At 63.5% G+C, this 56,562-nt stretch carries 42 protein-coding genes and 2 pseudogenes; 23 read left to right on the plus strand and 21 right to left on the minus strand.

What is annotated here, in order from left to right:
- Positions 1-552 (plus strand): glucose PTS transporter subunit EIIB (locus NCT32_RS22460; protein ID WP_250490550.1); only part of this gene is annotated, 552 nt, incomplete at its 5' end.
- A gap of 155 nt (positions 553-707) precedes the next feature.
- On the opposite strand, the gene NCT32_RS22465 is transcribed toward NCT32_RS22460, so the two are convergent.
- The gene (locus NCT32_RS22465) at positions 708-971 is read right to left on the minus strand and encodes a hypothetical protein (RefSeq protein ID WP_061117259.1); all 264 of its coding nucleotides are present in this window, start codon (positions 969-971) and stop codon (positions 708-710) included.
- A gap of 98 nt (positions 972-1,069) precedes the next feature.
- Between NCT32_RS22465 and NCT32_RS22470 the strand changes: the two genes are divergently transcribed.
- Positions 1,070-1,750, plus strand: coding sequence for a dihydrofolate reductase family protein (locus NCT32_RS22470; RefSeq protein ID WP_061116997.1), 681 nt, complete (start codon positions 1,070-1,072; stop codon positions 1,748-1,750).
- 144 nt (positions 1,751-1,894) lie between these two features.
- Entirely contained in the window at positions 1,895-2,617 is a 723-nt protein-coding gene (locus tag NCT32_RS22475) for a DeoR/GlpR family DNA-binding transcription regulator (protein ID WP_061116998.1), read from the plus strand.
- 73 nt (positions 2,618-2,690) lie between these two features.
- On the opposite strand, the gene NCT32_RS22480 is transcribed toward NCT32_RS22475, so the two are convergent.
- From NCT32_RS22480 to deoC, 8 genes are read right to left on the minus strand one after another with little or no spacing between them, the layout of a single operon-like run.
- Positions 2,691-3,752 (minus strand): ABC transporter permease, encoded by a 1,062-nt coding sequence (locus NCT32_RS22480; protein WP_061116999.1) that lies wholly within the window; start codon positions 3,750-3,752, stop codon positions 2,691-2,693.
- The gene (locus NCT32_RS22485) at positions 3,749-5,278 is read right to left on the minus strand and encodes a sugar ABC transporter ATP-binding protein (protein WP_086960831.1); all 1,530 of its coding nucleotides are present in this window, start codon (positions 5,276-5,278) and stop codon (positions 3,749-3,751) included. The genes NCT32_RS22480 and NCT32_RS22485 overlap by 4 nt, the downstream gene beginning before the upstream one ends.
- Before the next feature lie 54 nt (positions 5,279-5,332).
- Positions 5,333-6,337: a substrate-binding domain-containing protein gene (locus tag NCT32_RS22490; RefSeq protein ID WP_061117001.1), complete on the minus strand. Its 1,005-nt coding sequence runs from the start codon at positions 6,335-6,337 to the stop codon at positions 5,333-5,335.
- Between the two features lie 53 nt (positions 6,338-6,390).
- Positions 6,391-7,434: an ABC transporter permease gene (locus NCT32_RS22495; protein WP_061117002.1), complete on the minus strand. Its 1,044-nt coding sequence runs from the start codon at positions 7,432-7,434 to the stop codon at positions 6,391-6,393.
- Positions 7,431-8,363 (minus strand): ribokinase, encoded by a 933-nt coding sequence (rbsK, locus tag NCT32_RS22500; RefSeq protein WP_061117003.1) that lies wholly within the window; start codon positions 8,361-8,363, stop codon positions 7,431-7,433. The genes NCT32_RS22495 and rbsK overlap by 4 nt, the downstream gene beginning before the upstream one ends.
- Positions 8,360-8,842, minus strand: coding sequence for an RbsD/FucU family protein (locus tag NCT32_RS22505; protein ID WP_061117004.1), 483 nt, complete (start codon positions 8,840-8,842; stop codon positions 8,360-8,362). Before NCT32_RS22505 ends, rbsK begins: the two co-directional genes overlap by 4 nt.
- Positions 8,843-8,902: 60 nt before the next feature.
- Positions 8,903-11,293: an aldehyde dehydrogenase family protein gene (locus NCT32_RS22510; protein WP_061117005.1), complete on the minus strand. Its 2,391-nt coding sequence runs from the start codon at positions 11,291-11,293 to the stop codon at positions 8,903-8,905.
- A 25-nt stretch (positions 11,294-11,318) separates the two neighbouring features.
- Positions 11,319-12,326, minus strand: coding sequence for a deoxyribose-phosphate aldolase (gene deoC, locus NCT32_RS22515; RefSeq protein ID WP_250490551.1), 1,008 nt, complete (start codon positions 12,324-12,326; stop codon positions 11,319-11,321).
- A gap of 726 nt (positions 12,327-13,052) precedes the next feature.
- Between deoC and NCT32_RS22520 the strand changes: the two genes are divergently transcribed.
- The 11 genes from NCT32_RS22520 (at position 13,053) to NCT32_RS22570 (ending at position 22,659) form a co-directional block, all read left to right on the plus strand.
- Positions 13,053-13,907: a transporter substrate-binding domain-containing protein gene (locus NCT32_RS22520; protein WP_061117007.1), complete on the plus strand. Its 855-nt coding sequence runs from the start codon at positions 13,053-13,055 to the stop codon at positions 13,905-13,907.
- A gap of 7 nt (positions 13,908-13,914) precedes the next feature.
- Entirely contained in the window at positions 13,915-14,577 is a 663-nt protein-coding gene (locus tag NCT32_RS22525; protein WP_061117008.1) for an amino acid ABC transporter permease, read from the plus strand.
- 9 nt (positions 14,578-14,586) lie between these two features.
- On the plus strand, positions 14,587-15,240 hold the full coding sequence (locus NCT32_RS22530) for an amino acid ABC transporter permease (protein WP_061117009.1): 654 nt from the start codon (positions 14,587-14,589) through the stop codon (positions 15,238-15,240).
- Positions 15,237-16,046 (plus strand): amino acid ABC transporter ATP-binding protein, encoded by an 810-nt coding sequence (locus tag NCT32_RS22535; protein ID WP_284508540.1) that lies wholly within the window; start codon positions 15,237-15,239, stop codon positions 16,044-16,046. The genes NCT32_RS22530 and NCT32_RS22535 overlap by 4 nt, the downstream gene beginning before the upstream one ends.
- On the plus strand, positions 16,043-17,278 hold the full coding sequence (locus tag NCT32_RS22540; protein ID WP_061117011.1) for a M20 family metallo-hydrolase: 1,236 nt from the start codon (positions 16,043-16,045) through the stop codon (positions 17,276-17,278). Before NCT32_RS22535 ends, NCT32_RS22540 begins: the two co-directional genes overlap by 4 nt.
- Before the next feature lie 10 nt (positions 17,279-17,288).
- On the plus strand, positions 17,289-17,987 hold the full coding sequence (locus tag NCT32_RS22545; protein WP_061117012.1) for a DUF1989 domain-containing protein: 699 nt from the start codon (positions 17,289-17,291) through the stop codon (positions 17,985-17,987).
- 140 nt (positions 17,988-18,127) lie between these two features.
- Positions 18,128-18,679, plus strand: a complete 552-nt coding sequence (locus tag NCT32_RS22550; RefSeq protein WP_061117013.1) for a cupin domain-containing protein — start codon at positions 18,128-18,130, stop codon at positions 18,677-18,679.
- Positions 18,680-18,695: 16 nt separating this feature from the next.
- Positions 18,696-19,649 carry an agmatinase gene (gene speB, locus NCT32_RS22555; RefSeq protein ID WP_250490552.1) on the plus strand — a complete coding sequence of 318 codons (954 nt, stop codon included), beginning with the start codon at positions 18,696-18,698 and terminating at the stop codon, positions 19,647-19,649.
- Positions 19,650-20,011: 362 nt separating this feature from the next.
- Positions 20,012-21,868: a SagB/ThcOx family dehydrogenase gene (locus tag NCT32_RS22560; protein ID WP_250478516.1), complete on the plus strand. Its 1,857-nt coding sequence runs from the start codon at positions 20,012-20,014 to the stop codon at positions 21,866-21,868.
- Between the two features lie 202 nt (positions 21,869-22,070).
- Positions 22,071-22,229, plus strand: a complete 159-nt coding sequence (locus tag NCT32_RS22565) for a hypothetical protein (protein WP_311394693.1) — start codon at positions 22,071-22,073, stop codon at positions 22,227-22,229.
- Positions 22,230-22,284: 55 nt separating this feature from the next.
- Positions 22,285-22,659 carry a glutathione S-transferase family protein gene (locus tag NCT32_RS22570; RefSeq protein ID WP_061117016.1) on the plus strand — a complete coding sequence of 125 codons (375 nt, stop codon included), beginning with the start codon at positions 22,285-22,287 and terminating at the stop codon, positions 22,657-22,659.
- A gap of 33 nt (positions 22,660-22,692) precedes the next feature.
- Here NCT32_RS22570 and NCT32_RS22575 read toward each other — a convergent pair whose 3' ends face one another.
- Genes NCT32_RS22575 through NCT32_RS22585 form a run of 3 tightly spaced genes read right to left on the minus strand, consistent with a single transcriptional unit; the run spans position 22,693 to position 24,900 of the window.
- Complete coding sequence (locus NCT32_RS22575; protein WP_061117017.1) at positions 22,693-23,280, minus strand: flavin reductase family protein; 588 nt, start codon at positions 23,278-23,280, stop codon at positions 22,693-22,695.
- Position 23,281: 1 nt separating this feature from the next.
- The gene (locus tag NCT32_RS22580) at positions 23,282-23,986 is read right to left on the minus strand and encodes a GntR family transcriptional regulator (protein ID WP_061117018.1); all 705 of its coding nucleotides are present in this window, start codon (positions 23,984-23,986) and stop codon (positions 23,282-23,284) included.
- Positions 23,983-24,900 carry a polysaccharide deacetylase family protein gene (locus NCT32_RS22585; RefSeq protein WP_061117019.1) on the minus strand — a complete coding sequence of 306 codons (918 nt, stop codon included), beginning with the start codon at positions 24,898-24,900 and terminating at the stop codon, positions 23,983-23,985. Before NCT32_RS22585 ends, NCT32_RS22580 begins: the two co-directional genes overlap by 4 nt.
- 270 nt (positions 24,901-25,170) lie before the next feature.
- On the opposite strand from NCT32_RS22585, the gene NCT32_RS22590 reads away from it, so the two are divergent.
- Genes NCT32_RS22590 through NCT32_RS22605 form a run of 4 tightly spaced genes read left to right on the plus strand, consistent with a single transcriptional unit; the run spans position 25,171 to position 29,382 of the window.
- Complete coding sequence (locus NCT32_RS22590; protein WP_061117020.1) at positions 25,171-26,226, plus strand: ABC transporter ATP-binding protein; 1,056 nt, start codon at positions 25,171-25,173, stop codon at positions 26,224-26,226.
- 37 nt (positions 26,227-26,263) lie between these two features.
- Positions 26,264-27,553, plus strand: coding sequence for a PotD/PotF family extracellular solute-binding protein (locus NCT32_RS22595; protein WP_061117021.1), 1,290 nt, complete (start codon positions 26,264-26,266; stop codon positions 27,551-27,553).
- A gap of 16 nt (positions 27,554-27,569) precedes the next feature.
- Positions 27,570-28,484, plus strand: coding sequence for an ABC transporter permease (locus NCT32_RS22600; RefSeq protein ID WP_061117022.1), 915 nt, complete (start codon positions 27,570-27,572; stop codon positions 28,482-28,484).
- 1 nt (position 28,485) lies between these two features.
- The gene (locus NCT32_RS22605) at positions 28,486-29,382 is read left to right on the plus strand and encodes an ABC transporter permease (RefSeq protein WP_061117023.1); all 897 of its coding nucleotides are present in this window, start codon (positions 28,486-28,488) and stop codon (positions 29,380-29,382) included.
- A gap of 276 nt (positions 29,383-29,658) precedes the next feature.
- Here the strand turns inward: NCT32_RS22605 and NCT32_RS22610 are convergent, their stop codons facing one another.
- From NCT32_RS22610 to NCT32_RS22650, 9 genes are read right to left on the minus strand one after another with little or no spacing between them, the layout of a single operon-like run.
- The gene (locus tag NCT32_RS22610) at positions 29,659-30,735 is read right to left on the minus strand and encodes a GntR family transcriptional regulator (RefSeq protein ID WP_086960842.1); all 1,077 of its coding nucleotides are present in this window, start codon (positions 30,733-30,735) and stop codon (positions 29,659-29,661) included.
- Positions 30,736-30,754: 19 nt separating this feature from the next.
- Complete coding sequence (locus NCT32_RS22615) at positions 30,755-31,936, minus strand: PotD/PotF family extracellular solute-binding protein (protein WP_061117024.1); 1,182 nt, start codon at positions 31,934-31,936, stop codon at positions 30,755-30,757.
- Positions 31,937-31,968: 32 nt separating this feature from the next.
- Entirely contained in the window at positions 31,969-33,027 is a 1,059-nt protein-coding gene (locus tag NCT32_RS22620) for a GTP-binding protein (protein ID WP_061117025.1), read from the minus strand.
- The gene (locus NCT32_RS22625) at positions 33,024-33,356 is read right to left on the minus strand and encodes a hypothetical protein (protein WP_061117026.1); all 333 of its coding nucleotides are present in this window, start codon (positions 33,354-33,356) and stop codon (positions 33,024-33,026) included. The genes NCT32_RS22620 and NCT32_RS22625 overlap by 4 nt, the downstream gene beginning before the upstream one ends.
- A gap of 17 nt (positions 33,357-33,373) precedes the next feature.
- Positions 33,374-34,132 carry an SDR family NAD(P)-dependent oxidoreductase gene (locus NCT32_RS22630; protein ID WP_061117027.1) on the minus strand — a complete coding sequence of 253 codons (759 nt, stop codon included), beginning with the start codon at positions 34,130-34,132 and terminating at the stop codon, positions 33,374-33,376.
- A gap of 27 nt (positions 34,133-34,159) precedes the next feature.
- A complete protein-coding gene (locus NCT32_RS22635; RefSeq protein WP_061117028.1) occupies positions 34,160-34,915 on the minus strand; it encodes an SDR family NAD(P)-dependent oxidoreductase in 756 nt (251 codons plus the stop codon).
- Positions 34,916-34,933: 18 nt separating this feature from the next.
- A complete protein-coding gene (locus tag NCT32_RS22640) occupies positions 34,934-36,304 on the minus strand; it encodes an MFS transporter (RefSeq protein ID WP_250478519.1) in 1,371 nt (456 codons plus the stop codon).
- A 35-nt stretch (positions 36,305-36,339) separates the two neighbouring features.
- Positions 36,340-37,221: a polysaccharide deacetylase gene (locus NCT32_RS22645; protein WP_061117030.1), complete on the minus strand. Its 882-nt coding sequence runs from the start codon at positions 37,219-37,221 to the stop codon at positions 36,340-36,342.
- Positions 37,222-37,252: 31 nt separating this feature from the next.
- Positions 37,253-38,629: an amidase family protein gene (locus NCT32_RS22650; RefSeq protein ID WP_250478520.1), complete on the minus strand. Its 1,377-nt coding sequence runs from the start codon at positions 38,627-38,629 to the stop codon at positions 37,253-37,255.
- A gap of 299 nt (positions 38,630-38,928) precedes the next feature.
- On the opposite strand from NCT32_RS22650, the pseudogene NCT32_RS22655 reads away from it, so the two are divergent.
- From NCT32_RS22655 to NCT32_RS22675, 5 genes and pseudogenes are all read left to right on the plus strand, one after another.
- Positions 38,929-39,104, plus strand: a pseudogene (locus tag NCT32_RS22655) (cyclic nucleotide-binding domain-containing protein); the annotation flags it as partial.
- Between the two features lies 1 nt (position 39,105).
- Positions 39,106-39,415 (plus strand): annotated as a pseudogene (locus tag NCT32_RS22660) (NAD-dependent epimerase/dehydratase family protein); the annotation flags it as partial.
- A gap of 547 nt (positions 39,416-39,962) precedes the next feature.
- A complete protein-coding gene (locus NCT32_RS22665; RefSeq protein WP_061117032.1) occupies positions 39,963-40,142 on the plus strand; it encodes an MbtH family protein in 180 nt (59 codons plus the stop codon).
- 24 nt (positions 40,143-40,166) lie between these two features.
- Positions 40,167-41,063 (plus strand): cupin-like domain-containing protein, encoded by an 897-nt coding sequence (locus NCT32_RS22670; protein WP_061117033.1) that lies wholly within the window; start codon positions 40,167-40,169, stop codon positions 41,061-41,063.
- A gap of 202 nt (positions 41,064-41,265) precedes the next feature.
- Positions 41,266-56,562 (plus strand): non-ribosomal peptide synthetase (locus NCT32_RS22675; RefSeq protein ID WP_250490553.1); only part of this gene is annotated, 15,297 nt, incomplete at its 3' end.

The raw sequence follows: 56,562 nt of genomic DNA on the forward strand, positions 1-56,562 counted from the left end.
CGTGATCTCGTGCTCGCGTTCGGCGGCCGCTCGAACATCAAGAGCCTCGATGCGTGCATCACGCGGCTGCGGATCTCGGTGAACGATCCATCGCTCGTCGACGATGCGCGGCTGAAGGCGCTCGGTGCCGCCGGCGTCGTGCGTGTGGGCAATGGCGTGCAGGCGATCTTCGGGCCGCTATCGGAAAACATGAAGACCGACATGCAGGAATACCTGAAGAAGGCGGGCAGCGATGCCGACCTGCCGGCCGCCGCCGTGACAGCCGCTTCGACGGACGCCGCGACTGCACCGGCTGCCGTCGCCGCGCGGGACACGGCGCAGCACGAAGCGCGGGCCGAGAAGATTCGCGCGGCGCTTGGCGGCGCGGCCAACATCGTGAAGCTCGAACCGCTCGCAGCCACGCGTTTGCGTGTCGCGCTAGGCGATGCGTCGCGGCTCGACGGCGCCGCGTTGAAGGCAGCCGGCGTGCCCGCGACGCAAGCGCTTTCCAACGGCGAAGTCGATCTGATCGTCGGGCTGGAAGCGGAAAATCTCGCGGGCGCGATGCGGTGAATGACAGGCGCTTGTCGCTCGATGGGGGTTTCCCGATCGCGTGACAAACGCCGCGCGTATGAAGCGAGGCCACGTCGCTCGACGTGACCATCGACGACGGACACGCTGCGCCTCTCGGAACGAGTGCGCGGTGCGTGCCGCTTACTCCTTGCCGCTTACTTCTTGCCGCTTACTTCGCCGGTCACCCACTGCTTCGTCGCGTGATAACCGCGTCTGGACGTATCCGCGATGGCGTGACCGGCCGATTTCGCGCCGTCGCCGATCGCGTGAGCGGCATCCCGCGCCGCGTGGCCCGTCTGCCGCCCCGCCGATTTGACGTCTTCCTTGAACTGATGCGCGCCGGATTCGAGGCTCGCGTGCGCGAGCGGGCTGAGCGCGATCAGCAAGGCCGGGACGATGAGCAAAGTGTTCTTTTTCATGTCGCCGATTTTCGCACATCGCGCGAACGCGCGATTGCCGCAGGCGGCACGGCGCTTGCGTCGCTCGTGCACCGAATCTTTGCCGCCCGGAGCGCACCATGCATATCGTCTGCCACATGATGTCGTCGATCGACGGCCGCAGCCTCACCGATAACTGGAATCTCGATTTCGCGTCGCCGATCTACGAAGACACCGCCGCGCGCTTCAAGGCCGACGCGTGGGTATGCGGGCGCGTCACGATGCAGGAAATCTCGCATGGCAAGGACCGCGACTATCCTCGCGGACTCGCGAAAGGCCCCGTTCCGCGCACCGATCATTTCGCCAGACGCGATGCGAGCCAGTACGCGATTTCCATCGATCCGAAGGGACGCGTCGCGTGGAAGAGCGATACGGCGCTCGAATCGCACATCGTCGAAGTGCTCGCCGAAAGCGTCGAGGACGATTACCTCGCGTATCTGCAATCGATCGGCGCGTCGTATGTGTTCGGCGGCAAGGACGACATCGAACTGAAGCGCGTCGTCGACACGCTCGCGCGCGAGTTGAAGATCGGCAAGCTGATCGTCGAAGGCGGCGGCCATGTCTCGGGCGCGTTCGTGAATGCACAGCTTGCCGATGAAGTGAGCGTGCTCCTGATCCCGCTCGTCGATGGACGCGAAGCGCATACGTCATCGTTCGAAGTCGCGATGGACAAGTGGCAAAAGCCCACATATCTCAAGCTCGAATCGATCGAAAAACTGGAACACGACGTCGTCTGGCTGCGCTATACGCGCAAGTCGTGAAGCCTCGGGATTTACCCGCGCAGCCCGCCGCAAGCCGCTAAAAATGCGGCTTGCATTGTTATAATCCTCTCATCGAACGACCAAAACCTAACACACCTCGCGCGACACGCCGCCACCAAGAGCGTGCCCCGTCGCGCCATCCCGATGGCCAAGAACGACCGCTTGCGCGCCCTTTCCGGTGCGCTCGAAAAACAGAACGTCATGCGTCTGCGCGATGCAGCCGCGTTGCTCGGCGTATCGGAGATGACAGTGCGCCGCGATATCGCCGCGCATCCCGGCCAGTTCACTTATCTCGGCGGCTACATCGTCAGCGCGGCCGATGTCCCGAACGCGGGTTACACCATCGAGGAAGAAAAGGATCATTTCGCGCAGGCCAAGGCGATCGCATCGAGTCATGCGGCGCGTTTGCTCGTCGATAACGAGACCATCTTCATCGATTGCGGCACGACCCTGACGACGCTCGCGCGGCAGATTCCCACGGAGATGCATCTGACGGTCGTGTGCTATTCGCTCAACGTAGCGGAGATTTTGCGGCGCAAGCCGAATGTGCGCATGATCCTGCTCGGCGGCGTGTATGTGCCGTCGTCGGAATCATTTGCCAGCGACGAGAGCGTCGAAACGTTGCGGCGCATGGGCATCAACAAGGCGTTCATGTCCGCGGGCGGCGTCGATGAAGCGCGTGGCGTCACGTGCTGGAATTTTCATGAAGTCGCCATCAAGCAGGCCGCCATGGCGAGCGCGGTGGAACGGCATCTCGTCGTCGATGCAAGCAAGTTCGGCAAGGTGAAGGCGGTGCGGTTCTCGCACATTTCGGAGTTCGATTCGGTGATCACCGAAGAAGGACCGGCGCTCCATAAACGCACCTGATTTGTTCCGGTAAAAAACAGAAAGGCTCGTTCAGGATTTGAACGAGCCTTTTTTGTTCCGCTTTTTGCAGCGCTTACTGACGGCGCCCCAACGCGAACAACGTTCCCGCGACGAGGATGAACGCGCCGATGATCACCTTCTGCCAGGTGCTCGGCACGCCAACGAGAATCAGCACGCTATTGATGAGCGTCACCAGCACGACACCCAGCAGCGTGCCCACCACCGTTCCCGTGCCACCCGTGATGCGCGCGCCGCCGAGAATCACGGCCGCGATCACGTCGAGTTCGGTGCCGACGAGATCGAACGGATTCGCAAGCCGGTTGGTCGACACATGCAGAATGCCCGCCACGCCCGCCAGCAAGCCCGTATAGCCGAACACGAACAGATGTATTGCGCGCAGGTTGTAGCCGAGCCGTTCGGCGATGGCGAGCGAGCCGCCCATCGCATAGACGCCGCGGCCCATCATCGTGCGATTGAGCAGCCACCACGTGACCACTGCCGCGATCACGAGCGCGAGCACGGAGACCGGCAATACGGCGCGCAAGCCATCCGGCGTGTGATAGAAGAAGAGCGGCAAGCGCCCGAACGTGTCCATGCTATGCGGAATGTTCATGAAGAACTGCGTGCCGACGAACGTCAGCAACAAGCCGCGATACAGATACTGCGTGCCGATGGTGACGATCAGCGAAGGCGCCTTCAGTCGATGCACGAGCATCCCGTTGATCACACCGAGCACGACGCCGCCGATCGCGCCCGCAAGCAGGATCAGCGCGAACGGGCACTCGGGCCACCATGCGAACACGGCTTTGGTGATCGAGTACATCGTCAAAGCGGCGATGGCCGTGAACGACACATCGATGCCGCCGGACGCCAGCACGACCAGCGTGCCGAGCGCGAAGAGCGAGACCGTCGTCGCGGAATGCAGCATGTCGAACAGCGTGGCGAACTGGAAAAAGCGCGGGTTGAGGCTGCCCACGACCAGACACGTCACTACGATCAGCCCGACCGTGAACCACTCGGGATTGCGCATCAGCTGCGCGTACAGATTGCCCTTGCGCACACGCGGCGCGACTTCGGCCACGTGCTGCGGCATCGTCTCGCTTCCCGTGCGGCGGATGGATTCGCTCATGCTCATGCTGCCTCTGAAAGTAGCGCGTGATAAAGATCGGCTTCGTTCAACCGGTCCGCGCGATATTCGTTTGCGACGCGGCCCTTCTTCATCATCAGAATGCGGTCGCTGTTCTGCAGCAGCTCGGGCAGGTCGTCGCTGATCAGGATGATGCCGATGCCTTCCTTCGACAGCCGCTGCATGATGCGATAAATGATGTCCTTCGATCCGACGTCGACGCCGACCGTCGGGCCATGCAGAATCAGCACGCGCGGATCGATCGCGAGCCAGCGGCCGATCAGCACACGCTGCTGGTTGCCGCCCGAAAGCGATTGCACGGGCTTGTCGACATCGGGTGTCGCGATCTGCAAGTCTTTCACGGTGCGCTCCGCGAGCTCTTGCGCACGCTTGCGGTCGATCTGTCCGAAGCGATCGCGCAGGCTCGCGATCATCGCGGTGACGACATTGTCGCGAATCGGCTTGTCGAGAAAGAGGCCTTCGTTCAGGCGGTCTTCTGGCACATAGCCGATGCGCTGCGCTTTCGCATCCGCGGGCGAATGCAGGCGCACGCGCATGCCGTCGAGCGTCACCGTCCCCATGTCGGCGGGCGCGACACCCGCAAGTGCACGCGCGAGTTCGTTGCGGCCCGAATCGAGCAGACCGGTCACGCCGAGAATTTCGCCCTTGTGCAGCTTGAACGAGACATCGGCGAACTGGCCCTTGCGGCCGAGGCCTTGTACATCGAGCACGACTTGCGTTGCGCCTGCTTCACCTTGCGCGCGATAGCGTTCCGTCGACAGATGCTTGCCCGTCATGAGCTCGCTGATCTGCGCCTTCGTGTAGTTTTCGATCGGGCCCTGCGCCATTTTCTGGCCGTCGCGCAGCACGATCACTTCGCCGCCGATCGCGTAGCACTCGTCGAGCTTGTGGCTCACGAACAGCACGGCGACGCCGTCCGCGCGCAAACGTGCGAGCACGGCGATGAGGTTGTCGACTTCCTTCTGTGTGAGCGATGTCGTCGGCTCGTCCATGATGACGAATTTCGCCTCGCTCGCAATGGCGCGCGCGATAGCGACGAGCTGACGCGTCGCGAGCGGCAACTGCTCGATGAGCGTCTTCTGGAAGTTCGCGTCGCCCGGCAGGCCGACTGCTTCGAGCGCGCGCGCGGCAGTTTGCGCAAGCGCACGACGATCGAAGGTGCGGGCGAGCCGGCCCGCATGTTCCGCGAGTTCGGACGTCAGCGCGACATTCTCCGCGACGCTCATGTTCGGCAGCAGCGACAAGTCCTGATAGACCGTCTCGATGCCCGCCGAAAGCGATTCGAGCGGCGAGAGCTTGCTGTGGCGCACGCCTTCGATCACGAGCTCGCCTTCATCGGGCGGCTGCGCGCCGGAAATGATCTTGATGAGCGTGCTCTTGCCGCAGCCGTTCTCGCCCAGCAAGTGATAGATCTGGCCGCGCTCGAACGCGAGGCTCACGCCGCGCAGCGCGTAGACGCCGGTGAAGCGCTTGTGGATATCGACGACTTCGAGGAGCGGTGTCGTTGTGGTCATGTCTGTCTTGGGCATGCGGCGCGCTCTTCAAGAAAGCGCGCCGCGCACGTCACATCAGAAGTTGTATTGCTTGTAGTTCGTCTTGTCGACATCGACCCAGCCGGTGCCTCGCACGATCACGCCCTTGCCCGGGCCTTTCGTCACGGTGACCTTGTTGTAGCCGGTGATGCCGAGGTCCGCGCCGTTTTGCACTTCCTTGCCGTCCACGAGCATCTGCGCAACCTTGTTCATCGCGAGACCGGCGAGCTTCGGATCCCAGAACGCGATGCCGTTGATCGCGCCGCTTTCGAGGAACTTGGCCGCTTCCGTCGGCAGGCCCGTGCCGTACACGCAGATCTTGCCGACCTTGCCCGCTTCCTCGACCGCGCGGCCGATGCCGATCACATCCAGCGACGACGAGCCCTGAAAGCCCGTCAGATCCGGGTGCTTGCGCAGCACTTCCTTCGCGACCTGATACGCGCGTTCGCCGTCATTGTTGGTTTCGAGTTTCGGCTCGACGAGATCCATCTTCGGATACTTGGCCTTCGCGTTGCCGATGCCGCCATCTGCCCATTGCACTTGCGAGCGCGAGCCGAGCGAGCCGACCAGCACCGCCCATTTGCCCTGCTGACCCATGCACTTCGACAGGCGCTCGTTCAGGCCCGCGCCGTATGCGGTGTTGTCGAAGGCTTCGATATCGACCATCGTGTTCTTGGCATTGTCCGCTTCATGCGTGACCACCTTGATGCCGCGGTCCATCGCCTTCTTGAGCGCGGGCTCGAGCGTCGGCGGATCGTAGGGCACGACGGCAATGGCCGTGACCTTCTTCGCGATCAGATCTTCGATGATCTTCAGTTGCTGCGCGGCGTCGGCGCGGCCCGGTCCCGTCTGATACGCGTTGATGTTCGGGTTCGCCTTGCCGAACTCCTTCACGCCCTCGTCCATGCGATTGAACCAGTTGATGCCGGTCACCTTCACGACCGTCACGATGGTTTCGTTCGTCGCGGCCTGCGCGGCCGCAATCGCGCCCGCTGCAAGTGCGATCGCCGTGAGCGCGGTGCCGAGTCTGCTGAGCTTCATTGCCTTGTCTCCGTTATGTACCGATTGGTCTCTTTGATGAATCACACGCAACACTAACGTCCCGTCGATGCGGGCGGCGGTGGAACATTGCTTTTGGGCGCGGCCCCGCCGATACCGAAGATCGCGCGCACGCGTTCGCCGCCCGCGAATGCGAGCGATGCGAGCAGCAGAAAGCCCCACGCGCAATCGCCGAAAAACTGCGATACGCCGAGCAGGTTGAAGAGGCTCGACAGAAACTGCAGGACGGTCGCGGCGAGAAACACGCAGACGATGCGTCCATAGCCGCCCGCCGGATTCACGCCGCCCATCACCGCGATCAGGATCGCAATCAGCAGATACGAGTTGCCGTAATCCCACTTGGCACTCGATGTATGCGTCGCGCTGATGAGGCCCGCGAGCGACGCGAGCACGCCGCACATGCCGTAGGTGAGAATCAGCATGCGCGCGCGCGGAATGCCCGCATAGAACGCGGCTTTCGGATTCGTGCCCATCAGATAGAGACGCAGGCCGAAAGGCGTGCGCTTCAGCACCCAGCCGAGCACCAGCACGGCGGCGACGAAGATCCACAATGAAATCGGCACTTGCAGGAAGGTGCCGTTGCCGATGTTCGACAGCGGATCGACATATTCCACGCGCACCGATGCGCCGTTGCTCAACACGACGGCGATGCCGGTGAACAGCAATTGCGTGCCGAGCGTGCAGAGAATCGGCGTGAGCTTCAGCTTCGCGATCACGACGCCGTTCAGCAAGCCGCCGATCGCGCCCATCGCCACGACGATGCAGATGAACACCGCCGTATAGAGCGCGGGCGAATCGTCAGCGGAGAGCATATGCGGCAGAACCATCGCCGCGACCATGCCGGAGAGATTCGCAAGCCCGACGCCTGAGAGATCGATACCGCCGTTGCCCGACACCATCGACAGCATGATGCCGAGCGCGAGCAGGCCGAGTTCGGGCAACTGGCCGCCCATCGACTGAAGATTGTCGATATCGAGGAACTGGCCGTGTGACAGCCACGTAGCGACGATGACGACGAGCACGTTCACGCCGATGAGGAAGTTGAACTGGCGATCAGCGAGCCACTTCGACGCTTTCATTGCGTGACGCTCCCTTGTTCGAGCAGCGCGTTGATCTCATCGAGACGCGGCATCGACGGCGCGGTGCCGGGGCGCGTCACGGAGATGCTCGCGAGCGCGCAGCCGAAACGCACCGCATCGACCGCGCTTTCGCCTCGTGCGAGCGCGGCTGCGAAGCCGCCCGTGAAACCATCGCCCGCGCCGGCCGTTTCGACGACGCGGCCGCAATCGAACGCCGGCACGAGCGTCGATTCATCCGACGTATGCAGTAGCGCGCCTGCTTCGCCGAGCGTGACGATCACCGCGCGTGCGCCCTTCTTCAGCAACACGTCGGCGGCGCGGCGCGCGTCATCGATATTGGCGATAGGCACGCCCGTCAGCGCCGTCGCTTCCGTTTCGTTCGGCGTGATGTAGTCGCACAGCGGATAGATGTCGTCGGCGAGCGGCAACGCGGGCGCCGGATTGAAGACGGTCGTCACGCCATGCTTGCGCGCGAGTTCCAGACCGCGGCGCGCAGCCGGAATCGGCTGTTCGAGTTGCGTGACGAAGACGCCCGCGCGCGCGATATCGTCCTCGATGGCATCGACGTCTTCGGGAGCGAGCGTGCCCGCCGCACCCGCCGCGACGATGATCGCGTTGCCGCCCGTGTTTTCATCGACGTAAATATGCGCCGCGCCTGTCGCAACATCGTTCATCACGGTTGCGCGCGAGGTGATGCCTTCGGCCGCCCAGGTCGCTTGTGCGATCTCGCCGAACGCATCCGCACCGATGCGCGTGCAGAAGATCACGTCCGCGCCCGCGCGTGCGGCGGCCACGGCCTGATTCGAGCCCTTGCCGCCCGGTCCCATCTTGAACGCGGAGCCCGCAACCGTTTCGCCGAGCAGCGGCATGCGTTCCGCGCGAAACGCGAGGTCCGTCACATAGATGCCGAGAATGACGACGCTTTTCATCGCGTGCCTCCTTCCGGCGCATCCGGTGCATCAGGTGCGAGCTGCACGCCCTTCTTGAAGATGAAGCAGCCGTAGCCGCGCGCTTCGCCCGTCGCGATCACGCAGTAGGCCTGCTTCGCGCGCTCGTAGAACGCGAAGCGCTCGATCGGCGCGAACGGCGTTTCACGGCCTTCCGCGTCGTCCACTTCGCGTTGCGCCTCGCGCTGCACGGCGGGCAAGGTAGTTGCATCGCCAACTATTTCCATGCGGCCCGCGGGATCGTCGACGAACGTATCGAGCGGCAGCACCGACAACACCGCGCGCACTGCACGCGGCGCGCTCGCGCCGTCGATGCGCAGCAGTTTGCCCAGCACCGTTTGCCGCGCGACGGAGTCGGCGGGAAAGTGAGCGTCGCAGATCACCACTTCGTCGCCGTGGCCCATCGCGGCGAGCGCGTAGAGGATATCGGCGTTCAAGAGCGGATCGATGTTCTTCAGCACAGCGTCTCCTCCATGCGTGGGCGTGTCTCGTCTCGAGATCTGCGCCCGTCAATGCTTCATTCAGTCTCCGTACGGCACCCAGATGTTCTTGACCTGCACGGCCTGGCGAAGGAACGGCAGTCCTTCGCTTGCGGCATCGTGCCAGTCGAACACGCGGCCCTGATCGACGAACGTGCGCTTCAGGTTGCCGGTCGATTCACGCTCGGCCATCGCCGAAAGCGACGCGCCGTGGAAGCACCAGAGCGCATCGACATCGTCGTGTTGCGCGAGCGTTTGCGCAAGAGAACGCGCATCGCCGGTGACGATGTTCAGCGCGCCGCCCGGCACGTCCGACGTCTCGACGACCTGATAGAAGTCCGTCGCCATCAACGGGCACGTCTCGCTCGGCACTACGACCACGCGGTTGCCCAGCGCAAGCGCGGGCGCAACGAGCGACACGAAACCGAGCAGCGGTGCTTCGTCCGGACACACGATGCCGATCACACCGAGCGGTTCGTGCATCGCGAGCGCGACGCCATGCAGCGGCGGCGCATGCACCGCGCCGTCGTACTTGTCGGCCCACGCGGCGTAGGTGAAGAAGCGCGCGATGGACGCTTCCACTTCACGCTTCGCATCGCGCTCGCTCGAACCCGCGCGCGCGACGAGCTGCTTCGCGAACTCATCGGCGCGCGCGCTCAGATTTTCCGCGAGGTAGTACAGCACCTGTGCGCGGTTGTGCGCGCTCGCCGACGACCACTTGGTCATGCCGCGCGCGGCGGCCACTGCATTGCGAATGTCCTTGCGGCTGCCCTCGCCCACTTCGCCGACGATCTCGCCCGCGGGCGAATGCACGAGCCGCGAATAACCGCTGTCGGGCCGCGCCTGCTTGCCGCCGATGAAGAGCTTCGCGGTGCGATCGAGCGCGCTGACGTTGCCGGCATCGACGAGCGAATCGGGTTGCGCCTGCAATGGCTTCGTTTCGCCGCGCACCGGGAGTCTGGCCCAGGCGCGCGGCTTCAGGTATTCGTAGATGCCCTCGCGTCCGCCTTCGCGACCGAACCCCGACTCGCGATAGCCGCCGAAGCCGACAGCCGCATCGAAGAGATTGGTCGCATTGATCCACACCACGCCGCATTGCAGGCGCGGCGCGACATCGAGCGCGCGGCTGATGTTCTCGCTCCACACGCTCGCGGCGAGACCGTAGCGCGTGTTGTTCGCGAGCGCGACGGCTTCTTCCGGCGTGCGGAAGCTCATCGTCACGAGCACCGGCCCGAAGATTTCTTCCTGCGCGAGCGTCGATGCGGGCGCGACGTTGGTAACGAGCGTCGGCGGAAAGAACGCGCCCCCCTCGGGGAACGTGGCACGCGCGGACTGATAGATTTCGCAGCCCTCGCTCTCGCCCTTGTCGACGAGCGCGCGAATGCGTTCGAGCTGCACGTCATCGACGACCGCGCTCATGTCGACGCCCTTGTCGAGCGAAGTCCCGACACGCAGGGTGTCCATGCGGCGCTTGAGCTTCTCGATGAAACGCGCTTCGATGCCTTCCTGCACGAGCAGGCGCGAGCCCGCGCAGCACACTTGTCCCTGATTGAACCAGATCGCATCGACGACACCTTCGACGGCGCTGTCGAGATCGGCATCGTCGAATACGATGAAGGGCGACTTGCCGCCGAGTTCGAGCGTCAGCGATTTGCCCGAACCGGCTGTCGTTGCGCGAATCTGGCGGCCCACTTCGGTCGAGCCCGTAAACGCGATCTTCGCGACACGATCATGCTCGACGAGCGCCGCGCCCGTGCGTCCATCGCCGGTGACGACGTTGAGCACGCCTTTGGGCAAGCCCGCGCGATGCGCCAGCTCCGCGAACAACAGCGCCGTCAGCGACGTGAATTCGGCGGGTTTCAGAACGACCGTGTTGCCGAGCGCGAGCGCCGGCGCAATCTTCCACGCGAGCATCAGGAGCGGAAAATTCCATGGCACGATCTGCCCGATCACCCCGAGCGGCGCCCAGTCTGCAAACTCCTTGTCCTGCAACTGCGCCCATCCCGCGTGATGCAGAAAGTGCCTTGCCACAAGAGGTATATCGATATCGCGCGATTCGCGAATGGGCTTGCCGTTGTCGAGCGATTCGAGCACGGCGAAAAGACGGCTATGCCGCTGCACCATGCGCGAGAGCGCATACAGATGCCGCGCGCGCCCCGCTCCGCCGATCGCCTGCCAGCCTTCGAGGGCGGCATGCGCGGCTTCTACGGCGGCATCGACGTCGGTCTGAGTGCCTTGCGCGATAGACGCGAGCGCGCGGCCCGTGGCCGGTTCGCGCGAATCGAATCGGTCGGCGTCGGCGCTGTCGCGCCATGCGCCGTTGATGAAGTGACCGAAGCGCCCGGCATGCTGATCGAGCCATGCGCGCGCGGCGCGATCGTCTTCCGGTGCGGGTCCGTATTCCATCGAGGAGAAGTATTCGGCAACGCTCATGAGGCTATGTATTGAAGTCCGTGAATCAGGCGACGGGATGACGGTTGAACGCCGAATAGCGTCCGCTCACATGATGTTCGAGCTGGCGTTCGATATCCGCGAGCAGGCTCGATGCGCCGATGCGGAACATGTCCGCTTCGAGCCATTCGCGCCCGAGCTCTTCCTTCATGAGGATCTGATATTCGAGCACCGATTTCGCGGTGGACACGCCGCCCGCGGGCTTGAAGCCGATCGCGACGCCGGTGCGGGCAAGGTATTCGCGAATCATGCGCAGCATCACGAGCGACACATCGAGCGTCGCGTTGACGCTTTCCTTGCCCGTCGATGTCTTGATGAAGTCGGCGCCGGCCATCATGCAGATCATCGACGCCTTCGCGACGTTCGACAGCGTGCGGATATCGCCGGTCGCGAGAATCGCCTTCACGTGCGCATCGCCGCATGCCGCGCGGAAATCGCGCATCTCGTCGTAAAGCGCCTGCCAGTTGCCCGTGAGCACATGCTCGCGCGTGACGACGATGTCGATCTCCGAGGCGCCGTCTCGCACCGAGGCCTCGATCTCGCGCAGCTTGAGCTCGTGCGGATTGAGTCCGGCGGGAAAGCCCGTCGACACGGCTGCAACAGGAATGCCGCTGCCTTCGAGCGCTTTCACCGCTGTTTTAACGTAGCGGTGATAGACACACACGGCGCCTGTCGTGATCGAACCGGGCGCCATGCCGAGCGCGTCGAGCAGATCGTCGCGCAACGGACGGCGCGCTTTCGCGCACAGTCGTTCGACGCGACCGTGCGTATCGTCGCCGCTGAGTGTCGTGAGGTCGATGCAGGTAATCGCCTTGAGCAGCCACGCGGCCTGCGCATCTTTCTTCACCGCGCGGCGCGTGCCGAGCGTCGATGCGCGGCGTGCCACCGCCGACTGATTTACGCGCAACCCGTCGAGCCACGACAAATCGAACGGCACGCCGGGATTGCGCGCGCTGGCGTGAACCTGAGCCTTTCCGGGCCATGCGACGATGGACTTCGATGCAGTTTCCAGCATGAGATCGGTATGCCGGCGTCTTGTGCGACGCACAACAGTTTTTGATAGATTGATCTCAGTTTATAACATCGTTGTTAGGATCGTAACATAGGGAAAGTTCGGAGGCGCTTTGTTGAATGTTGTGGAACACAAACATTGAAACTGCCGCAATAAGTCGGGAACGAGATGTACCGGCCAACAAAAAAATCGAAACGCCAGATGCCATGGAGACGTGGAACAACCACGGCGTGGCAAACAATGGAGCAGCGAAGAGCTTCGCCATAGCCATACCGAGGAAGTACGAGGTTGCGCTCTTCTCCGTCACGTCAAGTGAACCGTAGAGAGACGAGCGGTCAATCTGTTGCCCACGCTGCCGTAGATTCGCGTACACGGCGTGCGTGCGCCACGCTCGAAATGTTATTGATCGAGTATTCGATCTCCATGTCGCCACTGCTCGTCAAGCGGCAGGAGCCCTACGCGCTGTCGCTCGTGCAGCGTCTTGCGTCCGTGCTTTGCGGACTCCGCTGACTCTCGCATTACCTCTTCGTACTTCAATCCGGTGCATCGCCGCGCGCGGCGGTGCATTCGTCCAGCCCTGCTCCCCTCTTTCAGTGCATGTCAGAAGGACGCAGTCCCGTACGTCGGGGTGCCTCACGCTGGCACGCTTCATGCCTAATGAATTTCATTCAAGTCACTTGAATGAGATTCTGGTTGTCTTCACAATAGCTCACATGCAAGGGGAGTGTCATGAACAAACGTCTTCGCCATTTGCTGACCGCGCTGACGGGCGCGCTCGCGCTCAACGCCGCCGCGCCGTCGTTTGCGCACGCGGACGATCTGCTCGCCCGCATCAAATCGAACAAGGAAATCACGATTGCGACCGAAGCGCGTTACGCGCCCTTCGAATACGTCGATAACGGCAAGATCGTCGGCTATGACGCCGATCTGATGGCCTACGTCCTCAAGTCTCTGCCCGATGTGAAAGTCAAGCAACTCGACCTGCCCTTTCAGGGTCTGCTGCCCGGTCTCGATGCAAAGCGCTTCGATGTCGTCGTGACAGCGGTGACCGTCAACAAGGACCGCGCGGATCATTTTGCCTTCACCGTGCCCGTTGCCGATGCGACCACCGGCGTACTCACCCGCTCGGCCGATGCGTCCATCAAAACTCCCAACGATCTTAACGGCAAGGTGGTCGGCTCGCAGACCGGCTCCGCGCAGTTGCAGGCGTTGATGGCGCTCGACAAGAAGCTGAAGGAAGCGGGCGGTCCAGGCCTCAAGCAGGTCAAGCAATACGTCGCGTTCGACGAAGCCTATGCGGACCTCGCCGTCGGCCGGCTCGATGCGGTCGCGCAATCCGTCGCCAATCTCGGGCCGTTGATAAAGTCGCGTCCGGGCGTGTTCGCGGTGCTGCCGCAGACAATCGGTCCGAAAAGCTACTTCGCATGGGTCGCGCGCAAGGATGCCGACAGCGCCGCCCTGCTCAAGCTTTTCAGCGATGGCATCGCGAAAGCGAACAGCGACGGGACCATGAAGAAGCTTCAGGAGAAATGGTTCGGCTCGACGATGGACGTTCCGGCCACGCTCCCCGCGCCTTCCATCTGACCTTGCCATGAACGGTCCCGATCTGCTCACGCGCTGCATCGGCTACTTGCCGCAGTTGCTCGACGGCGCGCTGACAACGCTCGTGCTGTCGTCGGTCGCCGTGTGCTGCGGCTTCTTCGTCGGCGTATTCGTCTACACGATGTCGGTCAGCGACAGCCGCCTGATGCGCGCAACGGCGCGCGTGTACGTCAGCGTGCTGCGCGGTACGCCAGTGCTCGCGCAACTGCTGGTGTTCTATTACGTGCCGTCCGCGCTCGGGCTGGAATTGCCGGGGCTCGCGGCAGCGGTGATCGGGCTGTCGCTCAACACCGGCGCGTATCAATCGCAGATTCTGGGCGCAGGTTTCCGCTCTATTGCGCCCGGACAGATCGAGGCGGCAACGACCTTCAATCTCACGCGGCGTCAGACCTTGTGGCATATCGAAGTGCCGCAGGTCGTGCGTGCGACGCTGCCGGCGCTGGTGTCCGAGATGATCGATATCGTCAAGGCGTCGGCGGTGGTGTCGGTCATTTCCGTGACGGATCTGATGCGCGTGGGACAGCAACTTTCGTCATCGACGTACCGGCCACTCGAGGTGTACGCAATGGCGGCGGTGTTTTATCTGGCGATCACGTCGCTGCTCGCGGGCGCGGGTCATGTGTACTCGCTGCGTGTAGCTCGGCGTCCGTGAGGCATCGGCATGCACAACTTCATCGCACTCATTCCGCGCTTCATCGAAGCAATGGGCATCACGCTCGAAGTGAGCGTGCTTGCGGCGCTCATCGGCATCGTCGCGGGCTTCGCGCTCAACGCGATGCGTCTCGCGCTCGGCCGTCCGTTCGCGCTCGCTTATGGCGCGTTCGTGTGGCTGGTGCGCGGCACGCCTTATCTGTCTCAACTCGTGATCGTCTATTTCGGGCTGCCAGTCATCGGCATTACCTTGTCGGCCGTGCAAGCCACGATTCTTTCGCTCGCGTTCTACTCGAGCGCTTACTTTGCAGAACTGTTTCGCGCTGCCTGGGCGTGCGTTCCGCGCGGCCAGCTCGAAGCCGCAGCCGCATTCGGCGTGAGCCGGCGCGACGCCTTTCGCTCCATCGAGTTGCCGCAGGCGCTCGCGTTCGCCGCGCCGCTGATCGCGAACCAGACCATTCTCGTCATTAAGGAGAGCGCGGTCGCGTCGATCATCACCGTGCCCGAATTGACGATGACGGCAAGCGATATCGTCGCATCGAGCTACACGTATATCGGTCCGTATGCGCTGCTGATCGCATGTTACTGGCTGCTCACGCAAGCCGTGTCGCTGATCGCGCAGGCGGCCACTTCCCGCATTTCGTTTCTGAAGAAGACATCATGAGCGACCTTCCCATTCTCAAGCTGCAAGCCGTCGGCAAGTCGTACGGGGAGAACCGCGTGCTCAAAGGCATCGACCTCGATGTCATGCGCGGCGAGATTGTCACGCTGATCGGGCCGTCCGGTTCGGGCAAGACCACTGCGCTGCGCTGCATGAACTTTCTCGAGGCCTACGACGAAGGCGAAGTGTGGATCAAAGGCCAGTTGCTGGGCTATCGATCGAAAGGACGCACGGCGAAGGACCGTGACAGCGAAGCCAGCATTGCCGACGTGCGCCGTCCCATTGCGATGGTCTTTCAGCAATTCAACCTCTGGCCGCACATGAGCGCGCTGGACAACGTCGCGACGCCGCTCGTGCTCGCCAAGAAGATGAGCAGGCGTGACGCGCGCGAGAGGGCGCAGGCCGCCCTCTCGCGCGTGGGCCTCGAACACAAGGCCGATGCCTATCCCGCGCGACTGAGCGGCGGACAGCAACAGCGCGTGGGCATCGCGCGGGCGCTGGCCATCGAACCCGAAGTGATCCTGCTCGATGAGCCTACGTCCGCACTCGATCCCGAACTCGTCGAGGAAGTGCTCAACGTGATCCGTTCGCTCGCGCAGGATGGCATGACGATGGTGATGGTCACGCACGAGATGAGCTTCGCCGCCAAGATCTCCGACAAGGTTGTGTTCATGGAGGCGGGAAAAATCGTTGAAGCCGGACCGCCCGCGCAACTGTTCGGCAATACGCGCACGCCGCGTTTGCAGCAATTCCTCAAACCGTGGCTCGAACGCAGCCTTGCGATTGCAGGCGAAGGAGCGACGTCGTGATCGCAAGACAAATAGCGGACGCCGTGAACCAAGACCGTCTCCTCGAATCGATCGATACGCTCGCCACTTTCGGTGCACGCGACGACGGCGGCGTGGACCGGCCCGCGCTCGGCGAACGCGATATCGAAGCGCGGCGCTTTCTGATCGAGCGTGCGCGCGCCCTCGGATGCGGCGTGCACGTCGACGCCTGCGCGAATCTGTTCTTCCGGCGCGAAGGCGATGCAGCACTTGCGCCGGTGATGACCGGCAGCCACATCGACACGCAGCCGACCGGCGGCAAGCTCGACGGCTGTTACGGCGTGCTCGCGGGCTTCGAAGTGCTCGCCGCAATGAACGATGCGAACGTGCGCACGCGCCGCCCGCTCGAAGTCGCGATCTGGACCAACGAGGAAGGCACGCGCTTCTCTCCGGGCGCGATGGGATCGAGCGCGTTCGTTGAGCCGTCGCGTATGGCGCGTTATGCGGACGTGCGGGATTCCGAAGGCATGACCTTGAGCGCGGCGCTGGACCATCACCGAAGCGCGTTTCCCGGATTGCCCCAACGCGCCCAGCATGAAGTCGCACATGCTTTTGTCGAACTTCACATCGAACAGGGCCCGCAACTCGAAGACGCCGATGTGCCGCTTGCCGTCGTCAGCGGCATTCAGGGCGTGCGCTGGTACGCGCTTCACGTGCAAGGCAGCGCAGCCCATGCAGGCACCACGCCGATGCCGCTGCGCCGCGACGCGATGACGCTCGCCATTGCGCTGCGTCAGGAGCTCGATGCCATCGCGCACGAACTCGGCCGCGCCGATACGCGCGTCACTTTCGGCCGCTGGAGCATCGAGCCGAACTCGATCAACACGATCCCGTCGGCGGTGAGCTTCACCATCGACTTCCGTCATCCGGAAGCGAGCGTGCTGGCCGCGTTCGACGAGCACGCGCACGCCATCGTGCAACGTCATGGCGCGCGCATCGAAGCATTGTTCACGCATGCGCCCGTCGCTTTCGATGCGTCTGTATTGTCGTGCATCGACGGAGCGTGCCGCGCACTCGATGCCCGCGCGCTGCATCTGACCTCGGGCGCGTTCCACGACGCGATGTATCTCGCGACGCATTGCCCGAGCGGGATGATCTTTGTGCCGAGCATCGACGGCATCAGCCACAACCCCGCCGAAGCAACGGACGCCGGACATCTCGCGCTCGGCGCACGCGTGCTCGCCCATTGCCTCACCACACTCTGCAACGACTAAAGGAGCCCATATGAACGCCCCCGCAACCACCCTCGCAAGCGCCGAAGACAACGGCCAGGAAAACGGCGTGAACGCCACGCTGAACGAACCGATTTCGCCGGACGGGACGCCTGAAATCGGCAGGACGTACACGGTGCCCGCGCGTTGCGGCCGCGCGGTGCGCGTGAAGGCGGGCCAGACCATCCGCATCGCGAATCCGCACGGCACTCAAGTGTGCGATACGTGGATCTTCAACGCGCAACATCTGAACGAATTCCTGTCGTTCGAACATACGCGCGCGTTCATCGACAAGATCATTCCGCAGCCGGGCGATCCGCTCGTGACCAACCAGCGACGCCCGATCGCAGAACTGGTCGCAGATACTTCGCCCGGCGTGCACGATACGCTGATCGCCGCGTGCGATCTGTATCGCTATCGCAATCTCGGTGTCGAGCATTATCACGACAACTGCGCGGACAATTTGCGGCTTGCGCTGAAGGCTATCGGTCTGCGCACGAAAGAAGTGCCCCAGCCGTTCAATCTGTGGATGAACATTCCAGTCAAGCCGGACTATTCGATCGACTGGCTGCCGCCCGTGTCGAAGTCCGGCGATTACGTGGATATCAAGGCCGCGATGGACTGCGTCGTGGTCATGTCGGCGTGCCCGCAGGATATCATTCCGATCAACGCGCTCAACCCGCTCGAAGTCGAGTTCACGGTGCTCCCGTAAGCGCGCCCTTCTCCTTTCGATGGTGTTCATTCGTGGCCAGCAAACGACCTTCCTCACCTGCAGCGCGTACTTCTCCTAAAGCCGACGCCGCGCCGGCCTCCGCCGCCGATGGCCTCGGCACGCGTCTGCGTCATGCGCGCATGGTGCGGCAGATGACGCTCAAGGTGCTCGCGGGAGCGGCGGGTTGCTCGGAAAGTCTTCTGTCGAAGGTCGAAGGCGGCCACGCGACGCCATCGCTCGCCACGCTGCACAAGCTCGCCATTGCGCTCGACACCAACATCGCGGCGCTGCTGTCCGCGCCGGCCCTCACGGCTTCGCCCGTTCAGCGCGCGAGCGAGCGGCCCTCGGTGCGCTTTCCGGGCACGCGAGCCGCTCCGGCGGCCGACAAACGCAGACGTGCCGAGGGCTCCATCCTGCTCGAACGACTCGTCGTGCCGAGTCCGGGCCAGTTGCTTCAGGGCGATATCCACGTTCTCGAACCGCTCGCGCGCAGCGACGAGCAGATTCATCACGTCGGCGAAGAGTTGGGTTATGTGCTCGAAGGCGAACTGGAACTCACGCTCGGCGATCAGAGCTATTCGCTCAAGGCGGGCGATTCGTTCTATTTTCCGAGCACCGAGCCGCACAGCTATCGAAATCCGGGCGATACGGTCGCGCGCATTCTGTGGGTCAACACGCCACCCACGTTCTGATCACTGAACTCCTATCATGGCCAGCACCGATCTTTCGCAGATGCAGTTGCCGCGCTTCGCGGGCATTCCCACTTTCATGCGCGTGCCGTTCGAGCGCGATCTCGCGGCGCTCGATATCGCGCTGGCGGGCGTGCCCTTCGATGGCGGCGTCACCGCGCGTCCGGGCGCGCGCTTTGGCCCGCGGGAAATCCGCAATATGTCGACGATGATGCGCGCCATCCATCACGTCACGCGCTTCAATCCGTTCGAAGCGTGCCGCGTGGCCGATATCGGCGATGTGCCCTTCGAGCATCTGTACGATCTCGAAGCCGCGCACGCCGATATCCGCCGCTTTTTCGAACCCGTGTTCCGTGCTGGAAAAATGGCGCTGATCGCGGGCGGCGATCACTCGATTACCTATCCGGTCTTCCAGGCCATCGCGCCGAAGCAACCGCTCGCGCTCGTGCATATCGATGCGCACACCGACACCTGGGACGCGTTCAAAGGCTCAAAGTTTACGCACGGCGCACCGTTCAGACGTGCGGTCGAAGCGGGTTTGCTCGATCCCACGCGTACTATTCAGATCGGCATACGCGGCGCGCAGAATACCGACGAAGGCTGGCGTTATTCTCTGGAGCACGGCATGCGCGTGGTGTTCATCGAAGAGTTCGAGGAACGCGGGCCGGCGGCGATTGTAGAAGAAGCGCGACGGGTGGTGGGCGATGCGCCCGTCTATCTTTCGCTCGATGTCGATGGTCTCGATCCCGTCTTCACACCCGGCACCGGCACGCCGGAAATTGGTGGGCTGACGACGCGCGAAACGCTCGCGCTTTTGCGTGGGCTCGACGGGCTGAACTGGGTCGGCGGTGATGTGGTGGAAGTGTCGCCGCCGTATGATCCGAGCGGCAACACCGCGCTTGTCGCCGCAACCATGATGTACGAGATGCTGTGTCTGTTCGCGGCACGTCAGGCGCGATCGAGCCGACGCTAGCACAGCTTCTGCTCGGAAGTTTAGAGAGCGGGTCGGACCGTTGGCGGCGTAGGTTCTGTACATTGGCTCATCAACAATGCCGTGCTCCTGTATCGAATCGAGTGAGCGGCTGGACCCCACGGGTAGCGTCGGTCTACCGGACTTCGTTTTGCTTTGCATGTCCCGGCGCCGCTTTTTCGGTACGAGTAACTCACGTAACGATTCCCACGTAATCGTGAACAGTTCAGCACGCGCTCGTCGAACGCAATTTTGGCTCGATCAATCTCTTTCGGCATCTTGACAGCCTGTAGCCTCGCCAGGCGGACAAGGATAGAGTTTAGGCTCCGTCGCATTCTCCACATTTCAGCAAGGCGCGTCAGGACATGGTTTCAAAGATCATTTGGGTCCTATTGCCGCTTTCGATGTATGCACTGTATGTCACCGTGTCGACGTGGCGCGGACGGACACCGTCGCGTCAGGCGCTCAATGTGCAAACCAGCCTGCTGTTGATCGCCTACCTGTTGACGACGGCAAGTCTCGGTGTGTTCTGGGTGGCCAATCAGCAGTTGCCGGTGTTCGACTGGCACTACCTGTTTGGCTACTGCACGCTGCTGCTTGTCTCCGTGCACCTGGTTTTCAATCTGCCGGCCGTGTTCCGCTGGCTGCGGCTCGCACCGTCCCAGCCAGCGCAGCAGTCCACCCGCGGTGGCAGGCACGGCCCGGTCGCGGTCGGCAAGGCGCTGACCGTCCTCGCCGCTCTCGGCATGGCGTTCTTCCTCGGCACGCGTCACGGCGCCAGCGAAGTCGCCGTCCGCTGGACCAACGCCTCCGAAGCCGGATCTGGACCAGTCGACGCCGTGGCCCGTTATCACGAATTCTCGTCCGAGTCGCGCAGCCGCGTGTTCCAGCGCGCGCCGGGGGTCGAATGGGGTGCACCGCCGCCCGCTTTCAAGCGCTACCCCGACGTGCCGCACATCGCCCTCGCGCGCGACAGGACCCACGAGCGCGGCCTGAGCGACGCGCTGCGCGCGCCCTCGTCGCGCGAACGGAGCCTGAGCGTTGCCGAGTTGGGCGAGATGCTATACCTCTCGGCCGGCATCACGGCGCGGCGCGGCGGCCTGGCGTTGCGCGCCTCTCCATCTTCCGGCGCGCTGTTTCCCAGCGAGCTCTATGTCCTGGCACACAAGGTCGAGGGCTTGCCGGCCGGGCTTTATCACTACGACCCGGAGCACGATCGGCTCGACGCGCTGGGCGCGGCTCCGCTCGCACTCGGCGCGCCTCAGGCAGACGGCGCCGACGCGGTCGTGGTGCTGACTGCGGTGTTCCGCCGCACCGGCTACAAGTACCGTGACCGGGCCTACCGCTATGCGGTTGCGGACGCTGGCCACTTGCTCGAGAATCTGCGGCTCGCGGGGCATCAGGCAGGAATGCGCGCGACGCTCGTCGCGCGCTTTGACGAGATGCTGGCCGCCAAAACCATCGGTGTTGATGGCCTCGAGGAAGGCGTGCTCGCCGTCATGGATCTGCGGCCCGCACCCAGCGCCGTGGACTCCACCGGCGAAGCTTTGCGCGCGCGCTTCGCAGCGCCGCCGGTTCCCTCCGGCCTGACAATCGGGGTGACGGGCATGGTGCACCGGGCCACGTCGCTGCAGCTATTGCCCGACGAGGCGGGCGCCGGGCATATCGCGCTACCGGCGCCTGAGCCCGCCGCCGCAGGCGTGACCGACACGATAGTCCAGCGGCGGAGCCAGCGGCGCTTCCTCGACGATGCGGTGCCGCTCGCGACGATGTCATCGATGCTGGCCGACATGGCGCTGCCGCCCCAGCTATCGGGCGCCATCCGTATCAATCTGGTCGTCAATCGTGTCGAAGGGCTTCGGCCGGGCGTGTATCGCTACCTGCCTCAGCACGCGCTGGTACGGGTGCGCGACAACGATTCCGCCGCTGCGGCTCAGGCGGCCGCATTGTCGCAGGACGTGATCGGCAACGCCGCCGTCGTGCTGGTGCTTTCCGCCGATCGCGCGCACATGCTGGCGGAAGGTGCGCGTGGTTATCGCCATGCCTTTATCGAGGCGGGGATGCTGGGCGAGCGCTGGCTGCTAGGCGCGGTCGCGCGCGGCTTGGCCGCCTGCCCGGTGGGCGGGTTTTACGACGACGAAGCGGCGGCCCTGATCGATGTCGATGGGCAAAGGGAATGGGTGTTGCACTTCGCGGCGCTCGGCGTGTCGACGGGAACGTAGAAGGCTCGCGCATGCTGACGGACGCGCTCGGGCCCACGCGCAGGTGCGCGAAGCGCGTCTCGAGGGTATGACAGGAACCGCTCACACGCGCTGGGCGACACACGGGGCGCACTCCCCGACATGCGAGGCACGCCGAAAAGCGCTTCATAGGTGACCAGCGAACGACGCCATTGAAGCCCCGCCCGAGCCGGAGCGTTGTGTCATTGTCGTGGACGAAGCGCTGCCGCCCGGCAAAGCCTCGAACGCCGCCGCAGTGGTGGCGTTCACGCTGGGCCAGCGCACAGCCATCTCGACCATTCCGTCAAAACCTTTCGAGCGGATGCACTGTGTCCCTGGTAGCCCGACGATCGTCGTCGAGTGAGTCTCATTCGATGATCGCGGCCGCGAATTCAACAACGGGCGCAAGGGATCTTGAAATGACGAATATCTTGGAGCTTCACGGTGCTCCGTCCGGCAACTGCATCCGCGCAGTGATCGTTCTGGAAGAAGCCGATTTGCTCTACACGATTCGATTCGTCGATCTCGCGACTCACGAGCAGAAGCAATCCGCACATCTGGCGCTGAACCCGGCGACAAAAGCACCTGTTTTGGTCGAGCAGACACAGGACGAAGCACCGTTCGTCGCAACCCGGTCAAGCTCGATCGTCTGCTACGGTGGAAAAGCGGCCGGTCGCCTGCTACCGGAAGATCATCGAATTCGCGCGTCGTTGACGACGACGAGTCATTCGGTCGATTTCGACGATGACCAACCTGATCGTGAAACCGATGAAAAGCGTTGCATCGGTTGGTGAAAGGCCTGGCCCGCAGCGCACGGCCATGCGCCATCACATCCGAAAGCGGTCACGCGTCGTCACGTAGTCGCTCGCGCCGAAGCGTCCCACCGGAAAGTAATGCTCCAGGCGGACGCGCCATGTATCGATATCGATGAGTTCGTCACGCGCATGAAGCATCAGCACGCGTCCGATGAAGATGTGGCGGCTCGCCGTTTCGAGCGTCTCCCATAACGCGCACTCGAACGCGACGGGCGCCTCGGCGATGCGCGGCGGCCTCACGCGCGTCGAGGCAAGCGTGCTCAAGCCCACCTGTTCGAGCTCGGAGACATCCGGGGCGAAGCGTTCGCCGCAGCGATGCATCTGCTGCGCGATGGCTTCATCGGCGAGATGCACGACGAACTCCTTTTCGCGCGGGACATTCACCGCGGTGTCCTTCAACGTCCCGTCCGCCAGCCGGTTGATGCTGATCATGACGATGGGCGGCTCTTCGCCCAGCATATTAAACATGGAGAACGGCGCGGCATTCACGGTGCCGTCCGCGCCGAGCGTCGTGACGAGCGATATGGGCCTCGGCACGATCAGACTCGCCATTAGCTGGTAACGCTGGTACTCGGTAATTGCTTCGAAATCGATTTCCATGTCACTCCACTGCGGTTCGTTGCGCGGGATCGATGCCGAGCAGATGCGCGAGTCCGTTTGCGCCCGGCATGCGCGATGTCTCGATGCGCGCCTCCAGGCTGCGCAGATGCGCCATCATGTGCGCGATCGCGCCCGCGGCATCGCGCGCTTCGAGGTGATCGAGGATGGCGGTGTGCTCGTCGTGCTCGCACGGCGCGTTGCCGGCCGGCTCGTAAGCGCCGACGATCAACGAGCAGCGTGAGATCAGTTCGCTGAGATAGTGTTCGAGGATCGCATTGCCCGCAAGCGTCGCAATACGCAGATGAAAAGCGCTCGCAAGCCGCGCCCACGATGGCTGATCGAAGCGATGCATCGCCTCGTGTTCCTCGTCGAGTTGTCCGCGCAACGCGGCGATATCGGCGGCGCTCGCGCGCTCCGCCGCGAGTTCGACGAGCGCACGCTCGACCGAACGCCGCGCCTCGAAAATCGCGCGCGTCTCCTCGCGGGTCGGCTGCGCGATCACCGCGCCCCTGTTCGGACGCAGCACGACGATGCCGTCGTATGCGAGCTTTTCCAGCGCGCGCCGCACCGCCGCGCGGCCCACGCCGAACAGCGCGCATAACTCGGGCTCGGGCAGTTTCGTGCCAGGCGCGAGCCTGCGATTGAGCACGCCTTCGAAAATCGACCGATAGACGCGCGCGTCCGCGCTCTCCTTCCCGCTCTTCATGCGGCCTGCGCCGGCATGGGCACGGCTTCTTCGACATGACGCGCGACCGCCCCGGGCGTCGCGAGCCAGATGTCCTCGCGCGCCGCTGCGATATGCGCCAGCGCACGCCGCAAATGCCGCAACCGGTACGGCTGCCCGACGATATACGGATGCAGCGCGATGCCCATCACGAGCGCCTGCGGCGTGCGCGCGCGCAGCGTCTGCTCGAGCATCTCGTCGAACTGGTCGATGATCATATCCGCGAAGTCGCGCATGTCCATGTGACGCGCCATGATCATCGGCAGGTCGTTCAGCTCCTGCGGATACGGAATCGACCACAGCGGGCCGCCGCGCGTGTTCATGCGTACGGGCCGGTCGTCGTGACACCAGTTGAGCGTGTAACGGAAACCCGTCTCGGCGAGCAGGTCCGGCGTGCGATGCGATTCGGAGATCCACGGCGAGAGCCATCCCGAAGGCGCTGCGCCGGAGCATTCGAGCATGCGTGCGCGGCAGTGCGAGAGCAGCGCGCGTTCGCCGTCTTCGTCGAGATCGCTCTGGCGCTGCGCGTTCGTGTGACCGTGCGCGATGAGTTCGTCGCCACGCGCGGCGCATGCTTCGACGAGCGCGGGACAGTGATCATAAAGCGACGTATTGATGAGCGTGCCCGCGGGCAGGTCGAGCGCATCGAACAGTTCGATGCAGCGCCACGCGCCCACACGATTGCCATACTCGCGCCAGCTGTAATTGAGCACATCGGGCTGCGGCGACAACGGCCCGAGCGCAGCGCCCAGCCCCTCGCCGAACGCGAAGTGTTCGAGGTTGAAGCCGAGATAGACCGCGAGGCCCGCGCCGTTCGGCCAGCGATATCCATCGCTTTCGTGGATCGGCCGATAGTCGAAGCGTCCATGCGTCTTCAACGGAGCGAAGTCGTTCATTGTCGAGTGTGATGAACCGGTTTGGTTATGTCGTGCCCCATAGCGGACCTGATCCGCACCTCGATCGCACACGCCAGGCGTCTGCAGATGCTGACGATCGGGGTCCGTGATCGTGTGCAATATGCGCGCCAATTCGTCGACACCTGCTGTCAGCGTATGTGGCAGCGTTCTGGTCGTGCGGCTCGACCGTGCGCCCGCGCACGAATGGCATATGTCTTGCAATGGCTTGCCCGCTGTATTCCATCAGCGTCTTCAACAGGACAAGCCTTCATGGTTCAACCGGCATCCACGGTGGTTCGCGCGAGCCCGGCCGATATCGAGCTCGTGCATGTTTCGAAGCGCTATGGCGATGCGCTCGCCGTCGACGCCATCGACCTGCGCATTCCCGGCGGAGCGTATTGCTGTCTGCTCGGGCCGTCCGGCTGCGGCAAGACGTCGACGCTGCGCATGATCGCGGGCCACGAATGGGTCTCCGAAGGCGATGTGCTGATCGGCGGGCGCAATGTCACGCGCGAGCAGCCGGTCGCGCGCGGCACGGCCATGGTGTTTCAGAGCTATGCGCTCTTCCCGCATCTCTCGGCGCTCGACAACGTCGCTTTCAGCCTCAAGGTGCGCGGCGTCGCGAAGGAAGCCCGCAGGAAGCGCGCGGGCGAACTGCTGGAACTCGTCGCGATGTCGGCCTACGCGAGCCGCAAGCCTGCGCAACTCTCGGGCGGACAGCAGCAGCGCGTTGCGCTTGCGCGAGCGCTCCTCAACGAGCCGCGCTGCCTGCTGCTCGACGAGCCGCTGTCCGCGCTCGATCCCTTCCTGCGCGTGCAGATGCGCGCCGAACTCAAGCGCTGGCAGAAGGAACTCGGCATCACCTTCGTGCACGTCACGCATTCGCAGGAGGAAGCGATGGCGCTCGCGGATCTCGTCGTCGTGATGAGTCACGGTCATATCGAGCAGAGCGGCACGCCTTTCGACGTATTCAACCGGCCGCGCACGGAATTCGTCGCGCGCTTTCTGGGCGGTCATAACGTGCTCGCCTCGAGCGGGCGGCTCTTCACGGTGCGCGCGGATCATCTGCGCATCGCGCCGCAGGGCGTCGCGCCCGGCACGAGCGCGGGCAACAGCGGTCTTCTGCGCATCGGCGGGCTCGCGTGCACGGTGCGCGAAGCGGAGTATCAGGGCACGCATCTGCGCATGACGCTCGATCCGCTCGACGGCTCTCCCGAGCTCGTCTCGATGATCAGCGACGCCGACTACGACGCGCAACGCGCCGGCCCCGGCGCGCGCGTGACGGTGTGGTGGGACGAGCAGAACGCGCATCCGCTCGCCGCGTGAACTCAGGCATTCACAACTTTAAATTCGAGGAACGTCCATGAACGACGAACAAGCCAGCGCACGCGAAGCAGACACCAAGAACGCAGGCATTTCACGCCGCACGTTCATCAAGGGCGCGGTGGCGGCGGCGGGCATCGCCGGGTTTCCGTATGTGCACGCGCAGGAGAAGATCACATTGCGCTATCTCGGCACCGCGGTGAACCAGAGCGCGGAGATCGCGAAGAAGTTCAAGGAAGATACGGGCATAGAGATTCAATACATTCCCGTCACGACCGACGACGTGACCAAGCGCATCATCACGCAACCCAATTCGTTCGATATCGTCGACACCGAATACTTCTCGCTCAAGAAGCTGATTCCCGCCGGTACGCTCGCGGGCATGGATGCGAAGCGCATCAAGCTCGCCGACAAGATCACGCCCGTATTGACCAAGGGCGAGGTGAACGGCAAGAAGATCGGCGATCAGGGCACCGCGCCGAAGAAGGTGATGTTCCTCAAGGGCGCGCGCTCGACCGAGTTCAGCGCGACGCCCACCGAATGGATGACGCTCATCCCCACGACGTACAACGCGGACACGCTCGGCATCCGCCCGGATCTGATCTCGCGGCCCGTGACGACATGGGCCGACCTGCTCGACCCGCAGTTCAAGGGGAAGGCCGCGCTGCTCAACATTCCGGCCATCGGCATCATGGATGCGGCCATGGCGATCGAGGCGACGGGTCACGTCAAGTACGGCGACAAGGGCAACATGACGAAGGCGGAGATCGACCAGACCATCAAGGTGCTGATCGAAGCAAAGCGCGCGGGACAGTTCCGCGCGTTCTGGCGCGACTTCAACGAGAGCGTGAATCTGATGGCGTCGGGCGAAGTGGTGATCCAGTCGATGTGGTCGCCCGCCGTCACCAAGGTCCGCACGATGGGCATCGCGTGCAAGTTCCAGCCGCTCAAGGAAGGCTATCGCTCGTGGGCCTCGGGCTTCGGCTTTCCCCGTTCGCTGCAGGGCAAGAAACTCGATGCCGCGTATGAATTCGTCAACTGGTTCCAGGACGGCTGGGCGGGCGCGTATCTGATGCGCCAGGGTTACTACCCCGGCGTGACCGAAACGGCCAAGTCGCACATGCAGGCCTACGAGTGGGACTACTGGATGGAAGGCAAGCCCGCGGCGCAAGACATCAAGGCACCCGACGGCCAGTTGCTGGAGAAGGCCGGCACCGTGCGCGACGGCGGCTCGTACAGCCAGCGCATGGGCGCGATCGCCTGCTGGAACGCGGTGATGGACGAGAACATCTACATGGTCCAGAAATGGAACGAGTTCATCGCCGCATAAGGGAGCGCCGCTCACGATGGCTTCAGTCGAATATCTCGAGCAGGCGAAACAGACGCCGGTGCGTCACCGGCGCGTGAGCGCGTGGCTGCAGGCGACGCCCCTCACGCTGACCTTCCTGCTGTTCTTCATCGTGCCGCTTGTGATCACGCTGATCGTGAGCTTCTGGGACTTCAACGAATATCAGATCATCCCGGCCTTCACCCTGAAGAACTACGCGGCGATATTCGACGGCTGCGGTTCGTCCACGGACGTGTGCGTGACCTTCAAGACGTACTGGTCGACACTCAGGTTCTGCGCGATCGTGTGGGCGGTGACGCTCGTGCTCGGCTTCGCGCTCGCGTACTTCCTCGCCTTTCACGTGCGCACGACCGCGATGCAGACCGTGCTGTTCCTCGTCTGCACCATTCCGTTCTGGACCTCGAACGTGATCCGCATGATCTCGTGGATTCCGCTTCTCGGGCGCAACGGACTCGTAAATCAGGCACTGATGTCGGCGCATCTCGTCGACCGGCCGATCGAATGGCTGCTGTACTCGAACTTCTCGGTCGTGCTCGCGTTCGTGCATCTCTACACGTTCTTCATGATTGTGCCGATCTTCAACGCGATGATACGCATCGACCGTGCTCTGCTCGAAGCGGCGCGCGACGCCGGCGCGAGCGGCTGGCAGGTCATCCGCGAGGTGGTGCTGCCGCTATCGAAGACGGGCATCGTGATCGGCTCGATCTTCGTCGTCACGATCGTGATGGGCGACTTCCTCACCGTGGGCGTGATGGGCGGACAGCAGATCGCCTCGGTCGGCAAGATCATCCAGGTGCAGACCGGCTACCTGCAGTTCCCCGCCGCGGCGGCCAACGCGATCATCCTGCTTGCCGTCGTGCTGATGATCGTGTGGGCGCTCACGCGCGTCGTCGATATCAGAAAGGAGCTGTGACATGGCGGGTGCAATCGCGCATCGGGAACATCGGCCCGCGAGCTTCTACTGGCTCTCGCTCCTCTTCGGGCTATTCGTGCTGTTCCTGTACGGGCCGGTCATCACGATCTTCATTCTGTCCTTCCAGGGTCCTGAAGGCGGTCTCACCTTCCCGATGCGCGGCGTGTCGCTGCACTGGTTCGCGGCGTTGCGCGACGGCGTCGGAGATATCGACATCTGGGCCGCGTTCGGACGCTCCGTGAAGCTCGCGCTCGCAGTAACGGTGCTGACCGTGCTGTTCTCACTGAGCGCGGGCCTTGCGTTCAGGCGGCGCTTTCGCGGCGATACCGCGGTGTTCTATGTCTCCGTGGCGAGCCTCATCATGCCGTCGATCATCGTATCGCTCGGCATCGGCCTCACCTTTCGCCTGCTCGATACGCTCATCAAATATCTGGCGAACGAATGGGGCTTCCAGTCGTTCGCGGATGGCTGGGCCACGTCGATGGGTCTCTTCACCTCGGCGCTCGGTGCGCATCTCACGTGGACGCTGCCGTTCGGCCTGCTCGTGATGTTCGCCGTGTTCAACCGTTTCAATCCCGCATACGAGGAAGCGGCGCGCGATCTCGGCGCTTCGCCGTGGCAGTCGTTCAAACACGTGGTGCTGCCGATCATCGGGCCTTCCGTGATCGGTGTCGGCATGTTCGGCTTCACGCTGTCGTGGGATGAAATAGCGCGAACCTCGCAGGCGATAGGCGACCAGAACACGCTGCCGCTCGAATTGCAGGGCTTGACGACATCCGTGACGACGCCCGTCATCTACGCGCTCGGCACGGTGACGACGCTGATGTCGCTTGCGGTGATGGTCGGCGGCCTGTTGATCGTGAGATCGATTGCAAAGCGCCGAAAGCTCGTCAACTGAAGGGCCTACGTCAGTTCGAGCACCCGCTCTCCCGCCACAAACGCGCTTCGGCCCGAACGCCTTCTGCGCGGCGAGCACGCCGTCGAGTCCGAATCCATCCAGCCCTTGTCCGTCTTCGAGCCGGGAATGAGCACGCCGACACGCATCGCGCCATCGGCGACGTACGCATCGGAGAGAAGGTTGCAAGCTCAACCTTGCAGCTCGCGATACTGCTCGCCCGCTCGAATATCTGCGCAAGACCAGCCGAGCGTCAGGGATTGTTTTTACTTTTCGTCACTAGGCGATTCTATGCATATAAGCCGGCAGGTCTGGATCGGGCAGCACAGCAAGCACTTTCAATCGCTGCCGCGTGCGTGTTTCGCCGTTCCTGAGGTGCGCCGCAAGCGCTTCGGACGCTGCGTCGAACTTTCCTTGCAACAACAGTTCAATGACCGTCCGGTGCTCGGTTAGCGTGCCCATTTCGGGATGCAAGCGGAACGCGTCATAGAAGGCGTGATTGACGATCAACGGCATGTGCGCATGGCTGATCGTCGCGAGCAGTTTGCGGTTCGATGCGCCCGCGAGAAACGTGTCGTGCAGCGTGGTTTCGAGGTGATGCAGCGCCGCGGCATGAACAGAGTCCGGATCGTCGATGGCGCGTTCGATATCGCGCAACGCCGCTTCGAGCTTCTCGCGCGGCAGCGTCGGACCGCTGGCGCGCAACGCGGCCGGTTCGAGCAGCACACGCAGTTCGTAATCCTGCCGCACGGCGCGCGCGGTGAGCGGTCCGCACAGCCAGTGCGAATACGCTGACTTTTCGACGAGTCCCCGATCGCGCAGACGGTTGAGCACTTCGCGCACAGTGCCGCGGCTCACGCCGAACGCTTCGGCCGCATGGCTCTCGTCGATGCGGAAATGCCCGAACACGATGCCCAACGAGATGGCGGCTTCGAGCGAGTCGTAGATGCGCTCGGCGTTGGTCGGAATATCGAGCGGCTCGGGCGGACGGTCGAAGCCCAGCGTTTCTTCGGAGATGGGCGCACGCAGCGGTTCCGGCGCGCTGCCGTCCGCACGCGCGACGAGATAGCCGCGCCCTTCGAAGGTGATGAGCAAGCCGCCCGCGTGCAGCATCTCGAACGCCTTTCGCACCGGCACGCGGCTCGTGCCGAAAATTCGTGCGACCGGCCCTTCCAGCAGCACGAGTCCCGGCGCGATATTGCCAAGTGCAATCGCCGATTTCAGTTGATCGTGAATCACGCGGTAACGAAGACGGCTGTCGGCTTCGGGCGAGACATCGGTCGAGCCGATGTCGGGCAGCCGGCGCGTTGCCGCGTCGGGTCGTGAAGATCGGGTGGCGCCTGCGCGTCTTGTCATCGTCGAACGAACTTCGCCTTCAGGACCGCATGAATTCGGTCCAGCGGCGCACGAGGTAGTTGTGCTCATCCATCACCGAATCCCAGACCGCGATTCGGCTCATGCGCGCGAGGTAGCTGCCGCCGTCCCGCATCTGACCCACGGGCACCAGATGCTTGCTGGTGGGGCCGGGAAGGTCGGCGCTCGCGCGGGCACCATCGTACCAGTAGGACCATTCGGCGGCGTCCATGTGCGCGCGCGAGCGTTCCGGATTGGAGATGTAGAAGCCCTGCCGCGCCACCGTCGCGCCTGCCCAACCTTCCTGCCACCAGTTCAGATAATCGTACGCGGCATCCAGCACACGGCCATGCGCGAGCCGCGATATGCCGATACCCCCAAACCACGCGCGATAACCCTCGCGCGGCCGAGCCAGCCGGAACTTCAAGCCCGCGCGCTCCAGTTCGATGGTCGCCGGCGACCAGATGCTTTGGATCGCCACCTTGTTCGCGATCATCAGTTGCGCGGCTTCGGCGAAACTCGACCAGAAGCCCGCGAAGTGCCCTCGCCGCTTGTAGTCTTTGAGAATGGCGATCAGCCCGTCGATTTCCTCGATATCCAGATTGCCGATGTCGTCGAAGCGCATGAGCCCGCTCGCTTCGACAGCCAGCGCCGCATCGATCGCGCCGATGGCGGCATCCGCCTGCAATGCGACGCGTCCTGACAACTCTGGCGCGAGTAACCACGCCCAGCTCTCGTCCGTTTCGGTGAGGGAGGCAGGCATGGCGTCTTCGAGATAAACGAAGCTGTCCGCGTTGTGCGTGAGGGGCAGCATGCTGATGCGCTCGCTCGCCTCGCGTCCGAGCGATCCGTCCGGCTGCACGTACAGCCGGTCGGCGGGCGCGCAGCCGGCGTTCGTGGCTTGATGTGCGGGATCCATCTGCCCCGTGCGCGGCAGGGCGTTGACTTCATTCCAGCGCCGGATGCGCGCCAGTTCGATGGGTTGCAGCGCGTGCGTCGGCCACACGCAGTCGAGGCTGTGGAACCACTGGTCGTAAAGCTCGTAGCGGTCGGGATGCATCGCGCCGTCGCGCTGTACCGCGCCGCCATCCTGCACGATAAAACGCAGCCGGATGCCGAGATCCTGCTCCGCGCGTTTGCGGATGTGCTCCTGCAGCGTCACGGTCGTGCCGAGCACCCGCAACTCGACTTTGGACGGATGCACGGCAGGCGCGGACGGACTTGGACGGACGGGTTTCAATCGACGGTTTCGGCTGTTCGGAGATGCCGGCACAGACGCCGGTAGGAATCGGCCACGGTCTCGCGCGTGAGACCCTGCGCGATGAAAACGAGCCGCGAACGACGCGCGCCTTCATCGGGCCACGCATCGAGATGCAAAACGGGGTGCACGAGATGATGCACGGCATGCACGACGACCGGTTGTGCCACACCGGTCAAGGCGAGTATGCCCTTGACGCGCAGAATGTTATCACCGTGGCGGTTGAGCAGCAGCGTGAGCCAGAGCGTGAACACGGGCCAGTCGAGCGGTGCATCGAACTCGATGCAGAAAGCGTTGAGCGCCTCCAGGCCTTCGCGGTGCCCGGGCATTGCGTTCAGTCGCGCGAGCGGGTTTTCGACCTCGCCGCGCGCGTCGTGCTCGCGCATGCCGGCGCGCCGCACGAAATCGGCGAAGTCGTGCGCGTTCGCCGCTTCGTCCAGGACGATCGATGCATCGGCGTCGTTCGTTCGCCATGCGATCCGCGCTGCCGGATTCAGTTGCGCAAGAGTCTTTTCGAGCACGCAAGCATCGCCCGCGAGATCCGCCTTGCTGATGACGATACGATCCGCCGCCGTGACCTGTGCGAGCCATTCCGGATGCCGCATGCGTTGCTGCCCCGCGTTCACGGCATCGACGACCGTGACGATCGCGGCAATCGAATAATGGCTCGACACGATACGGTCGCCCAGAAGCGTCGCGACGATCGGCGCGGGCGTCGCCAATCCCGTCGTTTCCAGTACGACGCGCGAGAACGGCGGCACTTCACCACGCGCGCGGCGCGAGAACAGCGCGGCGAGCGCATCCTTCAGTTCGCCGCGAATGGCGCAACAGACGCAGCCGTTGTCCAGTAATACGGTCTGCGCATCCACTTCGCCGATCAGCAGATGGTCCAGCCCGACCTCGCCGAATTCGTTGACGAGCACGGCGGTGTCGCGCGCGGCCTCGCCCTTCAGGACATCGGCGAGCAAGGTTGATTTACCGCTGCCCAGAAAGCCCGTCACGATGGTCACCGGAATCACGTCGTAGGCGAGGCTCATGCGTGCGCCTCCTCAGCGTCCTCAGCGTCGTCATCGTCGTCATCGTCGTCATCGAACAGGGTCAAAGGATCGAGCGGACGCCCGAGCATGCCTTCCGCCGCCTTCCACACCTGCATGAAGTCCTCGACGATGACCTGCGCGCCCGTCGGCGACGACAGCACGAACGACTGTCCGTGAAAATCCACGAGCTTCAGCCGGAAGCCTTCCAGCACACGGTTCGCATGCGCGACCTGCACGTACCGCTGCTGCCGCGCGCTCGCGCCTTCGCCCGCCGCCACCGTGTTCGACCAGTGGCGCCCGCCGCCGAGCAAACCGCACATACCGCACATTTCGCTGACTCCTTTCTTCAGGGCATGACATCGCCGGAATTGGGGCCGAGTGTCTGGCCGACGAACAGGTTGCCGCCGGGATCGGACGCGAGCAGCACGGCCGTCGGCGCGACTTCCTCCGCGCGGCCGAAGCGCCGCAACGGCAATTCCTTCGATTTCGCTTCCTTCCACGCTGCGCTGATGCCATCCACGAGCGGCGTCTCGATAGGACCCGGCGCAATCGCGTTCACGAGCACATTGTCGGGCGCGGCTTCGAGCGCGAGCGACTTGGTGAAGCCGATCACGCCCGCCTTCGCCGCCGAATAATGCGTGAGTTCCGCGCCGCCCTTGATGCCGAGCTGCGACGCCACGTTGATGATGCGCCCCCAGCGTTGCGCCGTCATCGACGGCAACGCGCGCCGCGAGCACAGGAACACGCTGCGCAGATCGACGCGCAGCATGTCGTCCCACATCCGCGTGGTGAGGTCGGTGCAGCGCGCCTGCGTCAGCATGCCCGCGTTGTTGACGAGAATGTCGATGCCGCCATACGCCGCAATGCAACGATCGACGATGCCGTGCGCGCCCGCTTCATCGCCCACATCGGCGATGACGGTGTCTACCTGCGCGCCGCTCGCGCGGCACAGGTCGGCGTGCGCGGCGAGACGCGCTTCGTTGAGGTCCGCGAGCACGAGGCGCGCGCCCGACTGCGCGTACGCCAGCGCAATCGCCGCGCCGATGCCGCTTGCCGCGCCGGTGACGACGGCGCGGCGGCGATCGAGTGAAAATGCCGATGCCATATCGTTGAGCGTCCTGTATGCGATGAATCAGCCTGGCCAGCGCACGGTCAGCCCGCCGTCCGCGATGATCGACTGGCCCGTGATGTACGACGCCTCCTCGCTCGTGAGATAGCGAATCAGCGAAGCGATTTCCTGCGGCCTGCCCACGCGCCCGAGCGGAATGCCCTTCGCGGCTTCGCGCAATCCGTCGGGTCCGAGCGAGTTCACGGCATCGAGCGATTGCGGCGTTTCGATGAGCCCCGGGATCACCGCGTTGCAACGGATGTTGCGGGGCGCAAGTTCCATCGCGATCGCGCGGCACAGGCCGGGCACGCCGGCCTTCGCCGCCGAATAGTGCGTGTGGTTCTCCCATCCGTACACGCCGCCCGCGATCGACGACACCGCCACCATCGCGCCGCCGTCCGGCATGTGACGCGCCGCCGCGCGGAAAGTGCGCATCACGCCGGACAGATCGACATCGAGCATCTGATGCCATTGCGCGTCACTCATCTCCGTCAGCGGCGACGCGCGCAGCAGCCCCGCATTCGCCACCGCGTAATCGATGCGCCCGAAGCGCTCCATCGCCGCGTTCGCGAAGGCTTCGACCTGCCCGGCCTGCGTGACGTCGACCGCATGCATCAGGCACTCGCCTCGCGCTTGCTCGACGGCATGCGCGGTGGCCTGCGGATCGTGCGGATCGCCGGGGAAATAACCGCCCGCGACCGCCACGCCGATCTGCGCGTACGCCACCGCCAGCGCCTGCCCGATACCGCTCGCCGCACCCGTAATCAAAGCTACTCTCACAGCATTCCTCCAGTCGGATTATTTGTTTTCGGCGGGATCGACGTGCCGCGCGAACAGGATCAGCACGCCGGACAGGAAACACGGCACCGCGCCGAACCAGAGCGCCGCGTGCAGCCAGTCGCCGCCGTGGCTGAGCATGTAGGTGACGCCGACGCCCGCGAGGATCGCGCCGATGGGGCCCATCGCGTGGACGATCGAACTGCCGGTGCCGCGAATGGCCGTGTGATAGCTCTCGCCGATGAAAAACAGCGCCGCCGAATACGGTCCGATCAGGAAGAACAGCCCGAGGCTGTATAGGGCGACCACGACGCCCGCGCTGCTCGGCCCGAACAGCATGCCCGCGAAAGCGAGCCCCCCGCACATCCAGCCGATGGCGAGCGTGTTGCGCCGCCCGATCTTGTCGCCGATGAAACCGTGGCTCAGATAGCCGCAATAGCCGATCACGTTCGACAGCACGAGAATCAGGAGCGAGTTTTCGAACGACACGTTATGTACCTGCGTGAGCACCGTGGTGCCGAGCACGCTGAACACCTGAATGGCCGACCAGTTCAGCAGAATGCCGCCGCCGAGCACGAGCGTCGCACGCAGCGCGCTGCCTCGGAACGCTTCGGCGAGACCGGCGCGGGCGTGCTCTTCGTAATCGACGGAATGGGTGCTCGCGAGCGAGCGCGCTTCGCCGTCCTGCCCTGCTTCGCGCAACTGCTTGATGCGCTTGTGCAGCAGGAATTGCGGGCTTTCCTTGAGCCGCCGTGTCATGAAGAAAATGACGATGGCCGGAAACGTCGCGAAGATGAAGCAGCCCTGCCAGCCGATGCGTGGCAACAGCAGCGCCGTCAGGCCCGAGGCGATCAGCGCGCCGATCGGCCAGCCGCCTTGCACGAGGCTATATATGAAGCCCTTGTTGCGATTGAGCTTCGGATCGTTCGCGGCCGAATACAGTTCGTTGAGATATGTCGCGTTGACGGTTTCCTCGGCGTAACCGAGACCCGACAGCGAGCGGATCAGCACCAGCGGCACCTGTCCCATCGCGCCGCCGACGACGGTCAGGCCCGAACATACCGCCGCCCCCGCGACCGTCCACAGGAGTCCCGCCTTGCGGCCCAGCCTGTCGAGTAACGGCCCGATGGCGAACGCGATCACCGCCGTGCCGATGGCGACCAGCGTGGCGATCTCCGCCTGCGCCGCCGCGTCCCAGTTGTAGTGCTTGCCGATTTCCGGCAACAGCGTGCCGAACAGAATGAAGTCGTAGACCGCAAAAACCCAGGCGAAGAACGCGACGACCGTCGCCCGCTTCACATCGGACGGCAGGATCTGTTCGAGCCTGAAGCCCGAAGCAGATAACGGATTCTCTTTCATCGTGTTGCTCCTCTGGAGCTCGGGAGTGGACATGGTCGGGACTCGTGTCGGTCGGTTTGGGGGCGAGGTCAGGACTGGCGGGGATGACGCCGCAGGAAGTCATCGGCGATTTCGTCGCAGGTGCAAAAGCGCACGCCCGCGTGCTTGCGCAAGTGCGCGATCAGGCGTTCGAGCATCAGCAGCACCTGCGGCCGGCCGGAGACGTCGGGATGGATCGTGATAGGGAACACCGCGTAATCGTGTTCGCGGTATACCCAGTCGAACTGGTCGCGCCACATTTCCTCGATATGACGCGGATTGACGAAGCCGTGGCTATTGGGCGCTTTCTTGATGAACATCATCGGCGGCAGGTCGTCGAGATACCAATTGGCGGGAATTTCGACGAGATCGGTTTCGCGGCCGCGTTGCAGCGGCTTCATCCATGTGTCGGGATGCTTGCTGTAGTCGATCTTCGTCCACGAATCGCCGACGCGCACGTAGTACGGGTGAAAGTCGTTGTGCATCAAACTGTGGTCGTACTTGATGCCTTTCTTCACCAGCAATTCGTTGGTCACGTTGCTGAACTCCCACCAGGGCGCGACATAGCCGGTGGGCCGCTTCCCGCTCAGCTTCGTCACCAGTTCGATGCTGCGGTCGAGCACCGCTTCTTCCTGCTCGGGCGTCATCGCAATCGGGTTTTCGTGGCTGTAGCCGTGGATGCCGATTTCATGTCCCGCGTCGGCAACCGCCTTCATCTGCTCGGGAAAAGTTTCGATCGAATGTCCGGGAATGAACCACGTCGTCCTGATCTTTTCGCGTTCGAAGAGCTTCAAGAGACGCAGCGAACCGACTTCGCCCGCGAACAGGCCGCGCGAGATGTCGTCGGGCGAATCCTCGCCGCCGTATGAGCCGAGCCAGCCCGCCACCGCATCCACGTCGATGCCGAATGCGACCAGAATTTCCTTAGCCATCTTGATGTTCTCCTTTGAGCGATTGAGCGATTCAGTTCAGGCCGACCGTCTGCTCGACGGCCAGCGCGAGCGCGATGAGCGCATCGTCGTCGTTTTGTGCGCGCATGAGTTGCACGCTGGTGGGAAGGCCCGTCGCGTCGACGCCCGTGGGCATCGCGAAGGCGGGTGTATCGAGGAAGCTGCCGGGCATCGTCATCGACAGCGTCTCGAGGTTCACGCGGGCGAAGCGTTCCGGATCGGCTTCAAGGGACGCGCATTCCGGCGCAACGTGCGGCAGCGTCGGAAGGAGCAGCGTCGCGCCCGCGAGTTCGTCGCCGAACCGGGCGATGAGACGCTCCCGGTCCGCGAGCAACTCGCCGAGACGCGATGAAGGCACACCGCGGCTTAGTTCCAGTCGCGTGCGCACGCGCTGGTCGATGCGCTCGGCATCGGCGGAATCCAGCACGCCGCGGTACGTCTCGAAGGCTTCGAGCGATCCGAACCAGCCGCGCTCGCCAATGAGATCGCAGGCGGCGTCGAAGGCGACGACCGGCGCCTCGTCCATGCGCGCGCCGGCTTTAGCCAGTCGAGCCAGGAAGCGCATGAAGTTGCCCGCGACTGCGTCGGTCACCGCGAAACGCGCCTGCCATCCGGTCGGCACGACGAAGCGCTGGCCACGCAGGTCGCGCAACGCGCCAACGGCTTCGCGGCCACGTACGACGGCGTCGAAGGCGGCGCAGTCGGCGGCTGTACGGGCGAGCGGGCCGATGGTGTCGGCGGACCGTGACAGGCCGGTCATGCCCTGCTGCGCATAGCGCGCCCGGCTCGCGCGGTAGCCGACGACGCCGTTCAGCGCGGCGGGCACGCGGATGGAGCCGGCGGTATCGGTGCCGACGGCGATCGGCACGACGCCCATCGCTACCGCGATCGCCGAGCCCGACGACGAGCCGCCCGGCGCGCGATGCCCGCCACCCTCGACGGTTGCGTCGAAGGCGGGATTGAAAGGCGTGCCGAAGTGCGGGTTCAGCCCAAGGCCCGAGTACGCGAATTCACTGAGGTTCGTCTTGCCGATGCCGACCAGTCCCGCGCGCACGCTCGCCGCGACCAGTGGCGCATCTACGGTTGCCGGAGCGCGGGCGCGGAACAGCGCCGACCCCGCCGTCGTGACGCTGCCCGCGATATCGAACAGGTCCTTCCAGGCGATCGGCACGCCGTCGAGCGCGCTCGCGGGGCATCCGTCGCGCCAGCGCGCGGCTGCGGCGCGGGCTTCATCGAGTGCGCGGGCTTCGTCGATGGAGACGAAGGCGCTGTTTGCGTCGCGCGCGGCGGCGAGCGATTGGCGCACGACCTCTTCGACATTTGCGCTTCCGTCCGCATACGCGGCGGCGAGCGTTACGGCGGACGCTGTTTGGGCAGGCTGAGTCGGCAATCGAAGCTCCTCGACCAAAATGTATTTCGTCAACAACATCCGTTTACGATGCAAACGCCAAAAAAAAACGGCAACCGAGGGATTACCCTTAGTTGCCGCTGGCGCCCTGCGTCGCGGATCGGTAGGGCTTCCCAGGCCGATCGGGCGGCGATCCGTCCATGCGCGAAGATATATTCGGTGGTTAGAACGGGCGCGATTTGGGCAAGGTTCCTCACGGGCCGGGCCAGGCGCCTGCAAAGAGAGTCAAATCGAAAGGAAACCTTAAGGAGACGGCAACGTGGTTTGGCGGCAAGAGCGAACTGCTCTCTCTCTCATTAAGCGACATTGCCCCGACGAGGTAATGCCCGCCTCCAGCGACCATCGCACGCTGCGCAAGAACAGCATCGTTTATCGGCCTGACGAATCGAGCGAGCATGTCTATCTGCTCAAGAGCGGCAGCGTCAGGCTTTACCGTTCGACCGAGGACGGACAGGATGCCGAAGGAGTTCGACGAAGACATCGAGCCGAAGCGGATCGACGCCATCGTGCATTTCGCGGCCATTGCGCGCCTTCTCGTCACGACGGACAACGAGGTGTTCCGCATTGCCGTGATGGGCACGTACAACATATTCGATGCGGCATCGAAGTACGGCATCCGCAAGGTGATCGTCGCCTCCAGCGAGACGACGTATGGCGCAGTGTTCGCGCGGACAGCTATGCCACATCGAAGTCATCAACGAAGTCACGGCGAAGGCGTTTCATGTGCGCACGGGAGCGGACATTTACTGCCTTCGCATTGGCCACGTGCCTGTCCGCGAGCCGAGAAGATCTCTTCGCACTCAGTCTGTGCCCGCCACTATGCAAATGCCTGGCGCGTCGTATTAACAAACCAATCCGACGCATCTTTTATGGCGCTCCAAGCCATCGCGAAGCGTTTCCATAGCAGCGCTTCTCATCCGCCGCTGCGGCCGGGTTTGTCGTCACCGATCCATTGATCAATTCAGGATCAAAGCTGCCCCCGGCCCGTGCCGCGGCAGCACACGCGTCGGAAGCATTCACGCAACTTTGAGCAAGACTCGAGGCGCCCTGTGCTGACCGCGAAGTGCGAATCGCCCGATGGCTTGTCACACACGAGACATATCGACCGCGATATGGCTCGCGCAATTTCCCTTGCTACCAATCCGAAGCCGATATTTAATAGCGATGGATTCCTCACGTCTTTTTCAAGGTGCTCGTCGCATCGGGTGCGCGCCACGCTCGACGCACGCTATTGCTCTAGCGACACCTCATTCAATGCTAACTCCCGGCGCCTATATTTCGTTGCATCCGAAGCACGAACGAAGGGAGCAACAGCGTGGACAACCCATTCGACGACGATCAGGGCACGTTCCGTGTCCTGATCAACGAATCGCAGCAGCGCTCGCTCTGGCCCGCTCATCTCGACGTTCCGGACGGCTGGACAGTGGAGTATCCAGACAGTTCGCGCAGGCAATGCCTGGACTACATCGAACAGAACTGGACTGCACGGTCCTGATGATTCTCGATCTGGGAGTGGGAAATGGCCAAGCACATTGTGAAAGTGATCGACCTTGTTCCGGGACGCAGCGTACAGCTTCCGTCCATCGATAATGAAACGCTCGGCCGCGGGCAATTCTGGAGCGACTATGTCTGTGCTCAGAAACCCGTTGTCATCAGGCGGGCTGTGCGCAACTGGCCCGCTCTTCAGAAATGGAATGCACCGGGTTATCTGGAAGCATTGACGGATAGCGAAGTCGGCGTCTCCGATGCGTTCAACGCCTCGCCCACCGGCCTCTGGTATGCAAATCTCCCGAAGCTGAAACTCGGTCAGGCCATCACGCGTCTGCGCAATGCAGGGCCGGACGAGACACATGCGATTCGCGCGTTGCCTATTCCGGCGGAATGGAAGCCCGATCTCGGCCATTACGATTTTCTCGAAGCAGAGCGCGATCGACCGCCGCGCGCCTACGCGCAAGACCGGCTCTTCATCTATCGGAATGCTTCAACCGAATGGCATTACCATACGACCGACGAGACGCTGACCACGCAACTCATCGGGACCAAGCGCATTTCCATGTTCAAGCTGTCCAGCGAAGACTGGCAGGCGTATGCCGTGCCGATCAAGTCCAATCTTCATCACATGGATGACAGCGCGCGCTTTTTTCCCGCGGATGGTGCACTGACGAAGTTCGAAGCGACGCTTGCGTCCGGCGACGTTCTCTATATTCCGCCGTTCTGGTGGCATGGCGTCGATCCCGCCGATAGCGATTTCGGCATCACACTCGCTCATTGTTTCAGAACGCCGCTCAATCGCATCGGTTCATTGAGCGATCCCGCCGTGAAAGACGTCATCCACGCGCAGCAAAGCGCGATGCTCGCGTTCCGCATGAGAGCGTTCGTCGCCCTCGGTTCGCTATCCCGACTCGTGACTTCGTGAGTTTCATATCCGCACCCGCGGACGATCGAGGCGCATTTTCGTCCCTCCTCGCCGCCGGATCAGTCTGACGAACACGCAGGGATCTGTGCCAGGTGGACCCGCGCGCGAACGCGCGTGCGCTTCTTCCACCGCGTTCTGGTGACCCTGTCCTTGACCATCGCTTTCCAGAGCACGCGCGTGCTCTCAACTACGGATCGACGCCATGCACGGTTTTCCCATCACGCCTGCTCAATCGGGCATCTTCTTTCGGCAGCAATTCGATTTGCACGATCCGCGCTTCAATCTGGCGCAACTCACGGAGATCATCGGGCCGCTCGATGTCGATGTGCTTCAGGCTGCGCTGCGGCAAACCGTCGACGAAGCCGAAGGCATGCGCGTGCGCCTGCTCGTCACCGACGGCTTGCCGCGTCAGATCGTGCCCGATGAGCCGTTGCACTTCACGCTGCGCGTCGTCGATGTAAGCGACGCACCCGATCCGCTGGAAGCGATCGATCGCGATGTGCAGACCGCGCTCGCCACGGCATTCGATCTCGGTCATTGGCCGCTATTCGATGCGCAGCTTTTTCAGGCGAGCCCCACGCGCTTTTTCTTCTTTCAGCGGATTCACCATGTCGCGTTCGATGGATTTTCGTTCCTGCTTTTCACGCAGCGGCTCGCAGCCGTCTATTCGGCACTGATCGAAGGACACGATCCCGCGCCGTCCGGCTGGGCGCCCCTTGCCAATCTGCTCGACAACGACGCAGCGTATCGCGCATCCGGCGCCTTCGAAAGCGATCGGCAGTTCTGGCAGGAATACATGGAGGATTGCCCCGAGCCTGTGATCCTCTCGGCGTGCATGGCGCCCGAGCCGATGCCTGCCCACGCGTATTCGCAGGCGAGCGCGCAAATCCGTCTATCGCCCGACACGACCGCGCGCATGCGCGAGATGGCCGCACGCAACGGCACCACCTGGCCGCAAATCATGACGGCGGTGATGGCCGCCTACGTCGCACGTCTGAGCGGCCAGCCCGAAGTGGTGCTTGGCTTGCCCGTCACCGCACGCGTCGGGCGTCTGGCGAGAAGCGTGCCGGGCATGTTGTCGAATGCGCTGCCGTTGCGCGCGATCGTCGACGAACGCACGACCATCGTCGATCTTCTCGATGCCGTGTCACGGCAGAGCCGCCGGGTGCTGCGTCATCAACGCTATCGCGTGAAAGATATCCGGCGCGATGTGGGCCGCATCGAAGCCGACAGGCCGCTTTTCGGTCCCACCGTGAACATCATGCCGGAGTACAGCCGCGCGCTGAACTTCGCGGGCTGCCTCATCGGCTCGAATCGCTCGTTCTATGGCACGCCCGATGATCTCGCGCTGATCGTGCATGACCAGGGCGATGAACTCGGCATCGAATTGATGTTCGATGGCAATCCGTTGCTCTATACGCCCGAGTCCGTGGATGCGCACGCGCGCCGCTTCACGCGTCTCCTCGAACAAGTGCTCGATCAGCCCGATGCGCCGCTGCATACGCTTCAGCTTGTGCTGCCAGAAAGACAGGCGCTGCTCGAACGCTGGAACGACACAGCCGCGCCGTATCCCGAGCATGAGTGTATTCATCGGCTTCTGGAGCAGCAGGCCCGGTTCACGCCCGACGCCGTCGCACTCGTCTGCGATGGCGCATCGCTCACGTTTGCGCAGCTCAATGCGCGTGCGAACCGGCTCGCGCATCGGCTGATCGCGCTCGGCGTGCGTCCCGAAGATCGCGTCGCGTTGTGTATGGAGCGCGGCATCGGCGCAATTGTCGCGTTGTTCGGCATACTCAAGTCGGGCGGCGCGTACATTCCGCTCGATCCGGCTTATCCGGGGGAGCGCCTGAGTTACATACTCGGCGATGCCTCGCCCCTGTTGCTGGTCGCCGATGCGGCGGGCCGTCACGCGCTCGGTGATATCGGTGCGCTTGCGGTGCTCGATCCCGATGCATCGCTCGACGATGCGCTGCCGCAAACCGATCCGCATGTGCCCGGCCTCGCCTCGCATCATCTCGCGTATGCGATCTACACGTCCGGGTCGACCGGCAAGCCCAAGGGCGTCATGGTCGAGCATCGGCATGTGATGAATCTGCATCATGCGTTGCAATCGACAGTGTTCGCGCATTGCACGCCGCATGCTGGCGTTACGCTGAACGCGAGCATCGCCTTCGATGCGTCCGTGCAGAACCTTACCGCGTTGCTGTCCGGACATCGACTCGTCGTCGTTCCCGCCGATGTGCGCACCGACGCGATGGCGCTCGTCGATTTTCTCGATACATCTGATATCGACGTTTTCGACTGCACGCCGACGCAACTCGAATCGCTGTTCTCCGCTGGTCTGCTCGAACGACGGCAAACGCCACTGACCGTGCTCGTCGGCGGCGAACCACTCACCCCGCAGACGTGGAGCCGTCTCGCGCGTGCACAAGGCATACGCGCGTTCAACGTCTATGGTCCGACCGAGTGCACGGTGGATGCGACCTTCGCGGAGATCACGCACGAACAGGCGCAACCGGTCATCGGCAAGCCGCTCGCCAACACGCGCACCTATGTGCTCGACGCGCGGCGTCGCGTGGTGCCGCCCGGCGCCGTGGGCGAACTGTATATCGGCGGCGCGGGTGTTGCGCGCGGCTATCTGAATCGTCCTGAGCTCACGGCCGAGCGCTTTCTCGACGATCCCTTCGTGCCGGGCGCGCGCATGTACCGCACCGGCGATCTCGCCCGATTTCATCTCGACGGCAACATAGAATTCCTCGGACGCAACGATCTGCAGATCAAGATTCGCGGCTTTCGCATCGAGCCCGGTGAGATCGAGACGCAGATCGCGAGTCATCCGGCGGTGCGCGATGCCGTGGTGATTGCGCGTTCGCGCACGCCCGGCTCGCAGGATCAGCAACTCATCGCCTACGTCACCGCGCGCGATGAATTCGGCATCGATGCAAGCGGCTTGCGCGAGCATCTGAGTTCGCGTCTTCCCGACTACATGACGCCCGCCGCGTTCGTCACGCTCGATGCGCTGCCGCTTACGCCGAGCGGCAAGCTCGATCGCCGCGCGTTGCCCGATCCGCAAGCCGACGCCTTCGCGCTGCGTCCCTTCGAAGCACCGCAAGGTCGCACCGAAAGCGCGCTCGCCGATCTGTGGGCTGAGCTGCTGGGCATCGAACGTGTCGGCCGGCATGACAATTTTTTCGCGCTCGGCGGCCACTCGCTGCTCGCGGTGACGCTCATCGAGCGCTTGCGGCGCATCGGGCTGCAAGCGAGCGTGCGCGATCTCTTCGCGACGCCCGTGCTCAGCGCATTCGCCGATGCCATCGATTACGCCGCGCCGAAGTCCGACATCGTCGTGCCGCCCAATGCCATCACGGCCGCGAACAGCGCCATCACGCCGGACATGCTGCCGCTCATCGCGCTGACGCAGGCGGATATCGATCGCATCGTCGATCAGGTGCCTGGCGGGATCTCCAACATTCAGGATATCTATGCGCTCGCGCCGCTGCAGGAAGGCATCCTGTTTCATCACATGCTCACGACCGAAGGTGATCCGTATCTGCAAACGGCTCGCCTCGCGTTCGACAGCCGCGCCCGTCTCGATGCATGGGTCGATGCGTTGCAACAGGTCGTCGCGCGGCATGACATTCTGCGCACCGCGTTCGTTCACGAAGGCGTGACGACGGCAGCGCAGGTCGTCCTGCGTCACGCGCCCGTGACGATCGTTGAGGTCGACGATCTGACGCATCGTTTCGATGCGCGCACGCAGCGCCTCGATCTCGCTCGTGCGCCCTTGATGCAGATCGCGATCGCACGCGAGGCGTGCGGTGATCGCTGGCTGATGCAATTGAACTGGCATCATCTGATCGGCGATCATGCGACGCTCGAAGTCATGCATGCGGAAATCGGCGCGATTCTCGATGGCCGCGCGCACGCGTTGGGCGCGGCGCAACCATTCCGCGACCTCGTCGCGCAGGCCCGGCTCGGTGCGAACCGTGAAGCGCAGGAAGCCTTTTTCCGCGACACGCTCGCCGATGTCAGCGAGCCCACGTTGCCGTTCGGCTTGACCGATGTGCATCACGACGGCTCGGCCGTCGCCGAAGCGCACATCACGCTGCCCGCAGAGCTAGATGCACGTCTGCGCGCGCAGGCCCGGCATATCGGCGTGAGTCTCGCGAGTCTCTGTCATCTCGCGTGGGCGCGCGTGTTGAGCGCGGGGAGCGCGCTCGATTCCGATGGGCGCGTCGTATTTGGCACCGTGTTGCTCGGACGCATGCAGGCGGGCGTCGATCAGGCGCTCGGGCTCGTGATCAACACCTTGCCGGTTCGCCTCGACATCGACGACGCTTCCGTCGCGGACAGCGCGCGTCTTGCGCATGACCGTCTTGCCGCGCTGCTGCAGTATCAGCATGCCCCGCTCGCGCTCGCTCAACGGTGCAGCGGCGTTGCCGCGCCCGCGCCGCTCTTCAATGCGCTGCTCAACTATCGTCATAATCGCGCATCCGACGAACGGCACACCGCCTTCGATGGAATCGAACTGCTCGGCGCCGAAGAGCGCACGAATTATCCGCTGACGCTGTGCGTCGACGACAACGGCGATAGTCTCGGCCTCATCGCGCAGACCGTCGCGCCGCTGTCGCCCGAACAGCTCTGCGGATATATGGCACAGGCGTTGTCGAGCCTTGCGCAGGCACTCGAAGAGGCGCCGCAAACGCCGGTGAACCAGCTCGATGTCGTGCCGCCCGAGACGCACGACTTGCTGGTGAAGACATGGAACGATACGGCTTCGTATCCATCGGACATGTGCATTCATCAGCTCTTCGAGCAGCAGGCGAGGCGCGTGCCCGACGCGGTCGCGCTCGTCTTCGAAGATCAATCCATGACCTATGCGCAACTCAACGCGCGGGCGAACCGGCTCGCGCATCGTCTGATCGCGTTGGGCGTGGGGCCGGAAGATCGCGTCGCGTTATGCGTTGAGCGTGGCATCGGCATGATGGTCGCATTGCTCGCGATCCTCAAGTCGGGTGGCGCTTATGTGCCGCTCGATCCCGCTTATTCGGGCGAGCGCTTGAGCCACATTCTCATCGACTCGACACCGCGCCTGTTGCTCGCCGATGCCGCCGGCCGCGCGGCGCTCGGCGATACGGGCACGCTCACCGTGATCGATCCCGATGCATCGCTCGACGACGAAATCGGGCAAGACGATCCACTTACAGCCGTCGCTCCGTCGCATCTCGCTTACGTGATCTACACGTCCGGTTCGACCGGCAAGCCCAAGGGCGTGATGATCGAGCATGCGCAGATCGTTCGTCTCTTCGATGCGACGCACGACTGGTTCGGTTTCGATGAACGCGATGTTTGGTGTCTGTTCCACTCGTTCGCCTTCGATTTCTCGGTCTGGGAAATGTGGGGCGCGCTGCGTTATGGCGGCAAGCTCGTGATCGTGCCGCAACAGGTTGCGCGTTTCACGCCCGACTTTATTCGACTCCTTCAGCAGGAACGCGTGACCGTGCTGAATCAGACGCCCAGCGCATTTCGTGCACTGATACAGGCGCAGGAAACGAACGATGCGCCCACCGCGTTGCGTTATGTCGTGTTCGGCGGCGAGGCGTTGAATCCTTCGATGCTGGAGACGTGGTACGCACGTCATTCGGATCGGCAGCCGCGCCTCGTCAACATGTACGGCATCACCGAGACGACCGTGCATGTGACTTATCGACCGCTCGATCGCGAAGACTGCGCGGACAGCCACAGCCCGATCGGCGTGCGCATTCCCGACCTGACGATCTATCTGCTCGATGCGCAACAGCGGCTCGCGCCTGTCGGTGCGGTGGGCGAGTTGTATGTCGGAGGCGCGGGCGTGGCGCGCGGCTACCTCAATCGGCCCGAGCTGACCGCCCAGCGTTTCATCGACGATCCGTTCGTTCCGGGCGCGAGGCTCTATCGTACGGGCGATCTCGGACGGTATCGGCCCGATGGCAGTCTGGAGTTTTTCGGGCGCAACGATCATCAGGTCAAGATTCGAGGCTTTCGTATCGAGCTGGGTGAGATCGAAGCGCAGATTGCCAGTCATCCGGCGGTGCGCGAAGCCGTCGTCATTGCGCGTGCGCGCGATGAAGCGACGCAGGATCAGCAACTCATCGCCTATATCACCGGCGTTTCAGACACCGATACGAGCGATCTTCGCGAGCATCTCAGTTCGCGTTTGCCGGATTACATGGTGCCATCCGCGTTCGTGACGCTCGATGCCTTGCCCCTTACGACAAACGGCAAGCTGGATCGCCGCGCGCTGCCCGATCCGCAATGGCAGAACCTCGCCGTGTATGTCGCGCCGCGGACATCGCTTGAAACATCGCTTGCGGAGTGCTTTGCCAGCGTGCTCGGCCTCGAACGCGTGAGCATCTTCGATGACTTCTTTGCGCTCGGCGGTCACTCGTTGCTCGCGACGCAACTCGTCTCGCGACTGCGCGAAGCCCTGTCGGTCGAACTGTCCTTGCGCACGCTCTTCGATGCGCCAAGCGTCGCGGCGCTCGCCGACGCGCTGGAGGACACGGCTCGTCAACCCGGTGCGCGACCGCCCTTGCAAGCGTTGCCGCGTCCCGTGCAACTGCCGCTGTCGTTCGCGCAGGAACGCTTGTGGTTCCTCGATCAGCTCGATCCGGGACAATCGACGTACAACATACCGGTCGCCGTGCGCCTCTCGGGCTCGCTCGATGTTCACGCATTCGAAACAGCGTTGAACGCACTCGTGGCGCGTCACGAGAGCCTGCGCACATCGTTCGTGGAGCACGACGGCCAGGCAGTGCAATGCATTGCTTCCAGCCTGAAGATCGCGCTGCCGCTCATCGAACTCGATGAACGCGTCGCCGATGAGCAAAGCGCCGAGGTCCTCCGCCTTGCGCAAATCGAAGCCTCACGCGCCTTCGATCTCCAGCATGGACCGCTGCTTCGCGCGCAATTGCTGCGTTTGTCATCCGCTGAACACGTCCTGTTGTTCACGATGCATCACATCGTCTCCGATGGCTGGTCTATCGGCGTGCTCGTTCGTGAACTCGGCGCATGCTATACGGCTGCAGTGCGCAAGGAGCCGGTTGCGCTCCCGCCCTTGCCTGTCCAATACGCCGACTTTACGATATGGCAGCGTGCCTGGCTCGCCGATGCGGAACTGGAGCGTCAGACGCAATACTGGCGCGATCGTCTTGCCGATCTCGCGCCGCTGGATTTGCCTCTCGACCGTCCGCGCCCCGCACAGATCAGCGGACGCGGCGCAACGTTGCCTTTCGCGCTTAGCCCCGCGTCATGCGAACGGCTATATGCGTTCGCGCACCGCGAAGGCGTCACGCCTTTCATGCTGCTGCTTGCCGTGTTCCAGACGCTGCTTGCGCGACTGTCCGGACAGAACGATGTCGCCGTAGGCTCGCCCATCGCCAATCGCACGCATGCGCAGATCGAGCCGCTCATCGGCCTGTTCGTCAACACGCTCGTGTTGCGCACCGATCTTTCGGGGTCGCCCTCGTTGCGTACGTTGCTTGCGCAAGTCCGCGATACGACGCTCGCTGCTTACGCGCATCAGGACTTGCCGTTCGAGAAGCTCGTCGAAGCGCTCGCGCCGGTTCGCGACACCAGCCGCACCGCGTTGTTTCAGGCAATGTTCGTGTTGCAGAACGCACCCGCGGAGCCGCTCGCCTTGCCCGGACTCACGCTCGAGTTGCTGCCGCCGGCCGAAGCCGGCGCCAAGTTCGATCTCACATTGGACCTGACTCATACGCAAGACCATCTGACCGGCAGCCTGAACTACGCTACCGACCTGTTCGACGAACGCACCATCGCGCGCTTCGGCGAGCGCTTCGCGCGCTTGCTCGAACAGGCGCTCGATCAGCCCGATGCACCGCTCTTTGGGCTCGAGCTCGTGCTGCCCGAGGAACACGCGCTCCTCGAACGATGGAACGACACGGCAACGGCCTATCGCGACGATGTCTGTATTCAACAGCTCTTCGAAGAGCAAGTCCGGCGCACGCCCGATGCGCTCGCGCTCATCTTCGCGGATCAGTCGCTCACGTACGCGCAGCTCGATGCGCGTGCGAACCGGCTTGCGCATCGGCTGATCGCGCTGGGCGTGCAAGCGGAAGATCGCGTCGCGTTCTGCATGGCGCGCGGCATCGGCGGAATCGTCGCGTTGATGGCGATACTGAAGGCAGGCGGCGCGTATGTGCCGCTCGATCCTGCCTATCCAGGCGAACGGCTGACGCATATCCTCACCGATGCGATGCCTCGTCTGCTCATTGCCGATGCCGCCGGTCGCGAAGCATTGGGCGACACGGGTTCGCTCACGGTCATCGATCCCGATGCAGCGCTCAACGACGCGTTCCCGCAGCACGATCCGCGCCCGAACGTCGGGCCGAACAACCTCGCTTACGTGATCTACACATCGGGTTCGACCGGCAAGCCCAAAGGCGTTGCGATCGAGCACGGAACGCTCGTCGCGTCCACCTTCGCGCGGCACCGGTTCTATGAGCGCGCATCGAACGAACGCTTCCTGCTGCTGTCGTCGCTCGCTTTCGACAGCTCCGTCGCGGGCCTCTTCGGCACGCTCACGAACGGAGGCTGTCTTGCGCTCGTAGATCTCGATACCGCGCGAGACCCGGACGCGATCATCCAACTGGTGCGGCATCGCGACATCACGCGTGTGTTGTGCGTGCCGTCGCTCGGCCAGGCCATTCTCGACAGCATGTCGTCGAGCGATGCTCATAAGCTCCGCGAGATCATCGTCGCGGGCGAAGCGTGCCCGCCGGGACTCGCGAAGCAAAGCTCGACGCTGCGCCGACCGGTCGCGCTCTACAACGAATACGGTCCCACGGAAGCGACGGTTTGGGCGACCGCGTATCGGTGCCTGCCGGAAGAGTCGAACCCGGTGCCCATCGGCCGTCCCATTGCGAACACGCGCATTTATCTGCTCGATGCCGAGCGCCGCTTGATGCCTGTCGGCGCCGTGGGCGAACTCTATGTCGGCGGCGCGGGTGTTGGGCGCGGCTATCTGAATCGTCCCGAACTCAGCGCCGGGCGCTTTCTCGACGATCCCTTCGTACCGGGCGGGCGCATGTATCGCACCGGCGACATCGCACGCTATCGCGCCGATGGCAACATCGAATTTCTCGGACGCAACGATCATCAAGTCAAGATTCGCGGCTTCCGCATCGAGCTCGGCGAGATCGAAGCGCAGATCGCCAGTCATCCGTCGGTACGCGAGGCCGTCGTCATCGCGCGTGCGCGGCATGAAGCCACGCAGGATCAACAGCTCATCGCGTACGTCACCGGCACGGACGAGATCGATGCAAGCGTGTTGCGCGAACATCTTGCATCGGGCTTACCCGATTACATGGTGCCCTCGGCCTTCGTCGTGCTCGATGCCTTGCCGCTGACGCCCAACGGCAAGCTCGATCGTCGCGCATTGCCCGCCCCGCAGTGGCAGGACCAGGCCACCTATGTCGGGCCGCGCACATCGCTAGAAGATGCGCTCGCGCAATGCTTTGCCAGCGTGCTCGGCCTCGAACGTGTCAGCGTGTTCGATAACTTCTTCTCGCTGGGCGGCCATTCGCTGCTGGCCACGCAACTCGTGTCGCGCGTACGTCAGGCGCTTTCCATCGAGTTGCCGCTGCGTGCCTTGTTCGATGCGCCGAGCGTTGCCGCGCTTGCCGAAGTGCTTGCGCTCGACGAACCTTCCCGCGTCGCGAGCGCCTTGCCGCCTTTGCAAGCACGCGAGCGGCCCGCTCGTCTGCCGCTGTCCTTCGCGCAGGAACGTGTGTGGTTCCTCGAACAACTCAATCCGGGACAATCCGCCTACAACATTCCGGTCGCGGTGCGTCTGAACGGAGCACTCGATGTGCCGTCATTCGAAACCGCGCTGAACGCCCTCGTGGAGCGTCACGAAAGCTTGCGAACGACGTTCGCGCAACACGACGGACAGGCCGTGCAATGCATCGCGCCGCACTTGCACATCGCGCTGCCGGTCATCGCGCTCGATGCGCTCGCTTCCGATGCACAAGCCGCCGAACTGCGTCGACTCGCGCAGGATGAAGCCACGCGCGCATTCGATCTTCAGCGCGGTCCTTTACTTCGTGCGCTCTTGCTGCGTCTTGCGCAACACGAACATGTCTTGCTGTTCACGATGCATCACATCGTCTCCGATGGCTGGTCGACGGGCGTGCTCGTGCGTGAACTCGGCGCGGGCTATGCGGCTGCATTGCGCAATGAACCTCTCTCACTGCCGCCACTGGCCGTGCAATACGCCGACTTCACCTTGTGGCAGCGCGATTGGCTGGCGGGTGCCGAACTCGAACGTCAGACGCAATACTGGCGCAATCAGCTTGCCGAACTCGCACCGCTGAACCTGCCCGCCGATCGCCCACGTCCATCGCAAATGAGCGGACGCGGCGCGAGCGTGCCATTCGCGGTGAGTGCCGCGTTGTGCAATCGGATCGACGCGCTTGCGAATCGGGAAGGCGTCACGCCTTTCATGCTGCTGCTCGCCGTGTTCCAGACGCTGCTTGCGCGGCTATCCGGTCAAAACGACGTCGCCATAGGGTCGCCTATCGCGAACCGCTCGCATGCGCAGGTCGAGCCGCTCATCGGCCTGTTCGTCAACACGCTCGTCTTGCGCGCCGATCTTTCGGGATCGCCGTCGCTGCGTGAATTGCTCGCGCAAGTGCGTGGAACGACGCTCGCCGCTTACGCGCATCAGGACTTGCCGTTCGAGAAGCTCGTCGAAGCGCTCGCGCCGGTTCGCGATACCAGCCGCACGGCGTTGTTCCAGGTGATGTTCGTCCTTCAAAATGCGCCGATGGAGCCGCTCGCGCTGCCCGGCCTCACGCTGGAAGTAATGCGCCCCGCCGATGCTGGCGCGAAGTTCGATCTCACGCTGAACCTGACGCAAACACAAGATCATTTGCGCGGCACGCTCGCATACGCGGCCGACCTGTTCGATGAGCAAACGATCGTGCGCTTGGGCGAACGCTTCACGCGTCTGCTCGAACAGGCGCTCGATCGACCCGATGCGCCCTTGCATGCGCTCGAACTGGTGCTGCCCGAAGAGCATGCGTTGCTCGAACGATGGAACGACACGACCGCGGCGTATCCCGAAGATGTGTGCATCCATCGTCTGTTCGAACAACAGGTTCGACGCTTGCCTGAAGCAATCGCGCTTGTATTCGAAGACGAATCGCTCACATACGCCGAACTCAATGCGCGCGCGAATCGGCTTGCGCATCGGCTGGTCGCGCTCGGGGTCCGGCCGGAAGATCGGGTCGCGCTGTGCATGGAGCGAAGCATCGGCATGATCGTCGCGTTGATGGCGATACTGAAGGCAGGCGGCGCTTACGTGCCGCTCGATCCGGCTTATCCGGGCGAACGACTGAGCCACATCCTCACCGATGCAGCGCCGCGTCTCCTGCTCGCCGATGCTGCGGGCCGTGAAGCATTGGGCGACACGGGCGCGCTCGTCGTACTCGATATCGATGCATCGCTCGATGACGCGCTGTCACAAGAGAACCCGCAAACGAACGTCGCGGCGCATCATCTCGCCTACGTCATCTATACCTCCGGCTCCACCGGCAAGCCCAAGGGCGTGATGGTCGAGCATCACCATGTCGTGAATCTGCATTACGCGCTGCAATCAACGGTGTTCGCACGTTGCGCCGCCCGCTCCGGCATCGGCCTGAACGCAAGCATCGCGTTCGATTCTTCGCTGAAGAGCCTCACCGCGCTGCTTGCAGGTCATCGGCTGATCTTGATTCCCGCCGACGTGCGCACCGATAGCGCGGCGCTCATCGAGTATCTGAACAACGCCGATATCGACGTCATCGACTGCACGCCGACTCAACTCGATGTCATGCTCGCCAGCGGCTTGCTCGAGCGTCGACACTCGGAGCTGACCTTGCTTATCGGCGGCGAAGCGATCACGCAACAGACGTGGAACAGGCTCGCGCTAGCTGACCGGATTCGCGCGTTCAACGTCTATGGTCCGACCGAATGCACCGTCGATGCCGCGCTCACGGAAATCACGGCCGATCAGATGCAACCGGTTATCGGCAAGCCGATTGCCAACGCGCGCATCTATCTGCTCGACGCGCACCTTCAGTGGGTTCCGCCGGGCGCGATTGGTGAGTTGTATATCGGCGGCGCGGGCGTATCGCGTGGTTATCTGAACCAGCCCGATCTCACGGCCGAACGTTTCATCGATGATCCGTTCATCGCCGGCGCGCGCATGTATCGAACGGGCGATATCGCGCGTTATCACGCCGATGGCAATATAGAGTTTCTCGGACGCAACGATCACCAGGTCAAAATACGCGGTTTTCGTATCGAGCTCGGCGAGATCGAGACGCACGTCGCCAGTCATCCGTTGGTGCGCGAGGCCGTCGTCATCGCCCGCATGCGGCATGAAAAGACGCTGGATCAGCAACTCGTCGCATATGTCACGGCAACTGGCGATATCGACATTGACGAACTTCGGGAACATGCGAGTTCGCGTCTGCCCGACTATATGGTGCCGTCGGCTTTCGTGCTGCTCGACGCGTTGCCGCTGACGCCCAACGGCAAGCTCGATCGTCGCGCACTGCCCGATCCGCAATGGCAAGACCTCGCCGCGTATGTCGCGCCGCGCACCTTGCTCGAACACACGCTCGCGCAGTGCTTCGCCGATGTGCTCGGCCTCGAGCGCGTGAGCGTCCTCGACAACTTCTTCTCGCTCGGCGGTCATTCGCTGCTTGCTACGCAACTCGTCTCGCGCTTGCGTCAGACGCTTGCGATCGAGCTGCCCTTGCGTACGCTGTTCGATGCGCCTAGCGTCGCCTCGCTTGCCGAAGCGCTTACGCTCGATGCGCCTTCCGATCGCGCGAGCATCTTGCCGCCTTTGCGGACCCGTGAGCGCCCCACGCATCTGCCGTTGTCTTTCGCGCAGGAACGTTTGTGGTTCCTAGAGCAGCTCAACCCGGGGCAGTCTACGTATCACATTCCAGTGGCCGTGCGTCTCAGCGGATCGGTCGATGTTCGCGCGTTGCAGAGCGCGATGGATGCGCTCATCGATCGACATGAAATCCTGCGCACATGCTTCGCCCAACACGATGGTTTGCCGGTTCAACGCATCGCGACGCAAGCACGGATCACCTTGCCGCTGATCGCGCTCGATACGCTCGATGCCGATGCGCAAGCCACCGAAGTCCGCCGCCTGGCACAAGACGAAGCAACACACGCATTCGATCTTGCACGCGGTCCGCTGCTTCGTGCTGGATTGCTGCGCCTGTCTGCGCGAGAGCATGTCCTGCTGTTCACGATCCATCACATCATCTACGATGGCTGGTCGACTGGCGTGCTCGTGCGTGAACTCGGCGCGTGCTACACGGCGGCGTTGTCGAACGCGCCTGCTGCGTTGCCGCCGCTCGACGTGCAGTATGCCGACTTCACCTTGTGGCAGCGCGACTGGCTCGCCGGCGCCGAACTCGAACGACAGACACGCTATTGGCGCGATCGGCTCGAGGGGCTCGCGCCGCTCGATCTGCCGACCGATCGCCCTCGGCCGTCGCACATCAGCGGGCGCGGCGCAAGCTTGCCCTTCGCTCTGAGCCCGGTGCTTTCCGAGCGGCTGATCGGGCTCGCGCAAGGTGAAGGCACGACGCCCTTCATGCTGCTGCTCGCCGTCTTCCAGACGCTGCTCGCGCGTCTATCCGGTCAAACGGATATCGCAGTCGGCTCGCCGATCGCCAATCGCACGCACGCGCAAGTCGAGCCGCTCATCGGCCTGTTCGTCAATACGCTGGTCATGCGCGCGGATCTTTCCGGTTCGCCTTCGTTGCGTACGTTGCTCACGCAAGTGCGCGATACGACGCTCGCCGCTTACGCGCATCAGGACCTGCCGTTCGAGAAGCTCGTCGAAGCACTCGCGCCGGCTCGCGATACCAGCCGTACGGCGCTCTTCCAGGTGATGTTCGTGTTGCAGAACGCACCGGCGGAGCCCCTCGCCTTGCCCGGACTCACGCTCGAGTTGCTGCCTCCGTCCGAAGCCGGCGCGAAGTTTGATCTCACGTTGAAGCTCGCGCACACGCAAGGGCGCTTTGCTGGCAGCCTGAGCTACGCGTCCGATCTCTTCGACGAGCGCACGATTGCAAGGCTCGGGGAACGCTTCGAGCGCCTGCTCGAACAGGCGCTCGATCAACCCGATGCGCCCCTGCATGCGTTCGAGATCGTGCTACCCGAAGAGCACGCAATGTTCAGGCGATGGAACGATACCGCCGCTGCGTATCCCGAGCATCTGTGTATCCATCAGCTTTTCGCTCAACAGGTGCGACGCTCGCCCGATGCAATCGGGCTCGTCTTTGAAAACGAGTCGCTCACGTATGCGCAACTCGATGCCCGCGCCAACCGGCTTGCCCATCATCTCATCGCGCTTGGCGTCGAACCAGAGCATCGCGTCGCGTTGTGCATGGAGCGCGGCATCGACATGATCGTCGCGTTGATGGCGATACTCAAGGCAGGCGCTGCGTATGTGCCGCTCGATCCCACCACGGTAGCGGAGCGTCTCAGGTACATGCTCGACGACGCCGATGTATCGCTGCTCGTGACTCAGACATCGCTTCTCGACGGTCTTTCAGATGTCGCGCGGGACGTGCCGATCGTCTGTCCTGACAAGGACGCGAGGCGTGTCCAAGCATGTCCCGATATCGAACCCGCCATCGACATGCATGCGCACTGCCCGGCTTATGTGATCTACACGTCCGGCTCGACCGGCAAGCCGAAGGGCGTCGTATTGAGTCATCGGAATCTCTCGAACTATTTGAGCGGCGTGCTCGCGAGGATGAACGTTCGAGCGCAGTCGAAGATGGCACTTGCTTCGACCATCGCGACCGATCTGGGCAATACGATTCTGTTCGGTGCGCTGGTCGCGGGCCACGAGCTGCATGTGCTGTCGAACGAGCGCACCACCGATAGCTATTTGTTCGGGCAATACATGCGTCAGCGCGGCATCGATGTTCTCAAGATCGTGCCCGGACATCTGCGCGCGCTCGTTGACGTCACGCTCGACACCGCCCCGGCATTGCCGACGCAACTGCTCGTGCTCGGCGGAGAAGCGACGCGCGCCGACTGGATCCGTCGCGTGCAGGCGCTGAAGCCCGGCATGCGCATTCTCAATCACTTTGGGCCGACCGAGACCACCGTGGGCGTGTTGACGCATGCCTATCACGACGCCATCGCATACGGCATGTCGATTCCCATCGGGAGACCGCTTGCCAACACGCAAGCCTACGTGCTCGATGAATCCTTGCGTCCTGTGCCACTCGGCGTGACGGGTGAGTTGTATATCGGCGGCGCAGGTCTGGCGAGTGGCTATCTGCGACGCGCGGCGCTCACCGCTCAGCGCTTCGTCGCCAATCCCTTCGAATCCGGCGAGCGCATGTACCGCACGGGCGATCTCGCGCGTTATCGTGCCGATGGCAACATCGAGTTCCTCGGCCGCAAC

The sequence above is a fragment of the Caballeronia sp. INML2 genome, from assembly GCF_023631365.1.
In the GTDB taxonomy this organism is placed as follows: Bacteria; Pseudomonadota; Gammaproteobacteria; order Burkholderiales; family Burkholderiaceae; genus Caballeronia; species Caballeronia turbans.

Excerpts from the sequence above, each read along its gene's own strand:
- NCT32_RS22465 (WP_061117259.1), bottom strand. The coding sequence starts at position 971 with ATGAAAAAGAACACTTTGCTCATCGTCCCGGCCTTGCTGATCGCGCTC.
- NCT32_RS22470 (WP_061116997.1), top strand. The coding sequence starts at position 1,070 with ATGCATATCGTCTGCCACATGATGTCGTCGATCGACGGCCGCAGCCTC.
- NCT32_RS22475 (WP_061116998.1), top strand. The coding sequence starts at position 1,895 with ATGGCCAAGAACGACCGCTTGCGCGCCCTTTCCGGTGCGCTCGAAAAA.
- NCT32_RS22480 (WP_061116999.1), bottom strand. The coding sequence starts at position 3,752 with ATGAGCATGAGCGAATCCATCCGCCGCACGGGAAGCGAGACGATGCCG.
- NCT32_RS22485 (WP_086960831.1), bottom strand. The coding sequence starts at position 5,278 with ATGACCACAACGACACCGCTCCTCGAAGTCGTCGATATCCACAAGCGC.
- NCT32_RS22490 (WP_061117001.1), bottom strand. The coding sequence starts at position 6,337 with ATGAAGCTCAGCAGACTCGGCACCGCGCTCACGGCGATCGCACTTGCA.
- NCT32_RS22495 (WP_061117002.1), bottom strand. The coding sequence starts at position 7,434 with ATGAAAGCGTCGAAGTGGCTCGCTGATCGCCAGTTCAACTTCCTCATC.
- rbsK (WP_061117003.1), bottom strand. The coding sequence starts at position 8,363 with ATGAAAAGCGTCGTCATTCTCGGCATCTATGTGACGGACCTCGCGTTT.
- NCT32_RS22510 (WP_061117005.1), bottom strand. The coding sequence starts at position 11,293 with ATGAGCGTTGCCGAATACTTCTCCTCGATGGAATACGGACCCGCACCG.
- deoC (WP_250490551.1), bottom strand. The coding sequence starts at position 12,326 with ATGCTGGAAACTGCATCGAAGTCCATCGTCGCATGGCCCGGAAAGGCT.
- NCT32_RS22520 (WP_061117007.1), top strand. The coding sequence starts at position 13,053 with ATGAACAAACGTCTTCGCCATTTGCTGACCGCGCTGACGGGCGCGCTC.
- NCT32_RS22525 (WP_061117008.1), top strand. The coding sequence starts at position 13,915 with ATGAACGGTCCCGATCTGCTCACGCGCTGCATCGGCTACTTGCCGCAG.
- NCT32_RS22530 (WP_061117009.1), top strand. The coding sequence starts at position 14,587 with ATGCACAACTTCATCGCACTCATTCCGCGCTTCATCGAAGCAATGGGC.
- NCT32_RS22535 (WP_284508540.1), top strand. The coding sequence starts at position 15,237 with ATGAGCGACCTTCCCATTCTCAAGCTGCAAGCCGTCGGCAAGTCGTAC.
- NCT32_RS22545 (WP_061117012.1), top strand. The coding sequence starts at position 17,289 with ATGAACGCCCCCGCAACCACCCTCGCAAGCGCCGAAGACAACGGCCAG.
- NCT32_RS22550 (WP_061117013.1), top strand. The coding sequence starts at position 18,128 with ATGGTGCGGCAGATGACGCTCAAGGTGCTCGCGGGAGCGGCGGGTTGC.
- speB (WP_250490552.1), top strand. The coding sequence starts at position 18,696 with ATGGCCAGCACCGATCTTTCGCAGATGCAGTTGCCGCGCTTCGCGGGC.
- NCT32_RS22560 (WP_250478516.1), top strand. The coding sequence starts at position 20,012 with ATGGTTTCAAAGATCATTTGGGTCCTATTGCCGCTTTCGATGTATGCA.
- NCT32_RS22570 (WP_061117016.1), top strand. The coding sequence starts at position 22,285 with ATGACGAATATCTTGGAGCTTCACGGTGCTCCGTCCGGCAACTGCATC.
- NCT32_RS22575 (WP_061117017.1), bottom strand. The coding sequence starts at position 23,280 with ATGGAAATCGATTTCGAAGCAATTACCGAGTACCAGCGTTACCAGCTA.
- NCT32_RS22580 (WP_061117018.1), bottom strand. The coding sequence starts at position 23,986 with ATGAAGAGCGGGAAGGAGAGCGCGGACGCGCGCGTCTATCGGTCGATT.
- NCT32_RS22585 (WP_061117019.1), bottom strand. The coding sequence starts at position 24,900 with ATGAACGACTTCGCTCCGTTGAAGACGCATGGACGCTTCGACTATCGG.
- NCT32_RS22590 (WP_061117020.1), top strand. The coding sequence starts at position 25,171 with ATGGTTCAACCGGCATCCACGGTGGTTCGCGCGAGCCCGGCCGATATC.
- NCT32_RS22595 (WP_061117021.1), top strand. The coding sequence starts at position 26,264 with ATGAACGACGAACAAGCCAGCGCACGCGAAGCAGACACCAAGAACGCA.
- NCT32_RS22600 (WP_061117022.1), top strand. The coding sequence starts at position 27,570 with ATGGCTTCAGTCGAATATCTCGAGCAGGCGAAACAGACGCCGGTGCGT.
- NCT32_RS22605 (WP_061117023.1), top strand. The coding sequence starts at position 28,486 with ATGGCGGGTGCAATCGCGCATCGGGAACATCGGCCCGCGAGCTTCTAC.
- NCT32_RS22610 (WP_086960842.1), bottom strand. The coding sequence starts at position 30,735 with ATGACAAGACGCGCAGGCGCCACCCGATCTTCACGACCCGACGCGGCA.
- NCT32_RS22620 (WP_061117025.1), bottom strand. The coding sequence starts at position 33,027 with ATGAGCCTCGCCTACGACGTGATTCCGGTGACCATCGTGACGGGCTTT.
- NCT32_RS22625 (WP_061117026.1), bottom strand. The coding sequence starts at position 33,356 with ATGTGCGGTATGTGCGGTTTGCTCGGCGGCGGGCGCCACTGGTCGAAC.
- NCT32_RS22630 (WP_061117027.1), bottom strand. The coding sequence starts at position 34,132 with ATGGCATCGGCATTTTCACTCGATCGCCGCCGCGCCGTCGTCACCGGC.
- NCT32_RS22640 (WP_250478519.1), bottom strand. The coding sequence starts at position 36,304 with ATGTCCACTCCCGAGCTCCAGAGGAGCAACACGATGAAAGAGAATCCG.
- NCT32_RS22645 (WP_061117030.1), bottom strand. The coding sequence starts at position 37,221 with ATGGCTAAGGAAATTCTGGTCGCATTCGGCATCGACGTGGATGCGGTG.
- NCT32_RS22670 (WP_061117033.1), top strand. The coding sequence starts at position 40,167 with ATGGCCAAGCACATTGTGAAAGTGATCGACCTTGTTCCGGGACGCAGC.